The organism is Actinoallomurus sp. CA-150999 (genome assembly GCF_050942425.1).
GTDB lineage: Bacteria > Actinomycetota > Actinomycetes > Streptosporangiales > Streptosporangiaceae > Actinoallomurus.
Genome location: NZ_CP192063.1, coordinates 6,683,499 through 6,739,848 on the forward strand (window position 1 = coordinate 6,683,499; position 56,350 = coordinate 6,739,848).

Annotated in this window: 52 protein-coding genes and 3 pseudogenes (2 of these 55 only partly in view); 26 read left to right on the plus strand and 29 right to left on the minus strand. The window is 69.9% G+C overall.

Going from position 1 to position 56,350, the window contains the following annotated elements; all coding sequences use genetic code 11:
• Window positions 1-384, plus strand: the 3' portion of a protein-coding gene (locus ACQP2O_RS30940) for a GntR family transcriptional regulator (RefSeq protein WP_433171146.1). 258 nt of this gene lie to the left of the window's left edge; the window shows 384 of its 642 coding nt (coding positions 259-642); its start codon lies off the left edge, out of view; it ends in the stop codon at window positions 382-384.
• A 124-nt stretch (window positions 385-508) separates the two neighbouring features.
• Here the strand turns inward: ACQP2O_RS30940 and alc are convergent, their stop codons facing one another.
• From alc to ACQP2O_RS30995, 11 genes are all read right to left on the minus strand, one after another.
• Window positions 509-1,543, minus strand: coding sequence for an allantoicase (alc, locus tag ACQP2O_RS30945; protein WP_433171148.1), 1,035 nt, complete (start codon window positions 1,541-1,543; stop codon window positions 509-511).
• 6 nt (window positions 1,544-1,549) lie between these two features.
• Window positions 1,550-2,851 carry an allantoinase AllB gene (gene allB, locus ACQP2O_RS30950; RefSeq protein WP_433171150.1) on the minus strand — a complete coding sequence of 434 codons (1,302 nt, stop codon included), beginning with the start codon at window positions 2,849-2,851 and terminating at the stop codon, window positions 1,550-1,552.
• Window positions 2,848-3,987 (minus strand): glycerate kinase, encoded by a 1,140-nt coding sequence (locus tag ACQP2O_RS30955; RefSeq protein ID WP_433171151.1) that lies wholly within the window; start codon window positions 3,985-3,987, stop codon window positions 2,848-2,850. Before ACQP2O_RS30955 ends, allB begins: the two co-directional genes overlap by 4 nt.
• Entirely contained in the window at window positions 3,984-4,367 is a 384-nt protein-coding gene (locus ACQP2O_RS30960; RefSeq protein WP_433171153.1) for an allophanate hydrolase-related protein, read from the minus strand. Before ACQP2O_RS30960 ends, ACQP2O_RS30955 begins: the two co-directional genes overlap by 4 nt.
• Before the next feature lie 19 nt (window positions 4,368-4,386).
• Entirely contained in the window at window positions 4,387-5,865 is a 1,479-nt protein-coding gene (locus ACQP2O_RS30965) for an NCS1 family nucleobase:cation symporter-1 (RefSeq protein ID WP_433171155.1), read from the minus strand.
• Entirely contained in the window at window positions 5,862-6,608 is a 747-nt protein-coding gene (locus tag ACQP2O_RS30970) for an aspartate/glutamate racemase family protein (protein ID WP_433171157.1), read from the minus strand. Before ACQP2O_RS30970 ends, ACQP2O_RS30965 begins: the two co-directional genes overlap by 4 nt.
• A 4-nt stretch (window positions 6,609-6,612) precedes the next feature.
• Window positions 6,613-8,103 carry an NCS1 family nucleobase:cation symporter-1 gene (locus tag ACQP2O_RS30975; RefSeq protein WP_433171159.1) on the minus strand — a complete coding sequence of 497 codons (1,491 nt, stop codon included), beginning with the start codon at window positions 8,101-8,103 and terminating at the stop codon, window positions 6,613-6,615.
• 278 nt (window positions 8,104-8,381) lie between these two features.
• Window positions 8,382-9,038: a GntR family transcriptional regulator gene (locus ACQP2O_RS30980; RefSeq protein ID WP_433171162.1), complete on the minus strand. Its 657-nt coding sequence runs from the start codon at window positions 9,036-9,038 to the stop codon at window positions 8,382-8,384.
• Between the two features lie 161 nt (window positions 9,039-9,199).
• A complete protein-coding gene (gene gcl / locus ACQP2O_RS30985; RefSeq protein WP_433171164.1) occupies window positions 9,200-10,963 on the minus strand; it encodes a glyoxylate carboligase in 1,764 nt (587 codons plus the stop codon).
• 16 nt (window positions 10,964-10,979) lie between these two features.
• Window positions 10,980-11,855, minus strand: coding sequence for a 2-hydroxy-3-oxopropionate reductase (locus tag ACQP2O_RS30990; RefSeq protein WP_433171166.1), 876 nt, complete (start codon window positions 11,853-11,855; stop codon window positions 10,980-10,982).
• Complete coding sequence (locus tag ACQP2O_RS30995; protein ID WP_433191211.1) at window positions 11,852-12,661, minus strand: hydroxypyruvate isomerase family protein; 810 nt, start codon at window positions 12,659-12,661, stop codon at window positions 11,852-11,854. Before ACQP2O_RS30995 ends, ACQP2O_RS30990 begins: the two co-directional genes overlap by 4 nt.
• 310 nt (window positions 12,662-12,971) lie before the next feature.
• Here ACQP2O_RS30995 and ACQP2O_RS31000 point away from each other — a divergent pair, with 310 nt between their 5' ends.
• The 8 genes and pseudogenes from ACQP2O_RS31000 to ACQP2O_RS31035 form a co-directional block, all read left to right on the plus strand.
• The gene (locus tag ACQP2O_RS31000) at window positions 12,972-13,715 is read left to right on the plus strand and encodes an IclR family transcriptional regulator (RefSeq protein WP_433171168.1); all 744 of its coding nucleotides are present in this window, start codon (window positions 12,972-12,974) and stop codon (window positions 13,713-13,715) included.
• Window positions 13,716-14,221: 506 nt separating this feature from the next.
• On the plus strand, window positions 14,222-14,602 hold the full coding sequence (locus tag ACQP2O_RS31005) for a hypothetical protein (protein WP_433171170.1): 381 nt from the start codon (window positions 14,222-14,224) through the stop codon (window positions 14,600-14,602).
• Between the two features lie 146 nt (window positions 14,603-14,748).
• Window positions 14,749-16,923, plus strand: coding sequence for an MMPL family transporter (locus ACQP2O_RS31010; RefSeq protein WP_433171172.1), 2,175 nt, complete (start codon window positions 14,749-14,751; stop codon window positions 16,921-16,923).
• Between the two features lie 5 nt (window positions 16,924-16,928).
• Complete coding sequence (locus tag ACQP2O_RS31015) at window positions 16,929-18,083, plus strand: sensor histidine kinase (RefSeq protein ID WP_433171175.1); 1,155 nt, start codon at window positions 16,929-16,931, stop codon at window positions 18,081-18,083.
• Between the two features lies 1 nt (window position 18,084).
• Window positions 18,085-18,723, plus strand: a complete 639-nt coding sequence (locus tag ACQP2O_RS31020; protein WP_433171177.1) for a response regulator — start codon at window positions 18,085-18,087, stop codon at window positions 18,721-18,723.
• Window positions 18,724-18,939: 216 nt separating this feature from the next.
• Window positions 18,940-19,809, plus strand: a complete 870-nt coding sequence (locus ACQP2O_RS31025) for a MurR/RpiR family transcriptional regulator (RefSeq protein ID WP_433171180.1) — start codon at window positions 18,940-18,942, stop codon at window positions 19,807-19,809.
• A 264-nt stretch (window positions 19,810-20,073) separates the two neighbouring features.
• Window positions 20,074-21,156 (plus strand): metallophosphoesterase family protein, encoded by a 1,083-nt coding sequence (locus ACQP2O_RS31030; RefSeq protein ID WP_433171183.1) that lies wholly within the window; start codon window positions 20,074-20,076, stop codon window positions 21,154-21,156.
• Window positions 21,116-21,412: pseudogene (locus ACQP2O_RS31035) on the plus strand (MBL fold metallo-hydrolase); the annotation flags it as partial. The gene ACQP2O_RS31030 and the pseudogene ACQP2O_RS31035, both read left to right, overlap by 41 nt.
• A 9-nt stretch (window positions 21,413-21,421) precedes the next feature.
• Here ACQP2O_RS31035 and ACQP2O_RS31040 read toward each other — a convergent pair.
• From ACQP2O_RS31040 to ACQP2O_RS31050, 3 genes and pseudogenes are all read right to left on the minus strand, one after another.
• The gene (locus tag ACQP2O_RS31040; RefSeq protein ID WP_433171186.1) at window positions 21,422-21,622 is read right to left on the minus strand and encodes a hypothetical protein; all 201 of its coding nucleotides are present in this window, start codon (window positions 21,620-21,622) and stop codon (window positions 21,422-21,424) included.
• Window positions 21,623-21,665: 43 nt separating this feature from the next.
• Window positions 21,666-21,755: pseudogene (locus tag ACQP2O_RS31045) on the minus strand (transposase); the annotation flags it as partial.
• 444 nt (window positions 21,756-22,199) lie between these two features.
• Entirely contained in the window at window positions 22,200-22,628 is a 429-nt protein-coding gene (locus ACQP2O_RS31050) for a MarR family winged helix-turn-helix transcriptional regulator (protein ID WP_433171188.1), read from the minus strand.
• A gap of 83 nt (window positions 22,629-22,711) precedes the next feature.
• Between ACQP2O_RS31050 and ACQP2O_RS31055 the strand changes: the two genes are divergently transcribed.
• A complete protein-coding gene (locus ACQP2O_RS31055; RefSeq protein WP_433171190.1) occupies window positions 22,712-23,518 on the plus strand; it encodes an NmrA/HSCARG family protein in 807 nt (268 codons plus the stop codon).
• A gap of 215 nt (window positions 23,519-23,733) precedes the next feature.
• Here ACQP2O_RS31055 and ACQP2O_RS31060 read toward each other — a convergent pair whose 3' ends face one another.
• A complete protein-coding gene (locus ACQP2O_RS31060) occupies window positions 23,734-24,369 on the minus strand; it encodes a phosphatase PAP2 family protein (protein WP_433171192.1) in 636 nt (211 codons plus the stop codon).
• 228 nt (window positions 24,370-24,597) lie between these two features.
• Between ACQP2O_RS31060 and ACQP2O_RS31065 the strand changes: the two genes are divergently transcribed.
• The 3 genes from ACQP2O_RS31065 (at window position 24,598) to ACQP2O_RS31075 (ending at window position 26,901) form a co-directional block, all read left to right on the plus strand.
• Window positions 24,598-24,981, plus strand: a complete 384-nt coding sequence (locus ACQP2O_RS31065) for a BlaI/MecI/CopY family transcriptional regulator (protein WP_433171194.1) — start codon at window positions 24,598-24,600, stop codon at window positions 24,979-24,981.
• A gap of 11 nt (window positions 24,982-24,992) precedes the next feature.
• Window positions 24,993-25,961: a M56 family metallopeptidase gene (locus tag ACQP2O_RS31070; RefSeq protein ID WP_433191213.1), complete on the plus strand. Its 969-nt coding sequence runs from the start codon at window positions 24,993-24,995 to the stop codon at window positions 25,959-25,961.
• Window positions 25,962-26,208: 247 nt separating this feature from the next.
• Complete coding sequence (locus ACQP2O_RS31075) at window positions 26,209-26,901, plus strand: response regulator transcription factor (protein WP_433171196.1); 693 nt, start codon at window positions 26,209-26,211, stop codon at window positions 26,899-26,901.
• A 2-nt stretch (window positions 26,902-26,903) separates the two neighbouring features.
• On the opposite strand, the gene ACQP2O_RS31080 is transcribed toward ACQP2O_RS31075, so the two are convergent.
• From ACQP2O_RS31080 to ACQP2O_RS31095, 4 genes are read right to left on the minus strand one after another with little or no spacing between them, the layout of a single operon-like run.
• Window positions 26,904-29,564 (minus strand): ABC transporter permease, encoded by a 2,661-nt coding sequence (locus ACQP2O_RS31080; RefSeq protein WP_433171199.1) that lies wholly within the window; start codon window positions 29,562-29,564, stop codon window positions 26,904-26,906.
• Entirely contained in the window at window positions 29,561-30,361 is an 801-nt protein-coding gene (locus ACQP2O_RS31085) for an ABC transporter ATP-binding protein (RefSeq protein WP_433171201.1), read from the minus strand. Before ACQP2O_RS31085 ends, ACQP2O_RS31080 begins: the two co-directional genes overlap by 4 nt.
• Window positions 30,361-31,026: an ABC transporter ATP-binding protein gene (locus tag ACQP2O_RS31090; protein ID WP_433171203.1), complete on the minus strand. Its 666-nt coding sequence runs from the start codon at window positions 31,024-31,026 to the stop codon at window positions 30,361-30,363. Before ACQP2O_RS31090 ends, ACQP2O_RS31085 begins: the two co-directional genes overlap by 1 nt.
• Before the next feature lie 35 nt (window positions 31,027-31,061).
• The gene (locus ACQP2O_RS31095) at window positions 31,062-31,685 is read right to left on the minus strand and encodes a hypothetical protein (RefSeq protein WP_433171205.1); all 624 of its coding nucleotides are present in this window, start codon (window positions 31,683-31,685) and stop codon (window positions 31,062-31,064) included.
• A 185-nt stretch (window positions 31,686-31,870) separates the two neighbouring features.
• On the opposite strand from ACQP2O_RS31095, the gene ACQP2O_RS31100 reads away from it, so the two are divergent.
• Entirely contained in the window at window positions 31,871-33,157 is a 1,287-nt protein-coding gene (locus ACQP2O_RS31100) for an ATP-binding protein (protein WP_433171207.1), read from the plus strand.
• Window positions 33,158-33,708: 551 nt separating this feature from the next.
• On the opposite strand, the gene ACQP2O_RS31105 is transcribed toward ACQP2O_RS31100, so the two are convergent.
• Complete coding sequence (locus tag ACQP2O_RS31105; protein ID WP_433171209.1) at window positions 33,709-35,004, minus strand: COG4705 family protein; 1,296 nt, start codon at window positions 35,002-35,004, stop codon at window positions 33,709-33,711.
• Between the two features lie 91 nt (window positions 35,005-35,095).
• Here ACQP2O_RS31105 and ACQP2O_RS31110 point away from each other — a divergent pair, with 91 nt between their 5' ends.
• Complete coding sequence (locus ACQP2O_RS31110; protein ID WP_433171211.1) at window positions 35,096-35,764, plus strand: response regulator transcription factor; 669 nt, start codon at window positions 35,096-35,098, stop codon at window positions 35,762-35,764.
• Window positions 35,761-37,062: a sensor histidine kinase gene (locus tag ACQP2O_RS31115; protein WP_433171213.1), complete on the plus strand. Its 1,302-nt coding sequence runs from the start codon at window positions 35,761-35,763 to the stop codon at window positions 37,060-37,062. The genes ACQP2O_RS31110 and ACQP2O_RS31115 overlap by 4 nt, the downstream gene beginning before the upstream one ends.
• Here ACQP2O_RS31115 and ACQP2O_RS31120 read toward each other — a convergent pair.
• The 3 genes from ACQP2O_RS31120 to ACQP2O_RS31130 form a co-directional block, all read right to left on the minus strand.
• Window positions 36,948-37,478 carry an integrase core domain-containing protein gene (locus tag ACQP2O_RS31120; protein ID WP_433171215.1) on the minus strand — a complete coding sequence of 177 codons (531 nt, stop codon included), beginning with the start codon at window positions 37,476-37,478 and terminating at the stop codon, window positions 36,948-36,950. The genes ACQP2O_RS31115 and ACQP2O_RS31120 overlap by 115 nt on opposite strands.
• 44 nt (window positions 37,479-37,522) lie before the next feature.
• The gene (locus tag ACQP2O_RS31125) at window positions 37,523-38,701 is read right to left on the minus strand and encodes a cytochrome P450 (protein WP_433171217.1); all 1,179 of its coding nucleotides are present in this window, start codon (window positions 38,699-38,701) and stop codon (window positions 37,523-37,525) included.
• A gap of 645 nt (window positions 38,702-39,346) precedes the next feature.
• Window positions 39,347-40,162, minus strand: coding sequence for a hypothetical protein (locus ACQP2O_RS31130; protein ID WP_433171219.1), 816 nt, complete (start codon window positions 40,160-40,162; stop codon window positions 39,347-39,349).
• A 352-nt stretch (window positions 40,163-40,514) separates the two neighbouring features.
• Here ACQP2O_RS31130 and ACQP2O_RS31135 point away from each other — a divergent pair, with 352 nt between their 5' ends.
• Together ACQP2O_RS31135 and ACQP2O_RS31140 are read left to right on the plus strand one after the other, a co-directional pair.
• Window positions 40,515-40,859 carry a hypothetical protein gene (locus ACQP2O_RS31135; RefSeq protein ID WP_433171221.1) on the plus strand — a complete coding sequence of 115 codons (345 nt, stop codon included), beginning with the start codon at window positions 40,515-40,517 and terminating at the stop codon, window positions 40,857-40,859.
• A gap of 35 nt (window positions 40,860-40,894) precedes the next feature.
• Complete coding sequence (locus ACQP2O_RS31140) at window positions 40,895-41,026, plus strand: hypothetical protein (RefSeq protein ID WP_433171223.1); 132 nt, start codon at window positions 40,895-40,897, stop codon at window positions 41,024-41,026.
• Window positions 41,027-41,458: 432 nt separating this feature from the next.
• On the opposite strand, the gene ACQP2O_RS31145 is transcribed toward ACQP2O_RS31140, so the two are convergent.
• The 4 genes and pseudogenes from ACQP2O_RS31145 to ACQP2O_RS31160 all read right to left on the minus strand — a co-directional run bounded on the left by ACQP2O_RS31145 (window position 41,459) and on the right by ACQP2O_RS31160 (window position 45,665).
• The gene (locus ACQP2O_RS31145; RefSeq protein ID WP_433171225.1) at window positions 41,459-42,397 is read right to left on the minus strand and encodes an NADP-dependent oxidoreductase; all 939 of its coding nucleotides are present in this window, start codon (window positions 42,395-42,397) and stop codon (window positions 41,459-41,461) included.
• Window positions 42,398-42,779: 382 nt separating this feature from the next.
• The gene (locus ACQP2O_RS31150) at window positions 42,780-42,917 is read right to left on the minus strand and encodes a hypothetical protein (RefSeq protein WP_433171227.1); all 138 of its coding nucleotides are present in this window, start codon (window positions 42,915-42,917) and stop codon (window positions 42,780-42,782) included.
• Between the two features lie 379 nt (window positions 42,918-43,296).
• Window positions 43,297-43,871 (minus strand): annotated as a pseudogene (locus ACQP2O_RS31155) (DUF1775 domain-containing protein).
• 63 nt (window positions 43,872-43,934) lie between these two features.
• Window positions 43,935-45,665 carry an L-aspartate oxidase gene (locus ACQP2O_RS31160; protein WP_433171229.1) on the minus strand — a complete coding sequence of 577 codons (1,731 nt, stop codon included), beginning with the start codon at window positions 45,663-45,665 and terminating at the stop codon, window positions 43,935-43,937.
• Between the two features lie 659 nt (window positions 45,666-46,324).
• Between ACQP2O_RS31160 and ACQP2O_RS31165 the strand changes: the two genes are divergently transcribed.
• Window positions 46,325-46,747, plus strand: coding sequence for a cupin domain-containing protein (locus tag ACQP2O_RS31165; RefSeq protein WP_433171231.1), 423 nt, complete (start codon window positions 46,325-46,327; stop codon window positions 46,745-46,747).
• A gap of 766 nt (window positions 46,748-47,513) precedes the next feature.
• Here ACQP2O_RS31165 and ACQP2O_RS31170 read toward each other — a convergent pair.
• Both ACQP2O_RS31170 and ACQP2O_RS31175 read right to left on the minus strand, forming a co-directional pair.
• Window positions 47,514-48,149 (minus strand): CoA transferase subunit B, encoded by a 636-nt coding sequence (locus ACQP2O_RS31170; RefSeq protein WP_433171233.1) that lies wholly within the window; start codon window positions 48,147-48,149, stop codon window positions 47,514-47,516.
• Window positions 48,146-48,898 (minus strand): CoA transferase subunit A, encoded by a 753-nt coding sequence (locus ACQP2O_RS31175; RefSeq protein ID WP_433171235.1) that lies wholly within the window; start codon window positions 48,896-48,898, stop codon window positions 48,146-48,148. The genes ACQP2O_RS31170 and ACQP2O_RS31175 overlap by 4 nt, the downstream gene beginning before the upstream one ends.
• A 264-nt stretch (window positions 48,899-49,162) precedes the next feature.
• On the opposite strand from ACQP2O_RS31175, the gene ACQP2O_RS31180 reads away from it, so the two are divergent.
• The 7 genes from ACQP2O_RS31180 to ACQP2O_RS31210 all read left to right on the plus strand — a co-directional run.
• Window positions 49,163-49,936, plus strand: a complete 774-nt coding sequence (locus ACQP2O_RS31180) for an ABC transporter ATP-binding protein (protein ID WP_433171237.1) — start codon at window positions 49,163-49,165, stop codon at window positions 49,934-49,936.
• Window positions 49,923-50,627 carry an ABC transporter ATP-binding protein gene (locus ACQP2O_RS31185; RefSeq protein WP_433171239.1) on the plus strand — a complete coding sequence of 235 codons (705 nt, stop codon included), beginning with the start codon at window positions 49,923-49,925 and terminating at the stop codon, window positions 50,625-50,627. Before ACQP2O_RS31180 ends, ACQP2O_RS31185 begins: the two co-directional genes overlap by 14 nt.
• A 22-nt stretch (window positions 50,628-50,649) precedes the next feature.
• The gene (locus tag ACQP2O_RS31190) at window positions 50,650-51,891 is read left to right on the plus strand and encodes an ABC transporter substrate-binding protein (RefSeq protein WP_433171241.1); all 1,242 of its coding nucleotides are present in this window, start codon (window positions 50,650-50,652) and stop codon (window positions 51,889-51,891) included.
• Window positions 51,892-51,976: 85 nt separating this feature from the next.
• Entirely contained in the window at window positions 51,977-52,840 is an 864-nt protein-coding gene (locus ACQP2O_RS31195) for a branched-chain amino acid ABC transporter permease (RefSeq protein ID WP_433171243.1), read from the plus strand.
• A complete protein-coding gene (locus tag ACQP2O_RS31200; RefSeq protein WP_433171246.1) occupies window positions 52,837-53,868 on the plus strand; it encodes a branched-chain amino acid ABC transporter permease in 1,032 nt (343 codons plus the stop codon). The genes ACQP2O_RS31195 and ACQP2O_RS31200 overlap by 4 nt, the downstream gene beginning before the upstream one ends.
• A gap of 85 nt (window positions 53,869-53,953) precedes the next feature.
• The gene (locus ACQP2O_RS31205; protein ID WP_433171249.1) at window positions 53,954-54,745 is read left to right on the plus strand and encodes a 3-hydroxybutyrate dehydrogenase; all 792 of its coding nucleotides are present in this window, start codon (window positions 53,954-53,956) and stop codon (window positions 54,743-54,745) included.
• An 11-nt stretch (window positions 54,746-54,756) separates the two neighbouring features.
• Window positions 54,757-56,350 carry the 5' portion of a helix-turn-helix domain-containing protein gene (locus tag ACQP2O_RS31210; RefSeq protein WP_433171251.1) on the plus strand. 302 nt of this gene lie beyond the right edge of the window, so the window shows 1,594 of its 1,896 coding nt (coding positions 1-1,594); the start codon lies at window positions 54,757-54,759; its stop codon lies beyond the right edge, outside the window.

A 56,350-nucleotide genomic window follows, 5' to 3' on the forward strand; every position in this document is an offset into this window, starting at 1 on the left:
CACATGGAGTCGCTGGCGCTGGAGCTGTCCGAGCCGGAGTACCTCGCCTCGATCACGCCACGCCTGCTCGAGGAGGCGCGGGCGTTCTCGGCCCCGGAGGCGGAGTACGCCGTGCTCGAACGCTACGACGACGCCTGGCACGACCTGCTCCTGTCCGGCTGCCCCAACGAGCGCCTGATGGACCTGATCACCTCGCTCAAGCTCACCATGCGCCGCTACGAGCGAGTCATCATCGGCGACCAGCAGGTCTTGGAGCGGTCGGCCGAGGAGCACGAGCGGATCGCCGAGTGCCTCCAGGCCGGCGACATCGACGGTGCGGTGGCCGCGCTGAAGGTCAACTGGAACAGCGGCATGGATCGCATCCTCGAACGCTTCGGCGACTGAAGCCGTGATCTGCCGGCGACGCCTCGACGACAGATCGTTGGTGTTGCGCCTCGCGCATGGATCGGTACCCCGCGCGCGTTCCCGTCTGCTCCGAACAGCTCCCGGGCATGGCACGTACCCTCGCTCACCCCGTCACGTTGAGGGCGTCCCAGCGGTCGCGGAGGGCCTGTTCGCCGTCCTCGGTCAGGTCGCCCCAGAGCCGCAGCCGCCCGACGCCGCCGTCCGGGTAGATGTCCAACCGTACGTGCGTGACCTCGGCGTGCGAGGCCAGCCGGAAGTGATGACGCCCGTCGGGCTGTACCCGGGTCGGTTCGAGCACCGGGAACCACTCCTGCGACTTCCGGGCGTCCTGGCCGGACAGGGCGACCCAGCCCGGAGCGTTGAACTTCAGGTGCGTGGTGTCGATCTCGGCCAGCTTCAGCACGCCCGGAGCCGCCAGCTCCACGACGACCCAGTCGTTGCCGTCGTCGCGGCGGCGTGCGGTCTCCCAGCCCTCCGCCTGGTTCCGGGCCATGCCCGGGGCCAGCATCCTGTCCGGCGAGGAGTAGAAGAGGTCGGAGCAGCCGGTGACGCGGGCGCCGGTCTCCAGCGCGGCCAGGTCGACGGTCAGCCCGGTCAGCAGCCGCGGATCCGGCACCACCTCGCCGTGTACCCGAAGCCGTGCGATGCCGCCATCGGGGAACATGTTCAGCCGTACGTGCGTGAACCGCCGAGCGGCCTCGACCGCGAACTCGTGCTCGGCGTCGCCCGTCAGCGCGCTTCGCGGAACGATCTCCACCCAGTCCACGGCCAGCAGTTCCTCGACGGACGGGTAGCCCTCGACGGCGCAGGCCTCGACCGACGCGTGCGTGGGGAAGTTGCCTTTGAACCAGGCGGTGTCGATGACGACGCCTCGGATGACCCCCGGCAGCCCGAGCCGAACGAGCGCCCAGTCGTGCCCGCGGTCGTCGGCCTCGAGCCCGAGCGCGGAGGGCCGCCGCCTGGCGGTTTCCCAACCGTCGTAGACCTGGCCCTTCCGCCCGAAGGTGCCCGCCTGGTGCTTCGCCTCCCAGGGGTTGATCAGGTTCTCCCGCTCGGCGAACGACTCGTCGCTCGCCGCGAGAACAGAGCCGCCCAGGTTCCGGACCGCGAGATCCGGCAACGACGTGAAATCAGCCATGTCTCGTTACCTTCCTAGAAGACGCCCGCGAGGCGTGTCGTCGACGACTTCACCGCGCAGCCACGTGGCCTGTACGACGCCGGTGAGCTCGCGATCCGCGTAGGGCGTGATGCGATGCCGAGTCTTCAAGGCCGCCAGGTCCACGGTGAACCTCTCGTTCGCGGCGAAGGCGACCAGGTCGGCGTCGTTCCCGACGGCGATCGCGCCCTTCCCCTCGATCCCCGCCAGCGCGGCCGGCGCGGCCGACATCCAGCTCGCGACGGCGGTCAGGCCGAAACCCCGGGAACGGGCCTCGGTCCAGACGGCGGGCAGGCCGAGCTGCAGCGAGTTGATCCCGCCCCATGCCTCGTCGAAGCCGCCCTGCTTCAGCTCGGGCAGGCATGGCGAGTGATCGGAGACGATGCAACCGATGACCCCGTCCGCCAAGCCCCGCCAGAGTCCGTCCCGGTTGGCCGCGTCGCGGATCGGGGGGCAGCACTTGAAGTGCGTCGCCTCCAGCACGATCTCGGCGGCGGACAGGGTCAGATAGTGCGGGCAGGTCTCGGCGGTGATCTGTACGCCCCGTGCCTGCGCCTTGGCGAGCTGTTCGACGCAGTCGGCCGCCGAAAGGTGCAGTATGTGCGCGCGCACCCCGGTCTTCTCGGCCAGCCGGATCACCTGCTCGATGGCCTGGTACTCCGCGCTCGGCGGCCGTGACGCCAGGAAGGCCGCGTATCCCCCGTCCTTCGGAGTCCGCAGCGAGTCGGGATCCTCGGCATGCACGATCACCAGCCCGTGGAAGGACGCGATCTCGGTGAACGCCTCCTCCATCTCGTCGTAGGACAGCGGCGGGAATTCCGGCACCCCGGAGTCGGCGGTGAAGCACTTGAACCCGTAGACCCCGAGGTCGTGCAGCACCCGCAGCGCGGCCGTATTGCCGGGAATCGCGCCGCCCCAGAAACCGACGTCCACATGACACTGCCCCGAAGCCGCCGCCTTCTTGGTGGCCAGCGCGCTCGGAACGACCACCGGCGGGAGGGAGTTGAGCGGCATGTCCACGACGGTGGTCACCCCGCCCGCCGCGGCGGCGCGGGTGGCGGTCGCGAATCCCTCCCATTCCGTGCGGCCCGGCTCGTTGATGTGGACGTGCGTGTCGACGAGACCGGGTAGCAGCGCCGTCTCGCCCAGGTCCACCTGCGTGTCGGCGAGCGGCGCGGCCGCGTAGTCCGCGATGGCGGCGATCCTGCCGTCCCGCACCGCCACGGCCGCGGGCCGCTCTCCCTCGGGCAGGATGGCCCGGCGCGAACGTATGACGAGGTCGTAACTCATCGGGAAGCAGCCTCCAGTTCGCGGCCGATCGCTTCGGCGAGCCGCTCCAGCAGCGGTCCGGCCTCGGCCATGCAGCGGGCGGGATCGGGTTCGAGATCGGTGAGTGCGTACGCGTGCTGGAACCTGGCCTTGCGGAGCTGCTCGCCGGTCAGCGAACGCCGCCCGGAGACCGCGACGACCGGGACACCGCGTTTGGCCGCGGCCTTGGCCACCCCGGTGGGAGCCTTGCCCGCCAGCGTCTGGCGATCCAGCGACCCCTCGCCCGTGATCACCAGCCGCGCGCCGTCCAGCTTGTCGGTGAAACCGAGGAGGTCGAGCAGATAGCCGATGCCAGGCCGTGCCTCCGCGTGCAGGAAGACCATCGCGCCGAAACCGACGCCGCCTGCCGCACCGGCGCCCGGCGTCTTGGCACGCCACGTGTTGAACGTGCGGCGGGTGATCGATTCCAGCCGGGCCAGCCCGTTCTCCAAGGTCAGTACCTGCCCTGCCGTGGCGCCCTTCTGTGGCGAGAAGACGGCGGCGGCGCCGTCCGGGCCGAGCAGCGGGCTGTCCACGTCGCGGGCGATGACGACCTCCACTCCGGCGATCAGCCTGCCCAGGTCGGCGACCTCGATCGAGGCCAGCCGCCGCAGTTCGGCGCCGCCGGGCCCGAGCCGCCGCCCGTCCCCGTCGAGGAAACGGGCACCCAGAGCGGTGGCCATCCCGGTACCGCCGTCGGTGCAGGCGCTGCCGCCGAGGCCGAGCACGATCCGCTTCGCACCGCCCGCGACGGCAGCGGCGATGAGCTCGCCGGTGCCGTGGCTGGAGGCGGTGAGCGGGGCGGGTTCGCCGCCCGGCAGCCGGCGCAGTCCGGAGGCCTCGGCCAGCTCGATGACGGCCGTGTCGTCCCGCACGGCGTACGCGGCGGTCACCGGCTCACCGGTCGGCCCGCTCACCCTGGTCCGTACCCGAGCGAACCCGCAGGCCACTGCGGCGTCGACGGTTCCGTCGCCGCCGTCGGCCACCGGAACGGTCACCAACGGCGTACCCGGGCTGGTCCGGGCCAGGCCGGCCGCGACGTGCGCGGCCACCTCGGTCGCGGTCAGGGATCCCTTGAACTTGTCGGGAGCGATGACCACATGGCCCCGCGGGCTCACGGGGATTTCGCCTTCTGGTAGGCGGTCCAGCTGCCGTGTTCGGTGATATCGAACAGCTCGGCATGGGAGATCGGCGGACGGCGGAGGACCATGGCGAACGACGACGTGCCGTCCGCCAGTTCGATCACCCCGAGCTCCAGTTCGGGCGGCTCGGCCGGCAGCAGCCGGTCCCGCAGCACGTCCATCGGGACGTCGTAGACCTCGCCCTTGATGGCGGCGCCGCCGTGCGCGACCGGAAGGAGTCCAGGGCAGCGGTCGGAGATCGAGTAGAAGCGGTACCGCGGCGCGGTCGCGGTCTCAGCGACCAGTGGCGAACCGTCGAGCAGGTGATGCAGCGGTCCCCCGCGCATCGCCCCGCCGTTGAGGAACATCAGCGGCATCGTGAACGTGTCCTCTCCGTCAGGTCGCGGTCGGGGTCGCGGGCCGGGCCGCCGGTTCGGGGCCCGTCTCGCCGACCTGGCTCGTGATCGCCAGGTACGCCGCCGATCCGAGCGCCGCGCCGATGAACCAGGAGAACGGGGCCAGGTCGCCGAAAAGCGGCACGACCGAGGCCGGAATGAGCGCCACGGCGGCGGCCACGGCCGCGGCGGGCACGAACGCCGCGAGCGCCTTGGGATTCCACCCGCGCCGGTAGTAGTAGGCGGCCTGCTCGTCCGCGCGGTAGAGGTCGTCGACCTCCACTCGGCCGCGGCGACGCAGGTAGTAGTCGGTGATGATGATCCCGAACAGCGGGCCGAGGAAGGCCGCGAGGCCGCCGAGGAAGTACTGCACGGCGATCGGGCTGCCGTACACCTTCCAGGGCATGACCAGCAGGGCGGCGATCGCGGTGATCAAGCCACCGAGCTTGAAGTCGATGTGCTTGGGAGCGACGTTGGCCAGGTCGTACGCGGGTGACACGAAGTTCGCGACGACGTTGATGCCGATCGTGGCGATCGCGAACGTGATCGCTCCCAGTACGGAGACCACCGTGTTGTCCATGCGCTGCACGAGTTCGACCGGGTCGAAGATCGCCTTGCCGTAGACCGCGATGCTGCCCGCGGTGACCACCACCGAAACGACGGAGAAGGCGATGAAGTTGACCGGAAGGCCCCAGAAGTTCCCCCAGCGCACCGCACGCCGATTCGGGGCGAATCGGGAGAAGTCGCAGAAGTTAAGCAACAGTGCCGAGAAGTACGCCACGGTCAGCGAGATCGCGGCGAAGAACTGGTGTACGGCGCTCCCGCCGGACAGGCGCTTGGCGGGCAGGGTCAGGCTGACATGCCCATGAGCGGCGATGACGATGCCGACCGCCAGAGTCAGCATGACGACCCAGATCGCCGGGCCGGCCCAGTCGATGAACCGCCGGACGGTCTCCATGCCACGCCGGAACAACATGAGCTGCAATGCCCACAGGGCGAGAAAGGCGATCCAGCCCAGCGTCGACAGCCCGAGGAATCCGTGCTGCGCCAGTGGCTTCAGCGACGGAACGGCGCGCAGGATGAGCCCGACCACGGCGACCGAGGCCAGCCAGGTCTGAATGCTGTACCAGAAGATCGCGATGACCGCGCGGATCAGCGCGGGCAGGTTCGCCCCGAACACGCCGAAGCTGACCCGGGCCAGCACCGGATAGGGGACGCCGGTCCGCTGCCCGGCATAGCCGATCCAGTTCATCCCCAGATTGACCAGCGTGATGCCGATGACCAGGGCGAGCAGAACCTGCCAGCCGACCAGCCCGAGCCCGAACAGCCCGGCCGCGAAGACGTACCCGCCGACGCTGTGGACGTCGGACATCCACATGGCGAACAGGCTGTAGACGCCCCAGGTGCGCTCTTCGGCGGGCGCGAGATCGTCGTTGTAGAGCCGTGGGTCCGGCGGGTCGTTGACGTCGATGGTGCTCATATGGCGTTCTCCTGGGGGATGTGCTGGTGCAGCGGCCAGGCGGTGATGGTCTTGGCTCGGGGGCGGGCGTAGGTGCGGATCTTGCTCGTGGACAGGCCGAGGCCGAGCAACGCCTCGGCCAGCTTCACGGCACTGGCGACACCGTCGACGACGGGCACGCCGGTGGCCGCGGCGACCTTTTCCTCAAGGCCCGTCATGCCGCCGCAGCCGAGGCAGATCACCTCGGCGCGGTCCTGTTCGATGGCCTGCCGCGCGACGCGAACGATCGCGTCGACGGCGCCGCCGGGGTCGGCCTCCAGTTCGAGCACGCCCAACCCGCTCGCCCGGACCGAGGCGCAGCGTTCGCCGAGCCCGGCCAGCTTGAGCCGGTCCTCGATCTGCGGCACGGTGCGCTCGAGGCTGGTCACGACGGAGTAGGAGCGGCCGATGAGGCACGCGATATGGGCGGCGGCCTCGGTGATGTCCACGACGGGCACGTCGAGCAGCTCCTGCAGCCCTTCGCGTCCGTGCTCGCCGAAGCCGGCCTGCACGACGGCGTCGTACGGCTCGGTGTAGGCCAGCACCCGGTCCATCACCGCGACCGCGGCCAGGTAGCTCTCCAGGTTGCCCTCGACCGACTCGGGTCCGAAGAACGGCGTGAGGGCGACGATGTCCGTACCGGGCGCGGCCGCGCGGGCGGCCCGGGCGCGGATCGCCTCGGTCATCGACGCGGCCGTGTTGACGTTGACGACAAGGATCCGCACGGCTTCACCTTCCTTCCGGCACGGCCGTCCGGCCGCGCGCCAACGGGTAGTAGCACGCGGCCGCGAGGGCCGCGCCGGTGAACCAGCCGAACGGCGCCAGCTTCGAGAAGGCCGGTACCAGCGCGAATGTCAGGGCCACGGCCGCCGCTGGGACGAACGCCGCCAGCGCCCGCCGGTTCAGGCCGCGCGTGTAGTAGTAACTCGACTCCGGTGTCGGCAGGTACAGATGAGCCAGGTCGACCCGCTGCCGGCGGATGATGAAGAAGTCGATCGCCATGACGCCGAAGAACGGGCCGAGCAGGGCGCCGAGGGTCCCCAGGAAATACGTGATGATCTGTGGGGAGGAGTACAGCTTCCACGGCACGGTGGCCAGCGCCAGGAACGCGGTGATGACGCCGCCCCGCTTGAACGTGACGTGTTTGGGCCACACGTTGGCCAGGTCGAAGGCGGGAGAGACGAAGTTCGCCACGATGTTCACGCCGACCGTCGCGAGCACGAACACGCCGGCACCGATCACGAAGACGATGTCGTTGTGGATCTGCTCGAGTAGTTTGGCCGGCTCCAGGAGCGCGTGTCCGTACACCTTCATCGAGGCCGCCGACACGATCACGGAGGTCAGCGCGAACGCCGTCCAGTTCACGGGAAGGCCCCAGAAGTTCCCCCTCACCACCGAGCGGCGGTCCGGCGCGTAGCGCGCGAAGTCGGAGAAATTAAGCATCAACGTGGCAAGGACGCCGACGGTCAGGCCCACGGCGGCGAACGTCTGGTAGATCTGGCCGCCTGTGCTCAACGGCTTGCCACCGGTGGTCCAGGAGATGTGGAAGTCCGCCTTCCACAGCATGTATCCGGCGAGGCCGAGCATGACCAGCCAGATCGCGGGCCCGGCCAGGCCCTGGAAGTGGCGCACCGCGTCCATGCCGCGAACCACGATCGCGAGTTGCACGGCCCACAGCAGCAGGAACGCGATCCAGCCGAGCAGGCTCAGGCCGAGCACCGTCGGGTGTTGCAGCTTCGCGAGCGACGGAGCGAGCCGGAGCAGGACGACCTGCAGGGCGATCGAGGCGATGTAGGTCTGGATGCCGTACCAGGCGATCGCGACGACCGCGCGGACCAGGGCGGGGAAGTTCGCTCCCCAGACGCCCCAGGTCACCCGGCTGACCACGGGATAGGGTGTACCGGTCTGCTGACCCATGAATCCGGACATGCAGCAGCCCGCGAAGATGATCAGGCAGCCGCCGAGAATGCCGAGGGTCACCTCGATCGGGGACAGTCCGAGCAGGAACAGCCCGGCGGCGAAGGTGTAGTTGCCGACGTTGTGCGCGTCGTTCATCCAGAGCGCGAACAGGCTGTAGGCGTTCCACTGACGGTTGCCCGGCCTGGCCGGGGCCAGGTCCTCGTTGTACAACCGGCCGGATGGGTCGCTCGCCGCGAGCGCGGCGTGGTCGACGTCGAGTTGGGAGTGCTTCTTACCGGTGGGGTCTTCCGTGAGGGCCATAACGCCGCTCCGAGGGAAACGCTAGGGGCTGGAGTTCGTGGTGACCGCGGGCCGAAGGGGTGGCAGGCACCGTCACGATCACCGATGTTCCGCATTGCGAAAGTATACTTTTGCGTTGCGAGAAGTCTGTGCTCATGACGTACGTCACGTCAAGACCGATCTGATGATTCGGTGAACTCCGCGTGGCCCACGCGGGCGATCCCTGCTGGTGGACGGGCCGACAGGCCGACGCATTGCGATGGCGCGGTGCGCCGGGCCGCCGGACGCCCAGGCTCCGATCAGTCCTTGAGCATCTCCAGCACCATCCGCCGCGACGAGCGGATGTGCTGCAGCGCCACGTCGGCCGCCTGCTCCGGATCGTGCGCCGCCAGCGCCCGATATAGCTCCTGATGCTCGAGGAAGACCCGCTCCGGCTCGACGTTCTGCCGGAACAGCCAATGCAGCCGTCCCATGAGCGGATCGAGCACCTCGGGGATCAACGCGTTGCCGGCCAGTTGGTAGATCGAGTCGTGGAACGCCGTGTTGCTCGCCGCGATCGCCTGATCGTCACCGTCGTCGAGGGCGCGGCGACCCACCTCGACCAGTTCTTCCAGGCGACGTAGGGCGGCCTGGTCCGCCCGCTCCGCGGCCAGCCGCGCCGCCAGGACCTCGAGCGCTTCGCGGACGTCGAACAGGTCCTGTACCGCCTGCCGGTTCAGCCGCCGGACCAGCACTCCCCGGCGTGGCTGCACCGAGACGAGGCCCTCGCTCTGCAGCATCCGGATCGCTTCGCGCACGGGGAGACGTGAAACGCCCAGTTCGTCGGCGATCGCCTTCTCATACAGCCGCTCCCCCGGCGCCACACGACCGTCGGCGATGCGTGAACGAAGCTCCCCGGCGACCTGGTCGCGGAGTGGCGGCACGCCCCTACCCGCGCGGAAGGGCAGGGTCGTCATCGCACATCCTCCACACGAGCACCGTCGCGGCACCGGCGCGGCCACCGGATATCGCGGATCCGCGCGGGGCAGGTTTCAATGATGCCATCGCGCTGGCCTCGTGCGGGATCACTCCACCCCAGATCGCCGGTGGAACCACCATCACCGGCGATCGGCGGAGATCAGTCGAGCAACGCGACGGCGGTCGGGGCGTCCTCCCGGCCCGACGCGAGCTCCTCGAACTCGGCGACGGCATCGATCTCGGTGCCCATGGCGATGTTGGTGACCCGTTCAAGGATGATCTCCACCACGACCGGTACGTGGAACTCCGCCATGAGCGTCTTCGCCTTCTCCAGTGCGGGCCGGATGTCGTCCGGTTGCTCCACCCGGATCGCCTTGCACCCCAGCCCTTCCGCCACCTTCAGATGGTCGACGCCGTATCCGCCGGTCTCGGGAGAGTTCACGTTGTCGAACGACAGCTGCACGCAGTAGTCCATGTCGAACCCGCGTTGCGCCTGGCGGATCAGCCCGAGGTAGGCGTTGTTCACCACGACGTGGATGTACGGCAGGTTGAACTGCGCGCCGACGGCCAGCTCCTCGAGCATGAACTGGAAGTCGTAGTCGCCGGACAACGCGACCACGGGCGTGGTCGGGTCGGCGGTGACCACGCCCAGGGCGGCCGGAGCGGTCCAGCCCAGCGGGCCGGCCTGGCCGCAGTTGATCCAGTTCCTCGGGTGGTAGACGTGGAGGAACTGTGCCGCCGCGATCTGCGACAGGCCGATCGCGGTCACGTAGCGGGTGTCCGGGCCGAACGCGCGGTTCATCTCCTCGTACACCCGCTGAGGCTTGATCGGGACGTCGTTGAAGTGCGTGCGGCGCAACAGGGTGCGCCTGCGTTCCCGGCAGCTCCGCGCCCAGGCGCCGCGGTCGCGTCGTGTTCGCTCGCGGGCGGCCCGGACGAACAACTCCAGTGCGACGCGGGCGTCGGACACGATGCCGTAGTCGGGCGGGAACACCCGGCCGATCTGGGTGGGTTCGATGTCCACGTGCACGAACGTGCGGCCGTTCCGGTAGGTGTCCAGGCCACCGGTATGCCGGTTGGCCCAGCGGTTGCCGATGCCGAGCACGAAATCCGATTCCAGGAACGTCGCGTTGCCATAGCGGTGGGCGGTCTGCAGGCCGACCATGCCGGCCATCAGCGGGTGGTCGTCGGGGATCGCGCCCCATCCCATCAGCGTCGGGACCACGGGCACGCCGGTCAGTTCCGCGAATTCCACCAGCAGGTCGGCGGCGTCGGCGTTGATGATCCCGCCGCCGGCCACGATCAGCGGGCGTTCGGCGGCATCGAGCAGGTCGAGCGCCCGGTCGATCTGCGCCCGGGTCGCGGCCGGCTTGTGCACCGGCAGCGGCCCGTACGTGTCCGGGTCGAACTCGATCTCGGCGAGCTGCACGTCGACCGGCAGGTCGATCAGCACCGGGCCGGGCCGGCCCGAGCGCATGAGGTGGAACGCCTGCTGGAACGCCCCGGGTACCTGGGCCGGTTCGAGCACCGTCATCGCCATCTTCGTCAGCGGTCTGGCGATGCTCACGATGTCCACCGCCTGGAAGTCCTCCTTGTGCAGCCGGGCGACCGGCGCCTGCCCGGTGACGCACAGGATCGGGATCGAGTCGGCGGACGCGGAGTAGAGCCCGGTGATCATGTCGGTGCCGGCCGGGCCGGACGTGCCGACGCACACGCCGATGTTGCCGTGCCTCGCACGGGTGTACCCCTCGGCCATGTGCGACGCGCCCTCGACGTGCCGGGCCAGGACGTGGTCGATTCCACCGGCCTCGCGCAGCGCGGCGTAGAAGGGATTGATCGCGGCACCGGGCACGCCGAACGCGTGCGCGACGCCTTCGCGCTTCAGGATCTCGACCGCGGCACGCGCGGCGGTCATTCGGGTCATCGGAATCTCCAGAGAGTCAGCGGCCGGAGAGCTCTTGGACGAGCTTGAGGAGGCCGGAATGGTCAAGAGCGCCGTCGCCCCGCGCCACAAGGGCGGCGACCAGCTGGGACACGGCCGCGCCAAGAGGGATCACGATGCCCGCCTCGCGCGCCGCGGCCTGCACGATCCCCAGATCCTTGTGATGGAGTTCGAGCCGGAATCCCGGCGTGAACTCCCGGCGCAGCATTCCGGCGGCCTTGCGCTCGAGGATCGCGTTCCCGGCCAGCCCTCCGGCGAGCACGCGGACGGCCGCCTCGGTGTCCACGCCGTACGCCTCGAGGAAGACGATCGCCTCGGCGACGAGCTCGATGGTGCCCGCGACGACGAGCTGGTTCGCGGCCTTCACCGTCTGCCCGGACCCGGCCGGGCCGACGTGCACCACGGTCTTCCCGATGGCGTCCAGCACCGGTCTGGCCGCCTCGAAGTCGGCCGCCGCACCGCCGACCATGATCGAGAGCGTGCCGTCGATGGCGCCCTGCTCGCCACCGCTGACCGGCGCGTCGAGCGCTCTGACACCACGCCCGGCCGCGGCTTCGGCGACCTTCCGGGAGACGTCCGGGCGGATCGTGCTGCAGTCGATGAGCAACAGCTCCGCCGTGGCGCCAGCCAGCACACCGTCCTCGCCGAGGACCACGGCCTCCACGTCGGGCGAGTCGGGCACCATCGTGATGACGACGTCCGCGTCACGCGTGGCCTCCGCGACACTGCGTGCGGCCCGCCCGCCCGCGGCCACCAGCTTCTCCATCGCCGGTGCGCTGCGGTTGTGGCCGATGACGTCGAAACCGGCCGTGACGAGATTGGCGGCCATCGGGCCGCCCATGATCCCTAGGCCGATGAAACCGACGGTGGTCATATGCGTGCCTCTTTCTGGATCCACGAGAAGCTGTCGGCGCTGGGGCCGGACGGCACGTACTCCAGCCCGACCCAGCCGCGATACCCGGCCCGATGAAGCGTGCCGAGGTGACCATCGAGATCCAGCTCGCCCGTGCCGGGCTCATGCCGTCCGGGGGCGTCCGCGATCTGCACATGGCCGATGCGCGCCGCGTAGTCGCCGATCACCTTGTCCAGATCGTCGCCGTTCACCGTGAGGTGGTACAGGTCGGCGAGAAAGCGCACGTTGTCCCGGCCGATCCGGTCGATCACCGCGAACGCGTCAGCGGCGGTGCGCAGGGGATAAGGCTGCGGGCCACTGACCGCCTCGACCACCACCGTGCCGCCGATGCGCACGACCGCGTCGGCGGCGGTCGCCAGGTTCTCCGCCGCCAGGTCGTCCTGTGCGGCAGGCGCGGTGCCGGTGATCCGGTTCCCGTACAGCGCGTTGAACACGCGGCAGCCGGTCCGTTCTCCGATGTCCGCGACGACCGCGGCGTTGTCCCGGAACTCCCGCTCGCGGCCGGGCCATGACACCACGCCGCGGTCGCCTTCGGGCATGTCGCCGGCGAAGAAGTTCAGGCCCACCAGCCGCACGCCGGCGTCGTCCAGCGCGCCGACGAAGGCGTCCACGTCCGCGGCGGCGGGCACGGCGTCGGGGAACGGCCACCAGAACTCGACCGCGCCGAAGCCCGCCGCTCGAGCGGCGTGCGGGCGCTCGAGCAGCGGCAACTCGGTGAACAGGATCGAACAGTTCACATCCAACCGAAGGTCATGGAGTTCGAGCATGATCCTCTTCCGTATTGTGGAAAAGTTATTCTGAGATACGAAAGCAATGTAAAGCGCAGGGTTGTACGGGTCAAGGGTCGCGATTCGGACACCGATGACGGGGACGATGCGGAGCCGTACGGAGAGTGACCGACCTTGCCTCCTGAGCGCGCGTAGCCCTTGCGCGACTTCCATATGCCGGAAGGGCGCCACCCACGGCCACCCCTGATCGAGCGGTATAGTGAAATAGATTTCCGCATCATGAAAAGGTCGCCCCCATTGGAGGCTTCGGATGGCGCCCAAGAACGGCGAGCCGGTCAGGTCCGGCAGCGTGCAGTCCATCGAGCGCGTCTTTCAGCTGCTCGAGCACATGGCCGACGCCGGCGGTGAGGTCACGCTGAGCCAGCTGTCCGAAAGTTCGGGCCTGCCGCTGCCCACGATCCACCGCCTGAGCCGGACCCTGGTCAACCTCGGCTATGTGCGCCAGGGGGCGTCGCGGCGTTACGCACTCGGGCCACGGCTGATCCGGCTCGGCGAGACGTCCAGCAGGCTGCTCGGCACCTGGGCACGACCGTACCTCGCGCATCTGGTCGATGACATAGGCGAGACCGCGAACATGGCGATGCTCGACGGCGACGAGGTCGTCTACGTGGCGCAGGTGCCGTCAAAGCACTCGATGCGGATGTTCACCGAGGTCGGACGGCGCGTGCTGCCACACTGCACCGCGGTCGGCAAGGCGCTCCTGGCCCAACTGCCCGAGGACCAGGTCACCGACCGGCTGATGCGCACGGGCATGCCGGCGCACACTGAGCACACGATCACCAAGCCCGTTGTACTCCTGCGGCAGCTACGACAGATTCGCGAGCTCGGCTACGCCGTGGACAACAACGAGCAGGAGATCGGCGTGCGCTGCATCGCGGTCCCGGTGCCCGGCGGGCCGACGATGACCGCGATCTCGATCTCCGGCCCGTCCGTGCGGGTCACCGAGGCGCGCTACAGCGAGATCGTCCCGGTGCTCAAGGAGATCGCTGAGGAGCTGTCGGCCGTCCTGACCGTCACCAAGCCGAGCACCTGATCCGCGAGGATCCGGCGTGGGCGCGCCGGTCGGGCGGTCCTACGGGGAAGAGCCGTGCCGATCGGCCCCGCCTCCCAGCGTGGCGAGTGCCCCCGGATCAACCGCCGCGCGGCAAGGACCACTCGTCGCTACTGCCGCATGTGTGGATCTCGAGTCGCCTCTCCACGGCTTTGGAGCGCCCCGCCACGCCAAAGCTGCCGTACGTGCAGTCACCGGTCTGGAGGAACAAGCCGGGAAAACCGGTCCCGTAACCCGGGACGTCGGCTTGCGAGCAGGGCGACCCCGCCGATCGCGACGACGGCGACCACGACCGGCCCGGCCTCCTCGGCAGGGGCTCGGGTGGCGGCTGCGGCTCCGTCCTCTCCTGCCCGTCCGCCTCTCGGCCGTCGCCTTCGTGCTCGTCGCCTCCGTGTTCGTTCGCGTCGTGCCCGTCGGCGTCGTGCCCGTCGGCGGCGGCGGTGACCACGTGGGGGTGGATCGTCCCGTCGGCGTCGCGGACGAGCAGCGTGACCGGGACACCGATCTCCGCGGCCAGCGCGGTGCGCGACTGGCACGGGCCCCGGCTGTTCGTCCTCGTCGACGACTACGAGCGGGTCCGGGACGGTCGGCAGAACCTGCTGGAACCGCTGGTCGAGTACCTGCCGAGAGGGTACGAACTGGGCGCGCACCTGGTCGTCGCGTGCTCCTCCGCCGATGCCGCCACAGCGCTGTCCGATCCGCTGCTACGCGGCCTGCACGACGCAGGCGCCGGCGCCCTGCTCCTCTCGTGCCCGCCCGGCGACAGCGACGTGCTCGGCGGCCTCGAACCCCGCGAGTTGCCGCCGGGCCGCGCCCGCTACCGCGCCCGCAACGTCACGGCCCTCATCCAGACCGCCCTCGCCGACTGACAGTGAGGATGTAGATGAGCGCCTCCCGGGGCGCGCGGAGCGGGTCCTGGGGGCGTGGCTGATCCCGCCGTCCACTGATCGGTGGACGGCAGGTTCGACCGGTCGATGCTGCCGGCGGCGATGGCCTCCCGACCAGCATTAACGGCATGAACAATTCCTCTGTGCGTGTGGCGCGGTGGAGCGCCCGCCGCCCCTGGCTCGCGATCGCCGGGTGGCTCCTGTTCGTGGTGGTGTGCCTGGGCGCCGGGATCGCGGTGGGCGGTCGTGCCGCGACCTCCGAGGACTACCGGGTGGGTGAGGCCGGGCGGGCCGAGGCGATGGCCGCGAGCGGCGGGCTGCAGCAGAAACCGCTCGAGCGCGTCCTGATCTCGGCGAAGGACGGCAGGGGCCTGGGCGCCGGCACCGACGCGGCCGTACGGGACGTGCGCGAGCGGATGACGCAGCTCGCCGAGGTCGAGTCGGTGGCCGCGCCCGTACGGTCGGCGGACGGGCGGTCCGTACGGATCGACGTGACGGTGAAGGGGCCCGAGCTCGACGGGCGGAAGCGCGTCGATCCCCTGCTGGCCCAGACGGCAGCGGTTCAGCGGGCGCATCCGGATCTCCGGGTCGAGGAGTCCGGCAGCCCTTCCATCAGTAAGGACGTGCAGGGGCAGCGCAGCGAGGACCTGTCGCGTACGGAGCTGTTCGCCCTGCCGGTGACGCTGATCGTGCTGCTGCTGGTCTTCCGTTCGGTGGTGATGGCGCTGGTGCCGCTGCTGCTGGCGGTCTCCTCGATCATGGCCGGGGTTGGGCTGTCGATGCTGGCCTCGCACGTCTTCCCCGACGCGGGAGTCGGTACCAACGTCATCCTGCTCATCGGCATGGCGGTCGGGGTGGACTACACGCTCTTCTACCTCAAGCGGCACCGGGAGGAGCGGGCACGTTCCGATGGGCGGCTCACGGCGGCCGCCGCCGTGGAGATCGCCGCCGCCACCTCGGGGCGGGCGGTGCTGGTCTCGGGGCTGGCGGTCGCCGCGTCCAGCGCGACGCTGTACCTGGCGGGCGACGTCATCTTCGGGTCGCTGGCGACCGGCGCCATCGTGGTCACGATCGCGGCCGTGGTCAGCTCGGTGACCGTCCTGCCCGCGCTGCTGGCCCTGCTCGGCGGCCGTACGTCCCGGCGCGCCGCGCGTTCGGCGGGCGATGGCGCGCTCACCTCGGCCGCGCTGCGTCCCGTCGCCCGGCGGCCCGTGCTCATGCTCGGCGTCGCGGTGGCCGCGATGCTCGTCATGGCGGCTCCGCTCACGTACATCAAGCTGACCGACGTCGGGCGGGAGACCTACTCCCGCGAGCTGCCCGCCATGCAGGCCTTCCACCGGGTCAACGCGGCCTTCCCCGAGCTGAAGTCGGTGAACCAGGTCGTCGTCCAGGCGGCGCCGGACCGTCAGCCGGAGGTGGCCGCCGCGCTGGACGCGCTCGCCGCCAAGGTGAAGAACGACCCGCTGTTCGACGGCCGGACCAGGATGCGCGTCTCGGCGGACCACCGGGTCTCGATGCTGGAGGTGCCCGTTCCGGCGTACCCGAGCGAGGTGCGGGCGCAGAAGTCGCTGAAGCATCTGCGGGCCGATCTGACCCCGGCGACGGTGGGGAGGCTCGCGGGCGCCGAGACCGCGGTCAGCGGGGACGTCGCCCGGTACGCCGACTACCCGGAGCACCAGAAGGAGCGACTGCCGCTGATCCTCGGGGCGCTGCTGCTGGTCACCTTCGTCATCACCGCGTGGGCGTTCCGCTCGGTCGTCCTCGGGCTGGTCGGCGTCGTGCTCAACCTGCTGTCGGCCGCGGCCTCGCTCGGCGTCCTGACGGCGGTCTTCCAGCACACCTGGGCGGAGGGGCTGCTCGACTTCACCTCGATGGGGTCGATCGGCTCACGCGTGCCGCTGTTCCTCTTCGTGATCCTGTTCGGGCTCTCGATGGACTACCAGGTGTTCACGCTCAGCCGGGTCCAAGAGGCCGTACGGAGCGGCGTACCGGCCCGGACCGCCGTACTGCGGGGCATCGGCGGCTCGGCCGGCGTGGTGACCAGCGCCGCGGTCGTCATGGTGACGGTCTTCGCCTCCTTCGTCCCCCTGCACCTGATCGAGATGAAACAGATCGGGTTCAGCCTGGCCGTGGCGGTGCTGCTGGACGCCTTCGTGATCCGGCTCGTCATCCTGCCTGCGGTGATGTTGCTGCTCGGCGACGCCGCCTGGTGGCCGTCCCGCCGCCGTACCCTTCGCTCCGGGGACGCCGGGTGGGGTGAGGCCGCCGATCCCAGGGGGGCAGGTGTGGGGAACGTAGGCTGATCGGCATGGCACCCCCCGACGACCCGATCCGGTTCCTTCGCCGGTACGCGCCGGTGTGGGCGCTGCTCGGCCCGGCGCCTGAGCTCATGGCGGGGCTGGGCGATCCGGCGGGCAGGCGGATCTGGTCGACGGGGGTGCCGATCGTTCTGGGGCTCGCGTTCGCGGTGGCGCTGCGGTTCCCCGGGCGCCGCCCCTGGTTCCCGTACGCGCTCCTCGTCGGCCTGGGCGCGGTGTCTTTTCTACGGGACGGGGCCGCCTCCCTCTACGTCGTGTCGCTCCCTTATTTCTGGGTGCCCTCCGGCACCGCCCTGCGGTCGGTGCTGCTGAGCGGTGCGGGTGCGCTGGCCGCCATCGCCGGGGGTGCGCTGAGTGGCGGCTCCGCCGGCGGCTCCGTCGGCGGGAACGCGATCGTGACCGTGGTGGCCTGCGCCGCCAGCACCGCCTTGGGCCTGGCCGCCCGGCGTGCCCTGGACCAGTCCGACGAGCGAGCCCGCCGGCTCGCCGGGGAACTGGCCACCACCCAAACGGAACTGGCCGAGGCGTACCGCCGACAGGGCGCCGACGCCGAGCGCGAGCGGATCGCCCGGGAGATCCACGACACCCTCGCCCAGGGCTTCGCCTCCATCGTCGTGCACGCCGAAGCCATCCGGTCGGATCTCGCCGCCGACCCGGACGGCGCCGCGCGACGGTTGCTGTCAATCGAGCGGACCGCCCGGGAGAACCTCGCCGAGGCACGCGCGCTGGTCGGCTCGTCCCCCGCACCCGGGGCCGCAGTCGAGGGCGGTTCGATCGCCCGGACCCTGCGCCGAATCCTCGATCGCTTCGCCGAGGACACCGGCCTCACCATCGACGCCGAGCTGGACGACGTCGACTGCGATCCGGGCACGCGGATCGCGCTGCTGCGGTGCACCCAGGAGTCGCTGGCCAACGTCCGCAAGCACGCCGCCGCCTCCACCGTCGGCGTCGTCCTGACCCGGCAGCCGTACGGCGTCGAGCTGGAGATCACCGACGACGGCCGGGGGTTCACGGTCGGGACCGCCGGCGGGTTCGGCCTCGCCGGCATGCGCCGCCGCCTGACCGAACTCGGCGGCGACCTCACCATCACCAGTTCGCCCGGCGACGGCACCCGCGTCCTCGTCGTACTCCCCATCGAGGAATGACATGTCCGAAGAGCTACTCCGGGTCGTATTGGCCGATGACCATCCCGCCATGCGGGCGGGCGTCGCCGCCCTGCTCGCCGCCGAGCCCTCCATCGCCGTCGTCGGCGAGGCGTCCGACGGCCGGGAGGCGATCGAGCTGGTCGAGCGGCACGCCCCTGACGTGGCGCTGCTGGACCTGCGGATGCCCGTGCTGGACGGCGTCACCGTCACCTCCCGGATCGCCGCCGGTTCCGAGGCGACCCGGGTGCTGATCCTCACCACCTACGACACCGACGCCGACATCGAGCGGGCGGTCGAGGCCGGCGCCGTCGGCTACCTGCTGAAGGACACCACGCGTGAGCAGCTCATCGACGCCGTCCGCTCCGCCGCCCGCGGCGAGACCGTCCTGGCCCCTCGGGTCGCCCAGCGCCTCGTCGCCCGAATGCGCCGTCCCGCCCAGCCGGCGCTGACCCCCCGCGAGGTCGACGTGCTACGCGCGGTGGCCGACGGCCTGTCCAACGCCGAGATCGGCGAACGGCTGGTCATCGCCGAGGCGACCGTCAAGACGCACCTGCTGCGCATCTTCGCCAAGCTCGACGTGACCGACCGCACCCGCGCGGTGGTCATCGCGCTGGACCAGGGCCTGCTGAGACGCCCGTGACGTCGTGCATGCCGAAAATCTCATCCGTTCAGGTCAAGCGGCGTGCTCGACGCGCGGACCGGGCGGCGGCGCGGGCCGGGGTCCTTCAGATGCGTCACCGTCCTGGCCCACGTTCCCGTGAACAGAATTTTCATAGATCGTCCGTGACTGAAAAGACCATTCATCGGTAACCCGCGCGTTGCTCGCCGTTGGTGTGCGCTCCTTAGCGTCGCGGCGGTGAGTGACATCGTGACTCCCACGCCGGCAGGCCAGGCGACGCTAGAGCGTATCCGCGCTGAATCAGCCACATTGTCGGGCGCGGAACGGCGGGTCGCGCTCGCCGTTTTGGCCGATCCGTCCATCGTCATGCGCTCGTCGGTGACAGAGCTGGCGCGCTCCGTCGGCACATCCGCCGCTACCGTGGTGCGGTTCTGCCAGAGCATGGGTCTGCGCGGCTACCAGGATCTGAAACTGACGCTCGCCCGCGAGTCCGTCCCCGCGGACCGGCAGTTGGCGGACCACGTCGCCCCTGGGGACGGCCCGGCCGCCGTTCTCGACAAGGTGTTCGGCAATGCGGCGGACGCCCTGCGGCATACGGCAGGAACCGTGTCGGCATCCGGCATCGAGCGGGCCCGCGACATGGTGCGCTCGGCCCGCCGTGTGCTGTTCGCCGCCGTGGGAACGTCCGCGCCCCTGGCAGCAGACATCGCGTACCGGATGACCACGATCGGCATCGACGCCTCGGCTCCCGCCGACGTCCACGTCCAGCGGGTCACGGCCCGCATGCTCAGTCCGGACGACCTCTGCTTCGCCATCAGCCACACCGGGTCTACCGTCGAGACCCTCGCGACCGTGCGAGCGGCCTCGGCTGCCGGGGCCACGACCGTCGCGCTGACCAGCTTCACGCACTCGCCCCTGACCGAGATGGCCGATCACACCCTTGTCGCGGGCAGCCGCGAGACCACTTACCGCATCGAGGCCATGGTCAGTCGGATCGTGCACCTCACCATGCTGGACGCCCTGTTCGTCTTGCTCGTCCTCGGTGACCCCGTGGCGGAAGAGGCGTTGGCGGCCACCGCCGATGTTCTTACCGAACATCGTCTTTGATCCCTCTGGAGTACCGCTGTGGCACATCCCCATGGCCCGCTTTCCGGCACCTGGGTGCTGTTCGACTGGAACGGCACCGTGGTCGCTGACGCTGACCGCGCCGAGCAGTCGGTCACTCAGGTCCTCACCGCACACGGCTTGCCGACGCTGCACCCTGGCCGGTTGGAGGACCGCCGCGGGCGTAGACCACCTCATCACCGACTTCTCTCAGCTCACCACGCTGCTGACGACCCTGCTCACGACCCCAGAGAAAGAAGCCCTGTCTTGACGACCACCGCCCAGCCTTCCGCCCTTCCGCCGGGACTGCGCGTGGAGGCGTACGACGAACCCAATCCGTGGACCAGCCTCGACCTGCCCGCCGCGGCGGACCACTTCAGCTTCGTACTCGTCTCCGACCGCACCGGCAACGCACGGCCCGGTGTGTTCGAGCGCGGCCTCGCCGTCACGGATCTACTCGCGCCCAGCTTCGCGATCCAGCTGGGTGACCTGATCGAGGGGTACACCGACGACGATGCCGAACTCGCCAGGCAGTGGTCCCACATCGAAGGCATGTTCGCCGGGATGCGCACCCCGATGTTCCTCACCCCGGGCAACCACGATGTCTCCACACCCAAAATGGAGCAGCGGTGGCGGGAGCGCTACGGACGATGCCATTACCACTTCCGCTACGGCGACGCGTTGTTCATCATTCTCAACACCCAAGAGAACCCGGCCGAACTCACGCCGAACGTCGCGGAGCATCTGCACGCGCTGGAGGAGCGGCTCGTCCAGTACCCGATCGCCGCCCGCGAACAGGTGGCGGAGCTGTTCGACTGGAACGGCACACAGCCCGCGTCGGTGGGTGAGGAACAGTTGGCGGACGTCGAGCACGCGCTCCGGGAGAACACCGATGCCCGCTGGACCTTCCTGTGCATGCACATGCCACTGTGGCAGGGCAGCCATCCGGCGTGGAACCGCATCCGCGCCGCACTGGGCGACCGGCCCTATCACGCCTTCGCGGGCCATGTTCACAACTACCGGCACGAGCGGGCCGGCGCGAACTCCCACGTACGCCTCGGACCCACCGGCGGACTATGGGTGCTCGGCGGACCGGAGGGGAACCTCGACCACGTCACGCAGGTGACGGTGACCAAAAACGGGCCCGCGGTCGCCAACATCCTCCTCGACGGCATCCGCGACGTCGACGGCCAGCCGCTGCTACCCGTGGCCACCCGGTCCGTGCCAACCCGCATGCCTGCCCGAGGAGACGGCCGTCGCCCGGATTCGGGAACTGGGGTACGGGCCGGAGGATGTCACGCACGTCGTACTGACCCATCTCGACTTCGACCACATCGGCGGGCTCGCTGACTTCCCGCACGCGGTCGTGCACACGACGGCACTCGAGCATCACGCGGCGGTGGCCGAACCCGACGAGGCGGCCAAATTCCGGTACCGGTCCCAGCAATGGGAGCACGGCCCCCAGTGGTCTCTGTACGACAAGCCAGGGGAACCATGGCTGGGCTTTGCTGACGCGCTGCGAGTCGACGGGCTAGACGATCGGTTCGCGCTGGTGCCCATGCCTGGCCACACGCGTGGGCACGCGGCGGTGGTGATCCGGGTCAGTGACGACCGGCTACTCGTGCACGCCGGGGACGCATTCTTCGATGGCAGCAGCGTGGGTCTCGCAGACCACACCGGCCAGGCGCTGGAACACAATCCCGGGCTGCGAATGGGCGAAGAGCAGGCTGCGATGGAACCCAGCGCGCTGGCCGCCAACCACCAGCGTCTCGCGAACCTGGTGAAGAACCCGGCCGTGCAGGTAATCAATGCGCATGATCCCCGAGTGCCGGCGTCGGCTGTCGCAGCAGGCTTCGGTCCTCGTCCGTTTGTTCCATCAGCACCGCGCCGACCAGGCGGATGACCGCGGCCCGGTCGGGGAAGATCCCGACCACATCGGTGTCGCGCCGCGGCCGGTGGGACTTGAAATGATCCTCGTACTTGGCGAGCACCTTGCGCAGATGCGCGGCGTTGACGATCAGGATCCGGTCGAGGATCTCTCGGCGTACGACTCCTGGACAGCATCCAGATGTCGACCACCAGGGCCCCGGCCGACCGCACGCCGGCCACGGATCGGTGAGCGACGCCGGTCTGCGCGACATGGCGCGTTCCGGCTCGTCGCCGACGCCGTCGAGTTCGCGTGGACCTGATGGCCCCGCCCTCGGCGGCAATGTGCCGCTGCGGCCGCAGCGCCGCCCTGCGGTGATCTGGGCGATGAAGGCTGGGCCAGCGATGTGCCGCTTCTCGCCGACGTTCGCGTCGCCGTACTGGTCATTGGCCACCGCCCGCGCATAGACGGGTGGCCTGGTCGAGCCGCGTGAGCACGGTCAGGCGGTGAGAAGCCTGGTCATGGCTCAGGTGAGGAACGCGCGCAGAAGTCTGGCGAGGTGGTCGCGGTCGGGCTGGGGGATTACCCCGAAGATGTCATCGCTGACGGACTGCTGGAGCGCCGAGATGGTCTGCCGCACGTCCTGACCCCGGTCGGTCAACGTGAGGCGGAAGGCTCGCCGGTCGGTGGGGTCGGCTTCGCGAACGAGCAGCCCCTCGGCCTCCAGCCCGTCGGCCAGCGGGGTGATGGCACGGTTGGTCACGGCCAGCCGGGTGGCCAGCTCCGACATCTTGATGCCCGGGTTCTCGCCGACGGTCACGATCAGGCGGACTCGAGCCGGCGACAGATCGTGTTCGGCGAATGCAGCGATGCCGCGGCGGGCGAAGACGTGCGCGGCGCGCTGGAGTAGTTCGCCCAGTTCGGCGGCGGTGACCTGGCCGGGTTCTGACGGCATGGCGATCATTCTAGCCGAACAAAGTGAACGCCTATATAGTCAAGCAGGTAACTATCAGCGAGGTAACTATCAAGGGGGTAGCCATGAAGCGGGTCCTCGTGACCGGGGCCACCGGGAACCAGGGCGGAGCGGTCGTCGACGCTTTGCTCGCGGATGGCCGCTGGGACGTGCGCGCACTGGTCCGCCATCCGGAACGGGCCACGTCACTCGTGGCCAAGGGGGTCGAAGTGGTCGCCGGCGATCTGGACGAGCCCGTGTCCCTGACCGCACCGATGCGCGGCGTGCACGGCGTCTTCAGCGTCCAGGGACGTGGCCGGCGTGAGGCCGCCCAGGGCATCGCGCTGGCCGACGCTGCTGCCGAGGCCGGGGTGTCCCACCTGGTCTACTCCTCGGTCGGCGGCGTCGACCGGGTCCGGGGGATCCCGCACTTCGACAGCAAGTGGCAGATCGAACAGCATCTGAACACGCTGGACCTCCCCGCAACGATCCTGCGTCCCGCCAGCTACATGGAGGGGTTCACAATGCGCGGAGCCGCCCAGATCGGCCTCAGCATGATGGCGGCCACCCTCGGTCGCGACCGTACCCTCCAAATGATCGCCGTCCGCGACATCGGCATCTTCGCCGCCCTGGCCTTCGCCGACCCCGACGGCTACCTTGGTCGGGCCCTCGAACTGGCGGGCGACGAGCTCACCGTCCCGCAGATCGCCGACGCCACCGGCAAGCGCTACGTGACGCTCCCCAAGACTCTGCTCCGCCTGATGGGCCCCGAAGCCCGCATGTTCTTCTGGTTCGCCGAATCCGGGTACAAGGCCGACATCCCCGCGCTACGCATCCGCCACCCCCACCTCCTCGACTTCAGAACCTGGCTCACCGGCCAACCACCCCATTGACGGTCCTCATGACGGGGACTGTACGGGTTTTCACTGGACAGACCCGCGCGCGGCAGGGCAGGTCCCACCGTCTCGTCCATGTGGTGCTGATCTCCGTGGTGGCCGCTGCGCCGACGGCGCCGGCCAGGTAGCCCCAGCGATCCAGGACCGGGGAGAGGTCGGCCGGCACGCGGGGCAGTGGGGTGGAGCCGCTGGGGATTCTCCCGGCCCGTGTTTCAGTGGGCAGCGTGGGCGTCGGCGGTCAGCACCGGTTCCAGTACTCCGGTGCGCAGGCGGGCGACGAGGGGGACAGCGACGTGGCCCAGGGTCCGGCTGATGAGGTAGGCGATCGGCAGGGCCAGGAGGGCGGCGCCGATGACGTCGTGGGGGTAGTGGTCGCCGAGGTAGACGCGGGTGAAGCCTTCGAAGACGGCGAAGGCGGCGGCAACGACGGACAGGCGGCGGTCGAGCAGCCACAATGCGGCCACCGTCGCGACGGCGACGGTGGCATGGCCGCTGGGGAAGGCGTAGTCGGTGCGAGTGGGGCAGGCGGAGACGAAGTAGTCGTGCGGCAGCGAGTAGCACGGCCGCACCTCGGCGATCAGCTTCTTGACCACCTCGGCGACGGCGAAGGCCACCGCCACGGCGACCGGCGCCACCAGGGCGAAGGCCATGGCGGGGGTGTCGCGGCGCCGGGCGTTCCACCAGCCGACCAGCATGAACACCGCGAACACCCCGAGGCCGGCGTTGGTCCATATCTCCAGCGGCGTGTTGAGCCACCGGGTGTCGCGGGCGATGCCGGTGATCGCGGTGAACAGCGAGCCGTCGATGCCGGAGCCGTCGAGGGCGAGCTGCACGGGGTGGACTGTCATCGAAGGTGATCTCCAGGAGTTCTGGAAGGCCGTGGACCGGGCCGGGCAGTCCCTCGAGCTAAAATCTACAGCATTGTAGAAGTTCGAGGGCGGTGGCCGGATTCCGGCGGTGCACCAGCCGGGATGTGCCACACCCGACTGGCGTGACAGACTCGACGGCGCACCGACTTCTACATACTGGTAGAAGTTCTACAGGACTGTAGAGGATGAACGGAGGGGAACCAACTCGTGAACACCGGACACGCTCCAGGGGAGCGCAGGCCGGGCGGCGCGCTGGAGGCCGAGGTCCTCACTCTCTTGCAGTCCTCCCCTCAGGCACTGACCCCTGGCGAGGTGCTCCAGAGCCTGGGCGACGATCTGTCCTACAGCACCGTGGTGACCGTGCTGTCCCGGATGTTCGACAAGGGCCTGCTGACTCGCAACAAGCAGGGCCGCGCGTACGCATATGCGCCGGTCGCCGACGCCCACGGGCTGACCGCGCGGCGGATGCGGCAGGTGCTGGAGTCCGACTCAGATCGGGAGGCGGTGCTCACCCGCTTCGTGGAAGACCTGCCCGCCCGGGACGAGCAGCTGCTACGGCAGCTCCTCGGCGGCCTGCCGGATCAGGAGTGAACAACGTGGCGATGCACCTGCTGATCTACCTTCCGCTGCTGTTCCCCGTGCCCGCCGCGCTGGCCGCCCGGCCGCTGGCCGACCGCCTGGACCCCCGGCTTGCGACCTGGCTGCTGACCGCGAGCGCGCTGGCCCTGGCCTGCTTGAGCTGCGCGGCCCTGGGCGTCTTGGCGGTAGCGGGCCTGGTACGCCTGCCGCTGGTGGCGTACGTGGGTCACTGGTCGGCGTCCACCGTACGCAAAGGCGACCCCGTCTCCGTGATCGAGGCGGTCGCGGCCGCGGCGGTGCTGGCCGCCGCCGCGGCGGCGGGGATGCGGATGCTGTGGCGGCGGATTCGGGCGCTGGCCGCATCCGCCTTCGAAGCCGCCTGCCTACCCGGCCGCAGTCAGCTGGTCGTCGTCGACGACGCCGTCCCCGACGCCTACGCGCTGCCCGGCCTGCCTGGCCTGCCTGGCCGCATCGTGGTCTCCACCGGCATGCTCGATGCCCTCGACCCTGCTGACCGGGAGGCCATGCTCGCACACGAACGCGTCCATCTGGCCTGCCAGCACTACGCCTTCGTTGCCGTCGCTCACCTGGCCGCCGCAGTCAATCCGCTGCTGCGGCCGGTGGCCGCCGCTGTCGCCTACACCGTTGAACGCTGGGCGGACGAGCGCGCCGCTACCATCTGCGGTGACCGCCGCCAGGTCGCCCGCGCGGTCGGCAAGGCGGCCCTGGCGACCGCCCATGGTCCGGCTCGCCGGCGTCTGCCCGACGCCGTGCTCGGCCTGCTGGGGCGGCGGCGCGGCCCCCTGGCCACCGCTGGCCCCGTTCCGCGCCGCGTCGCCGCCCTGCTCACCGAACCCACCACTTCCTCCGCACCACTGGGCGCGCCACTGCTGCCGCTGGCCGGAGCCGCCGCCGTGGTCGGCTCCAGTGCCCTGTGCGCACTCGCCGCCGCCCACGACCTGCACCTGTTGCTCGAACTCGCCGGCGCCTGACCAGCGCCCGCCCATCCCGCCGAAACGCTTGGGAGACCGCCGGTGCCGACCACCACTCCCGGCCAAGGCCGCATGCCAGGCCGTGCACGGCTGTGGCCCTTGTACGTGGCCGGGTTCACCAAGGCGTTTTGAAGGTGCCAGATGAACACCAGGCCAGCGTTGCCGAACAGGAGATTGACCAGCATGGTTCCCATCAGTCCCAGGGGACTTCTACTATCACGATAGTAGATGACGCTAGAATGAGTGAGTGGTACGTCTGCTCATCGTCGAGGACGACGAGACGATCGGGAGTCACCTGGAGTCCCGGCTTCGCCTGCACGACTACGAGGTGGTCTGGCGGCGTTCGGGGCGCGGTGCGATCCGGGAGGCGACGCTGACCCCCTTCGATCTCGTGCTGCTGGACCTGGGCCTGCCGGATCTCGACGGCGTCGAGGTGTGCGGCCGGATCCGGGCCGTCCAGCCAGGGTGCGTGCTGGTCATCATCACCGCGCGCGACACGGAGATGGATGTCGTCGTGGGGTTGGAGGCCGGCGCCGACGACTACGTGAGCAAGCCGTTCGGGTTCGCGGAGCTGCTCGCCCGGATCCGGGCACACCTGCGGCGCGGTGCGCCGCCCGCGCGGCCGCCGCGCTTCGCGGTCGGCGATCTCGTGGTGGACACGGCGGCCCGCAGGTGCTTCGCCGCAGACCGCGAAGTGACATTGCGAGCCAAGGAGTTCGACCTGCTGGCCAGGCTCGCGGCCGAGGCCGGGGTGGCGGTCAGCCGGGAGGACCTGATGGCCGACGTGTGGGACGAGAACTGGTTCGGCTCCACCAAGACCCTCGACGTGCACATGGCGGCGTTGCGGCGCAGGCTGGCGGAGGCGGCCGACGAGACCACCGTCGTCCCGCGCATCGTCACCTTGCGCGGCCACGGCTATCGGCTCGACGCCCCCGGCTGACCTCACAGCTCCCGCAGGACCTGCACGGCGGGACGGCTCGCCAGCCGCACGGCCGCGGCGGCCACTGCGGCCAGCGCCACGACGGTGATCGAACCGAGGGCCATGAGATAGGGCCAGGGCACCGTCGGCGCCGACGGCGGCGGGTCGAAGACGCCGGTCAGGACCTTGACCAGCATCTGCGACAGCAGCGCGCCGATCACCGTACCGGCGACCAGCCCGCCGACCGCCAGGGCCGCGGCCTCCCCCGACACGAAGCCGCGCAGCTGCCGCCGGTTCGCGCCGAGAGCGGTCGCGATCGCGAAGGTGCGGCGTCGTTCGGCCAGGCCGAGCGCGAGCACCAGACCGCCGGAGGCCGCGGCGAGCAGCAGCGCGAACGTCAGCTCGACGCGCGTCAGCCCGGCCAGGTCGACGGCGGTCAGGCTCGAGCCGACCACCCGGCGGGTGGTGGCCAGATCCGTCACCGTGGCGGTGGGGCCGAGCAGGGAGCGGATCCGGTGGGCGACCGGAGCGATGTGTCGCCCGCCTGTGTCGACCAGGAACGCGCCGATCGTGGCGCTGCCGGTCTTCTGCGCCACGTAGGCGGCGTTGGCGACCAGGAAGCTGTCCTTCGGCGCGGTCGGGAATTCCTTGACGACGCCGACGTAGTGGAACGGCACGGTGGTGAACCGCTTGGTCCGGCCGTCCTGCAAACGGAGGTTGAGCAGGTCGCCGGGGCGTAGCTGGAAATCCTTCACCGTCTCGGCCGACACCAGGATCGAGTCCGGCTTGGCCGCCAGAGTGCGGGTCAGCTGCTTCGCGGTGCCACCGGTGAAGTAGGCGTCCTGCAGGGCGGTGGCGCCTCTGATGGTGCCGGGCCGGACGCCGTACAGGTCCTGCAGGTCCGCGCCGACATAGGCGAAGCGGTGTTGCAGCGGCTCGACGCTCCTGACCCCGGGCACGGCGGCCAGTCTCCGGGCCTGGTCGGGGCCGACGGACGCGCCGGGCGATTCGGTCACGGTGACGTCGGCGCCGTTGGTCAGCTGGGCATCGACCTCGGCCTGCCGGCGGTAGGTGGAGTTGAAGGTCGCGGTCGAGGCGGCGAAGGCCACCGCCAGGGCGAGCAGCACGATGGACCGGGCCAGCAGCCGGCGCTGGCGCGCCATACTCCCGGCGACCGTACCCGACAGCCCACCGGCCAGCGGGCGGAGCCCGGCGCCGACGAGCCGCCGCCCCCGGCCGAGCAGCAGGTCGTACAACCGCCAGGCGAGCAGCCCGGTGCCGAGCCACAGCAGCGCGGGCCCGGCGAACGCCCAGTACGACACCGAGATGGTCGGCTGCCCTTCGGGTGCCAGGACGAGTTGGTAGCCGTTGCGGCCGGTCACGGCGAACACCGCTCCGGCGGCGGCCAGCAGCACGAAGTCCAGTCCGTAGCGGCTCCAGCCGGGTGCCCGGGTGCGGCCGACGGTGAGGCGCCCGGCGCTCACGGTCATCGCCCGGGCGTCGCGGTGCGCGGGCACCAGGACGGTGAGCGCGGCGATCACGAGACCGGCCACGGCTGCGCCCGCGGTCCAGGCGATGGCGGTCGCCGTCGTGGCGCCGAAGCGCGCCGAGCCGAACGCCACCCTGCCGACCAGCGCCGCGCCGGCGAGCCCCACGGCGCTGCCGGCGACGCCCACGACGGCGGCCTCCACGGCGGCCAGCCACGTCACCTGGCGGACGGAGGCTCCACGGGAGCGCAGCAGCGCCTGTTCGCGACGCCGCCGGGCCGCCCCGGCACCCGCGATCGCGGCGGTCAGCAACCCGGCCAGGACCGCCCCGGGCAGGCCGAGGAACAGGAAGAGGATCTGCGCGTACGCCGCGTCCTGGCGCGCGGAGTCCAGCGCCGCCCCCAGGTTGTTCCCGACCACGGCCCCGCCCGCGGTTCGGGCCTCGAGATTCCGGGCGGCCGCCGTGATCGCCGTGTAGGCCGCAGCCGGGTCCGACGGCAGCGCGTGGGAGCGCCGGACGTGGATCTGCGTGGTGACCAGGTCCGGGCGGGTCCTGGCCTGCGGGTCGAACACCTGGTGCCAGAGGGCCTGGGGCAGCAGGAGCACGTTGTCCGGCGGCGCCGACGGCTGGGAGCCCGAGGGAGCGCCGACCTTCTGGAACAGCGAGTCGGCCTGCGGCAGGTCCACCACCCCGTCGACGCGCACGCGTGCCGGAGCCATGCCCGCACGGCCGACGCTGATCGTGTCGCCGGGTCCGGCGTGCAGGTTGGCGGCGGTCTGCTGGGCCAGCAGCACGCCGGTCCCGGATCCGGTGAGCGTTCGAACCTCGCCGAGGAAGGACCGGGAGTAGTCGTCCGGCAGGCCCAGCACGACGCCGGACCCGGTGGTCTGGGTCGTCGGCCCGGTGTAGGTGAAGCCGCTGGTCTGCGCGAACCCGACCGGGAGGGCCTGCCGGGTCGCCGGATCGGCCCGTACGGTGCCGAGGACCGTATTCGGATCGGTGCCCCCGGTGACCTGAACCTGCCAGTCGGCCGCCACGCCCGAGGCGGCTCGTACGGTCATGGTCGCCTTAGAAGCGGCGAGGAACGCACCGAGACAAGCGAGCAGCGCCACCGCGACCGCGACCCCTGCCGCTGCGGCCGCCAGCCGGGCGGTACGCCTGCCGATAAGGCCGTGGAGCCAGATCCAGATCATCATGGTCTTCCCTTGTCTTCACCGAGGCCGGCGTCACGAGAAAACGTGGGCGCTCGCTGCGGCCGGCCGGATGCGCCATCGCCCGGCTCGCGCGTGGTGAGGCCGCCGTCGCGCATCGTCCACCGGTGGGGCAGCCGGGAAGCGATCTGGGAATCGTGCGTGGTGACGATCAGCGCGGCCTCGAGATCCTCGGCCGCCTCCAACAGCACGGAGATGACGTGGCCGCCGGTCTCGTGGTCGAGCTGACCGGTGGGCTCGTCGGCCAGAATGAGCCTCGGGCGGCCGGCGATCACGCGGGCGACGGCGGCGCGCTGGGCCTGTCCGCCGGACAGCTCCTCGGGGAGCTTCGGCCCCAGAGCGGCGATCCCAACCCGGTCCAGGGCCGCCGTCGCATGCACGGCAGCGGCCTCAGCGGACATGCCGGCGAACAGCAGCGGCAGGGCGACGTTCTCAGTGACGTCCAGTGTCGGGATGAGGCTGGGCCCCTGGAAGATCACGCCGATCAGGCCGGGTCTGCCGTTAGGGCCACCGCCGAGGCCCGGCCAGGCGATCGTCCCCCCGGTCGGAGCGTCCAGGCCCGCGATCAGGTGCAACAAGGTGGACTTGCCCGATCCGGACGGCCCCATCAACGCCACACGCGCCCCGGGCGGCACCGTGCAGGACACGTCGTGTACGGCGACGACGGCCGTCGGACCGGTACCGAAGGTACGCGCCACGTTCACGCATCGCACCAGCGCGCAGCCGGCGGGCGCGGCCGGCGCGCCGTCCGCCCGCGCGGCGGCACCGTCGCGCACGCTCATCAGACCACCTGCCCGTCACGGAGCCGGATGATGCGATCAGCGGCGGCGGCCACGGCCGGACTGTGCCCGGCCACCAGCACCGCCACCCCGGAGCGCGCGCGTTCGGCCAGGAGATCGAGGATCTGCCGCTCAGTGGCCGAGTCCAGCTCGCCGGTCGGTTCGTCGGCCAGCACTACGGCGGGATCGCCCGCCAGGGCGACCGCCAGGCCGGCGCGCGTCGCCTCACCGCCGGACAGCCGGCTCGGGTACGCCTCGCCGCGTTCCGACAGCCCCACCAGGTCCAGCAGCGTGTCGGCGGCACCGCTCCGACCGCGGGCGGCGAGCCGCTGGGCCAGCCGGATGTTCTGCCGGACGGTCAGGTGTTCCAGGAGGTTCCCGGACTGGAACACCAGCCCGATCAACCGGCCCCGCAGCCGGGTCCGTACGGTCTCGGGCTGATGGCTGATACGCCGCCCGCCGACCACGACGGTGCCGCCGTCGGGCTCGTCGAGCCCGGCCAGGCACGCCAGCAGAGTCGACTTGCCCGACCCCGAGGGACCCACGACCGCCACCAGTTCCCCGGCGCGCAGCACCAGGGACACGCCGCGCAGCGCCAGCGTCTCCTCCTCCCCCGCGCGGTAGAAGCGGTAGAGCGTGCGAGCCGACAGCACCACGTCCTCGTCCAAGTCCTCTCCGGTCGTGGAAACGGTGGCGCCCGGGCTCATCGCTGCCACCGCAGGGAGTCGGTGACGAGCCGCCACGGGTCGACGTTGTCGGCGCCGACCGGGCCCGACAGCGTGAGGATCGCCTCGTTGCCGGCCTTCCAGAACTCATAGCGCTCGACCGCATCCTGGATGGTCTTCCCGGTCACCGGGTTGGCGGGAGACTGTGCCCGGTAGGTGATCCGTACGGCGGGGCCCGCCTTCCGCTGTACCACCGTCACATCACCGGGCGTGAACCCAGGAGTGGAGGACCTGATCTGAGCCAGCTCGGTCGCCCGCGCCGAGGCCACGGTCGGCGCACTGGCCGCCGGTCGCGCCTCGACACGCACGGTGTTCAACTTGTCGGTGAACACCGTCGCAGGTCCGCTCTGGCTCCGCGCCCAGCCTTCGGGGACCTTGACGGTGAACAGGCCGCCCGCCGCGGTGAACGGCACGAAGACCTGGCTGTCGGGTATGTCACCGGGAGGGTTGGTCTCCTTCGGCGTGGGCGGCGGCGAGGGCGCGCGGGCGGCCGTCTGGCCCGACGCCGCGGCCGATCGGCCGGTCCCGCCGCCACACGCGGCCAGCGCGGCGATGAGCAAGAGTGCGCTGCCGGCGTGGATCATGCTTCGACGAGTTCTCATGAGCGGCCCCCGATCTTTCGGAGAAATCCATCCATCGCACCTGACGCTAGGAACCCTCCGGTTAGCCGACCTGGCCTCGGTGGCTAGACGACGGCAAAATCGGTGGTCGAAGCGGTTCTGATCGGCGACCGTGACGGCAGACTGGCAGCAGGCCCGCAATCGACAGTCGCTCGAAGGGGACGGGCGTGCGCAGACGCATCGTGACCTTGGCGGTGCTGGCCGCCGCCCTGGCGATCAGCCTGTTCGGCATACCGTTCGCCATCGGCCTGGCGCGCTCCTACACGGCGGACGAGCGAGCTGAACTGTCCCGGCTGGCCACCGGCACCACCGTCGCGGTCGGACCCGCGCAGCTGACCGGAGGCGACCCCATCGAACTGCCCCGGGCCGAGCTCGACATGACCCTCGGCGTCTACGACGCCGCCGGGCACAGGATCAGCGGTCGCGGGCCGGTCCACGCAGACGGGGCGGTCCGTGCGGCGCTGCGCGGCAGCGCGGCCAACTCGTCCACGGGTCCCGACATCGTCGTCGCCGTGCCGATCGCGGACAACGAACGCGTCAGCGGCGCGATCCGCGCGGCCACGGGCAAGCAGGTCGTCTATCGGCGCATCGCGCGGACCTGGCTCATCATGCTGGGGGCCGCCCTGCTGGCGATCGGTCTCACCGCGGCGCTCGCACGGCGCCAGGCCCGGCGCCTGGCCCGGCCGCTGGAGGAGATGTCGGCCGACGCCCAGCGACTCAGCGACGGTGACCTGAGCGTACGGACCCGGCCCAGCCGAATCCCCGAGATCGACGCGGTCGCCGCCAGCCTCAACGCCACCGCCGAACGCCTCGGCGCCCTGCTCGCCCGTGAACGCGCCTTCTCCGCCGACGCCTCCCACCAGCTACGCACCCCCCTGACCGGCCTGCGCCTCACCCTGGAGGCCATGCGGGACACCCCGGCCGGGGCCTCCGAAGAGGCGATCGCCACGGCCATCGCCGCGACCAAGCGCCTCCAGACGACCATCGATGACCTTCTCGCACTGGCACGCGACCTCCCCGACCGCAGCAAGACCCTCAACACCAAGGCGCTCATCGACGAGATCCGCCAGAACTGGCACTCCGTCCTGGCCGCCCACGGCCGCCCGCTACGCCTGACCATCGAACCGGACCCACCGCCCGGCCACGCATCTACCGCGGCCGTCCGCCAGATCCTCAACGTCCTGATCGACAACGCCGTACGACACGGCGCGGGCCCGATCACGGTCAGCGTCCGCGACGCCGGGGACGCCCTCGCCATCGACGTCGCCGACGAGGGCCCCGGCGTCAGGCAGCCTCCGGACACGCTCTTCCGCCGACGCGCGGCCGGCAGCACCGGACACGGCATCGGCCTGGCCATGGCCCGCAGCCTCGCCGAGGCCGAAGGCGGCCGCCTGCTCCTGACCCGCCCCGTCCCCGCGACGTTCACCCTCCTGCTCCCAGTGGCGCGCGACTGAGCGGGGCACGACCGAGGACGAGCCTTCGCCTGTCGGTCGGTCAGCAGATGTGTGATCGCCGTGACCGTTGTTCCGGATGTGGACCCAGTCCATGAAGGCGGACAGGGCGGCGGACGAGCCGGCGGTGCCGAGGTCGAGTCCGCCTTTCGTGGGCGCTATCGACCCTCCGCTCCCGAACGTGTCCCCAGCCCCAAAGTGGCGCGGTTGCCGCAGGTCACGCGGTGTGCATGAGGGCGGAGCGCCGCCCGGATAACGGCCGGCGGTCGCGGACACCGAGCCGAACCGGGAAGCGTCTCAGCAGGTCAGACCCGGCATTACGGCGACCGCGGTGCCGGCCCGGCGGTGGTCGGGCAGACGTTATGTGAAGCCGGCCGCCCCGGCCCGGTCACGCTCCGCTGCCTGGCGGCTGGGGACACGTTCGGGAGTAGGACGCCTGGCCGGTGGACTCTTCGTGCGCTGGGGGCCGGTGTCTTCATGGGCTTCTACCGTCGGCCGCCCGTACCGGCCACCCCGCGGGACAGAAGGGTGATCCGCCTACTTCACGCGCCCATTCAGAAGCGGTGGCTCTTGAAGTCGGCCAGCAGGACCTTGAGTTGCTTCTCCTGCTTGGCGGCCGGGGCCGGCTTGATGTGGCCGTGGTCGATGGCGTACGTCTTGAGGACCGCGTCCATCTGGTTGTCGAGCAGGGTCCAGGTCTTCTTGTTGACCGCCTGCAGCGAGGTGGCGTCGGCGTCCCAGTCGTCGCGCATCTTCTGCACGGTGGCGTGGGAGGCTGCGGCCTTCCCTGCCCGGTCCTGGGCGATCGCCGTCTGGGCGAGGTTCTCGTACTTCGCCACTGCGGCGGTCGTCTGGTCGCCGGTCAGGGCCGGCTTCGGGCAGGCCGGCATCGTCTCGCTCTGACCGGTCGGGTCGCAGGTGACGTGGGGCTGGTTGTGGGCCCAGACCATCAGCGCGGCGGTGCCGGCGGCGATCACGCCGAATGCTCCCAGCGCGATGCGCTCCCGGCGCGCGTTGGTGGTGACCGACGGCGCGTGCGTCGCCTCGTAGCGCTCGGCGACGTCGCTACGGCTGATCGACAGGTAGATGACCGTCGCCAGGATGGCACCGAGGAAGATCAGGCTCGTGATGAAGGTGCCCAGGCCGAGTCCGACCGGGTCGCCGGGGTTGGCCGCGACCTTCGGGGAGGCGAGCCAGTCACCGATGTTGGCGCCGAGCGGTCGGGTGAGGATGTAGGCCAGCCAGAACGAAAGCACCGGGTTGGCGCCGAACTTCCACAGGGCGGTGATCGACGCGATGAGGCCCAGCGGCAGGAACACCGACTGCGCGGGCGTCCAGTTGGTCAGCTCCAGCGTCCAGTCACCGGTGGCGGTGCCCAGCGCGAACGTCACCAGGACGGTCAGCCAGTAGAACGCCTCACGCGGGAAGGTCGTGATGCTGTGGATCGACAGGGTCCGCTCGCGCAGCCACCAGACTCCGAAGACGATGGCCAGCAGGACCGAGAAGACCGTTGAGCTCAGCCACAGCGGGACGTGTTGCTTATCGGTGAGCATGTCGGTGTACAGCGTGCCGGTGACACTGACCACCACCACGGTCAGCCAGTACGGGAACGGGCTGTAGCGCTTGGTACGGAACTGGACCGTTAGCACGACCGCGAATACCGCGGTGAACAACAGCATGGTGTTGGTCAGGCCGAAGCCGAGGGTTTCGTTGATGTAGTCGGCGAAACTCTCGCCGACGGTCGTGCAGAGGATCTTGATGATCCAGAACCAGACCGTGACCTCAGGCACCTTGTTGAGCATCTGCCGGCCGGTCGGTTCGCCGATCCGGATCTGCTGGGTTGTCGTCATCCGGGAAGGCTGGCATGGCGTGCCTGAACAAAACCTGAGCGCTTCGGTAGGCAGGTGGGTTCGGGTTACGGAAGGTCCGTAACCTGACGATGTGACCATCCACCGCATCCTGGTCGTCGAGGACGACCACGGACTTCGCGACGTTCTCGCCCGGGGCCTGCGCGAGGAGCATTTCGAGGTGTTGACAGCCGCGGACGGAGCAGGCGCGCTGCGGACGATAGATGACCAGATCGACGCAGTCGTGCTGGACATCGGGTTGCCCGACTCCGATGGTCGGGACGTCTGTCAGGCCATGCGCGCTGCCGGATTGGACATGCCGGTCATCTTCCTGACCGCTCGTGATGGCCTCACTTCCCGGCTTTCGGGCTTCTCCGCGGGCGGCGACGACTATCTCGCCAAGCCCTTCCACCTGGCCGAACTCGCTGCCAGGGTCCGCGCGGTGCTGCGCAGAGCCGGTCGCGATGCGGCCACCGATGTCGATGGGCTTCGGCTGGACCCGGTCGCACACGTCCTGAAGACCGCGAACGGCACACAGATACCCCTTACACCCACCGAGTTCCGGCTGCTGGCCTCCTTGATGGCGGCCCCTGGCGCGGTCGTCCGGCGACATGCCCTGGTGCGCTCGGCCTGGCCCGAAGGCGCCCAAGTCAACGACAACACCCTCGACCAGTACCTGACCCGCCTGCGCCGTAAGCTCCGTGAAGCCGGGTGCGAGCGGGGCATCAGCACCATACGCGGCGTCGGCTACAGACTCACATGAGGGCCCTCACGCCGGCGACTCTACGCGGCCGCCTCGCCCTGCTCGCGCTGACCACGACGGCGATCTGGGTCACGCTGCTCACCGTCATCTTTAACATGGCGCTTCACGCACAGCTGCGTAGACAGTCTGACGACCTGCTGCGGACTCGGGCGGCGGCCGTGGCAGCGACCCTGCAGACCTGGCCGGACGGCCATATCCGAGTGCTGGAACCCTCCGACGACCGTGCTTTGGATGTCGGAGTCTGGATCTACCAGGGTCACACGGCCATCGAGCGCCCCAGAGCACCCAAAGAGCTGCAGGCGAGTGCGGACCGCATGGCCGGGCAGCGCAAGACCTTCATGGATATCAAGACGCCTTACGCCTGGAGGGTTTACTCGCTGCCGGTGATGTTTGAAGGCCGGCGGGTGGGCACGGTGGTCAGCGCGGTTGATCTTGACCCCTACAGCGACCTGGCCCGTCTGGTGCTGGCCGGTTCCGCCATCCTCGGCCTGCTGTTGCTCTTCGGCGCCTACCTGCTGACTCGCGCGGTCGTTCGCAGTGCCCTCCGGCCGGTGACACAGATGAGCGAGCAGGCCACGCAATGGGGAGAGCACGGAACCCACCACCGGTTCGGCGCGGAACACCGTCCTGCCGAACTCGCCGGGCTGGCGAGAAACCTTGATCAGCTACTCGACCGGCTCTCCGCCGTCCTGCGCCACGAACAACAACTCACCGCTGAACTCTCACACGAACTACGGACCCCGCTGGCTCGGATCACTGCGGAGATCGACTGGCTGATCGCGCGAAACCGTACCGCCGCCGAACGAGACACCTCGCACCAAGCGATCGCGGCGAGCGCGGCCACCATGCAGCAGATCTGTGAGTCCCTTCTCACCATCCCCACCGATCGCATCCGTGACCGATGCTCGCTCCTCCGCCTGGCCCGTGATCTGGCCGAGCGCAACACGGAGGGGCCGTCGATCGTGGTAACCGGTAAGAACGTGACGGCTGGGGTACCAGCGAACCTGGTCGAGCGCATTCTCGTGCCCCTGCTGAACAACGCACGCCGCTACGCGCGGACCCAGATCACCGTAGAGTGCACGGCCGACGTGGAGATCATCATCACCGATGACGGTCCCGGTGTACCGGTGGAACTCCGTAACGCAGTGTTCGAACCGGGCCGGCGCGCCAACCCCGACGACGGTCACGACGGCGTCGGACTCGGGCTCGCGCTCGCTCGACGCCTGGCCCGTACCGCTGACGGAGACATCGCCATCGACGCGGCCGGACGGTTCGTCATCTCCCTGCCCCGCGGCTGATCACCCCGATCCCGGTCAGGGCTCTCTGGCCTGTGGCGGTTGTAATGGATCAAGTACTCGCGGAGTACCAAGGCCAGGTGGCGTTCGCCGAGGATCAGAATCCGGTCCAGCAGTTCGCGGCGGAGGGTACCGATGACGCGCTCACAGATGGTGTTCATCCGTGGCGTTCGCGGCAGGGTGGTGATGGTCTGCAGTCCTTCGGCCTTGAATACCTCGGCGAACGCGGTGGTGAACAGCGGATCGCGATCACGAATAAGGAACCGCAGCACGCCGAGCCAGTCACCCAGGTCCATGGCGAGGTTGCGAGCCTGCCGCACCGCCCACGCACCGGTCGGGTGCGCGGTCACCCCGCCCAGGTGCAGTCTTCGGGTGTCGTGCTCGATGAACACCAGTACATACACCCGCTTGAGCAGCACCGTCTCGACTGCCAGCGCAAGATCGTGGCCGGGGTGACCGAGCGTCAGGTCGCAGGTTCGACCGCCACGTCCAGGTGCTCGAGACCGCGCAACCCGTTGTTGATCATCGGCCGGCGCTCGCGGATTTCGAAGCGTGCCACCCGGTCGGCCAGCCTTTCCAGCAGTGCGCTCATTTCCAGCCGAGCGAGCTGCATCCCGACGCACACGTGCTCGCCCCGTCCAAAGGCGAGGTGGTCCGAGGGGCGACGGGTGATGTCAAAGCGTGCCGGGTTCGGGTAGTGGCGTTCGTCGCGGTTGGCGGAGGCGTAGAGCAGCGCGACCCGCGAGCCGGCGGCCAGCGGAACTCCGCCGATTTCGTGGTCCTCGGTGAGCACCCGGGTGAACTGGGGTACCGGAGATTCCAGTCGCAACGATTCGTTGATCGCGTGCGGGATCAACGAGCGATCCTTGCGCAGCAGGTCCCATTGGTCCGGGTTCTCGGCGAACAACGCGACCGCGTTGGCGATCGCGAGGATCGTCGTGTCCAGGCTGGGGGTGACGTAGTCGAGCATCATCACCGGGCACTTGTCGCGCGGGATCTCGCCACGGTCGGCGGCCTCGTAGAGCTGCGCCGCCCAGCCGCCGGGATCGATTTTCCCCGGCACGGCGTCATTCATGGCGAATGCCATGAACTCCTCGACGGCCGGCCCCGCAGCGGCTGCCCGGTCGTCGGCGGGTCCCTGAGTGTTCCAGATGGCCGCGGCCCACTCCAGCATCTTTTCCCGTCCCTGATCGGGAAGCCCGACCAGGTCCGACACCACGGCCATGGGCAGGTACTCCGCCAGTTCGGTGACGACCTCGAACCGGCCCCGGCCGACCAGCCGTTCGACGACCTGGTCGGCCTCAGCCTCGATCCGTGGAGTCACCTCGCGCATCCGATCCTGCCGAAGCGGCCGCCCCAGCACCGAGCGCATCGCCGTGTGCTCGGGAGGATCGCTGCACAGCGTGATTCCCTCCAACTGGGCGTTCACATCCGGATCCACGAACACTCCGCGCGCTGAGGAGAAAGTCTGCCAGTCCATCAGGGCGGCGCGCACCTCGTCGTAGCGGGGCAACGCGTAGAGGTCGTAGCGGGACAGGTGCACTACAGGTCCGAGAGCCCGAAGCTCGGCATAGATTTCGTACGGGTCGGTGCGCGCCGATTCGGTGTAGAGATCGACGTCGCTGGCGGGAATCGGGGACAACGGGCCTCCGGTAGACGGGTGTAGCGAACACCGCGACGACCAATTCACTGGTGCCGCGCGGAAGGAAGAGCCGAAAAGATCCTTTGATTTCATCTGCGAGTCGAACACGCACCTACGAAGCAGCAGGGAAACCGGACGAAAACTCCAGTCGCGCGACAGCCGACCCGTGGGAAACACCATCCCGCGACGGGGGATCCTTCGCATCGGTAAAAACTACGTACGTCGAGGTCCGGCCGGAGCGGATCAGCCGCGGTGAACTTCGTAGAAACGCCAGAGGTGCCGCAGGTAGGCCGGGATTTCCGAACCCTCGTAGGGCGGGCGCTCGGTGGGCCGCGGCATTCGTCGATGCGGTGGGCCTCGTCCGTGAAACGGCTGCTGTCCAGCCGGACGGTCCGGGTGCGGAAGTCATCGCGAGGCGCGCTCCAGCAACCAGCCCAGGGCGCACCGCGCTGTCCGGGGCGCGCGAACATCCGTTTGATCTCGACCGTGCCGTCACCCTGCGCGTGCAACGCCGCGACGCCGGCAGGGACGCCCTGGCCCGGACGGGCCCCGGCCGGGCTGGATCGCAAGGGAAAGTCCGGAACTCACAGGTCCTCGACCGGGTTCGCCGTCGCCGAGAGCCCTGCGTCCTCGGCAGCGAGCGCCCTACCCGGCGGTCTTGGATCCGGGATTCAGTACGAAGGCCACGGCGATACCGGCGAGGACTTGGATGCACGCAGGGATCGCACTAAGACCGTACTGCGTGTTGTAAACGGCGATCGCCCAGGCGAGCCAGATGACGATCGATCCGGTCACCACCCACCAGCGGCTGGAAATCGCGGCGAGGATCGGCGGTACCGAGGCCAGAATGCCGAGGAATACCACCAGCAACTCCGTCCCGCTGGTGGCGTGGACCGGCGCGTGCGCAGGACGCTTGGGCCCGCCAACGATCAAGAGGGGGATCAGCAAGAGCATGGGCACTACCCCGAGGGCCCGTACGGAGTCCGGCACTCCAGCGGTCTTGGGCCCGATTCCGCCCAACCGCCTCAGCAGAAGCGGCCCCACGAAAAGGACGAACGCAAGCCCCACCACCGTCACCGGAATCGAGACGGCATAAGGCGGCAGCGGCTCGCCGGAGCTGATGCCGTTGACGCCTCCCCGCAGCCGACCCAGTACGAAGATCGCCGCAACGAAGAAGACGATCAACACCAAGACGAACCCGATCATCCCCAGGCAACCCAGCAACGACTTCCCAACCGACTCCTCACCCGACTTCGCCTTTGTCTGCGCCCGTCCCTTGCGCCGCGGCGGCGTGGCCCGTTCCATCTCCTTGACCAACTCCCGGCAAGTATCACCGTCGGCCCCGGTCTGGGCCTGCAAGAACTCGATGGCCTCCGCCCGCTTGCCCCGGGCCAGAAGCCGCCGCACCGCGGCCTTGTGGTGCTCACTCAGCCGAGGCGCCTCGCCGCCCATCTTCTGCATGCCGAAATGATGACCCATGCACCGCTTCATTGACCAGCCCGTCCACGTCCGCTTACTTACGGGCCGGATGCCTCGATCACTCAATTGGTCTGCGCGAGCCCTCATCGCCCGGTAGGTCGCTCCGGCCGGCCGCTGCTGTACGGCCGTCGCCGCACTGACTGGACCCCTCGGCCGCGGTGTCCCGGCATCGTGCCCCGTCCGCGACCCAGGCGGAGTCCGCACTCAACCTTCTCCTCGCCGACCTTCGCTGGTCGGGAGCCCGTCGCCCAGCGAAAGGGACCCACGCACCGCGATCCACCCGGCGATTGATCATTCTGCTGCTAGTCTCTCACCGAGCGACCAAAGGAGAAGTATGCGCAAGAAGCTGTTCTCCGCCGCTTTGATCACCGGGATGGCGGCGACGCTTATCGCCGCCCCCGCTGCGGACGCGGCGACCAAACGCCTCAAGTGCGTCACTTACAAGTTGACCTTCAATAAGGTCGCCGAACGAAAAACCATCAAGGTGCACAACGGCTGCGCCGGACGGGTCAAGGTCGACGCCCAAGTAGCGGGAAAAGATTCCGGCTACAAGCTGATCGCCCACGGCGCAAACCACAAGTTCTCTTACCCCCTTGGCCTCAATCTCTACGGTCTAAAGATCTACTACAAGGGCAAGCGCTACTACAACCGCATCGGCCGCGACATGCCTGCCGCCTAGGAACCCATGTGAGATAAGTGTCGGTGGACTCCTCGATGGCCAGCGGCGAGCGCTTTCGACGATCGGCGGTGATATCACTGCCGAAGCATACGAAGAACGAGCACAACAAGAAGCCGAAGAAAATGACCCGCACTATTGACGGTTTTCGCCTGGCCAAGCATTGTTGACGGTCTCGGCATGACCCTCTCGGCCGCTCAGACACAGCCGAGAGGGCAGCGTGCTTCGGGGTCACGGTTCGTGTGGGTGCCCGGAATTGACCCAAGCCGTCGTGGGCCGACCGGGCCTTCATCACGGCGCCGGCCCGGCTGCTCCCGAAACCACGCCGGGTAGGGCTGCTGGTCACGCCTGGCACGCTGTTGCGCTGGCACGCCCAGGTCGCATAGGGGTAGCCGAATTGCGGGCACCCACAGGGTCCACGGAGTCGTCTCATTCATGCGCTCATGCTCCGCAACTGGCGAACAGACACGACCCGCGGTCCTGCCCCAAACCGACCGCCCGCCCCAAACCGCAGGTCGGCACCACCGACGAGTTCTGAAGCGCTACAAGCGGGGTCCGGTCGTGGTGTCCATGGCGCGAACTCCTTCGGCGTGGCGGTGGTGTCAGCGGACGGTGAGGATCGTCTTGCCGGGCCTGCGTTCCCGCCCTCTGCTCTCGAAGGCGCGGCGGCCGGCATCCAGCGGGAACACCTGGCTCACCACCGGCCGCAGTCCACCCTGATCCACCATCCGCGCCAGGTGCGCGAGCTCCTCGGCGTTCGGCCGTACCACGAAGAACATGGCCTTGACCTGATGCTCCTCGGCTCGTTCCGGTGACGGCGTGGCACCGAGGGTCACCAGCCGCCCGCCGGGGCGCAGCACGCCGTACGAGCGCTGGAGCGTACTGCCGCCCACGGTGTCCAGGACGACGTCGAGCCCGGACACCACCTCGTCGAAGGCCTCGCTGGTGAAGTCGATGAAGCGCTCCGCACCGAGCCGGCGGACGAATTCCCCGTGCGACGGCACGTCGGTGGCGATGACCCGCGCGCCGAGACTCGCGGCGATCTGCACGGCGTACACGCCGACTCCTCCCGCGCCACCGTTGATGAGCACCTGCTCGCCAGGGACCAGGCCGGCGTGGTAGACGAGCGCCTGCCAAGCGGTGAGCGCGGCCAGAGGCAGCCCGGCGGCATGCACGTGAGTGATGCTGCGCGGCTTGTGCGCGAGGGTGCCGGCCGGGGCGGTCGCGAATTCCGCTGCGGCGCCGTCACGGTCGAAGTCGATCAGGCCGTACACCTCGTCTCCGACCGAGAAGCCCGTGACGTCCTCGCCCAGCATGGCGACCGTCCCAGACAACTCGTGTGAAGGGATCATCGGGGTGTGGTCGGAGCCGTCCCGGGTGGTCCACGACCGGTCCCAGCCGAGTTCGGCGAAGGTGATGGCCGCGGCGTGTACGGCGATGAGCACCTCGCCCCGAGCGGGCACGGGTACCGGCGCCTGCTCATACAGGAGTTGCTCTGGGCCGCCTCGGGTATGCGCCCGTAGAGCCATCATGGTGTCCATGGTTCGTCCTCTCCTTATATGTCGTCAGTAGGAGGCGGGGCGCCGGGCCTGTTCAGCTGGACGCCGCGACGGTGACGGGGTGCCCACACGTCCCGCCAGGACCGCCTCGGCGTCTGCGGGCGTGCCTACGGCTGCGTCGTGTCCGGCCGCTCGGACGAAGCGCGGGCACGCCTCGGCCTTGTCCCCCATCGATCCGGCGGGGAAGTCCATCCGGCCAGCGGCTCCACGTCGATGCTGCGGATGGGCTCGGCGTCGGCGTTGCCCCAAGCCCCGCATCACGGCGGGGATGCCGTTGAGGATGAGCACGTGCTCGGCGCCGACCCGCAGGGTGAGAAGGACAGTGGTGAGGTACCTGTCGGCGGCCCCGTCGATGCCTCGCAACTCACCCGTACCGGTCGGCGAACGCCGGCGTGTGCCGGCGGTCATGGACCGGGCCGATGAACTTGGTCGGCTGGGCGAGGACCGGGTCGGCGCCATCCATGACGGTCTGGGTGACGAGTGCGATGGTGGGCCGTCGCATCCCGGCGTTCCGGAGTTCCTGGATCAGCCGGTAACCGGTCTGCGCGCGTGTCCGTGCTCGCGCAGGTTCGCCACGAGCCTGGACCTGATGAGGCCCGTTCCGCCGATAACCAGAAACTTCATGCGGTGCCTTCCTACACGCCGGGGCGTCGCTCGCCGCCCGCTCGCCGGCTAAGACAAGACAGCCGCACGATCTGTGACAGCCCCGGCGAAATCCACTCGCCATAACCCGGACGCCATCCCGCGGGACGGCCATCACCAGCAGGAACACCACCACTGCGGCCAAAGACGCGCTCGCTTTCGCGATCACCCCGCTTCCTTTCGCAACAGCTTCGGCAGGTCCGCGGCGAAGCCCTTGGATGACACACCCGCCGTGTAGATCACGTGGGCCAGATGGTCAGGAGCATCCGGTGCCGCCCGGCGGCCGAAGCCGCCGGGCGACCGGTCTTGGTCGACCTCATGCTGAGGTCGACCTGGCGGACCGGATGAACGCCGCGATCCCGGCGCTGAGCTCGAGCAGGCCGATACAGCTTGGACGTTTCGGTGGGCAGCGGCCCGAGCGAGATACCGAACTGCTGGAACTGCCCCAGCGTGATCTTCCCGCCGGACCAGGTGATCTCCGTGACGGCCTGGGTCACCGGGTGCCCTTGGTGACATCGATCGTCCACCCGGGCGTCGGCTGCACCGATACCGACGCGATCGGATGGTCGGTGGGCAGGTGCACCTGGACCTTGGTGGTGTCGGCGCCTTCCTCCTCATTCGGAACCTGGACGTCGAAGGCACCGTACCCACCGGGCTGGCGGTGTTCGGATTGACGGTGACATGGGCGGACGCCGGAAGGGCGAACGCCACGATCACAGCCGCGACGGCTCCCCCGCGGGTCAGCGTGCGTTGCGCCGCACGCGGGAAAGACGTGATGCTCCTCGGAAAAAGACCTGCGCGGGGAGACGGAGATCTTGCGGAAGGCTGCGCATCGATCGCCGGGGTGGTCTTCGACTGCATCGTCGGTGGTTGCTTGCTATTCGACGAGTTTGCCGACAGTTGACACCTCGCGCATGAGCGTCGCGATTTCAACGGGAATCGGGGGGATGGCCTGCCTCTCCACCGATCCGGGACCGGACCACACAAGGTTGACCTGCAGTGAGGGGTCGAGCTCAGGGTGGTCGGAACGGTTGTGGCAGCCGCGGGTCTCGCGACGCTCGAGTGCAGTCTCGATCGTCGCGCGTGCGGCGAGCGCTGCGGACTTCAGGTCGAAGGCGTGGGCGAGGTCCTGGAAACCGGCGATGTCCGGGTGTACGCCGACGTCGGCGATGCGCGCCTCCAGCGCAGTGAGCTCGGCGAGCCCTTTCAGCAGGCCGCTCTCGTCGCGCACCACACCTGCATACTCCGTCATGATGTTACGGATGGCTCGTTGAAGTGAGCGCACGTTCTCGGGGCCGTCGGCCGCGAGAAGCTCGTCTACCTCCGCCCGTGCCGCGTCGAGCGCCTCGGGAGAGCGGCGCTGGGCGCCGAGACCCGCGGAGTACTCTGCCGCCGCCTCCCCGACGATGCGGCCGAAGACGAGGAGTTCGATGAGTGAGTTACCGCCAAGACGGTTCGCCCCGTGCAGGCCGCTTGCCGCTTCCCCGATCGCGTACAGGCCGTCGACGTCCGTGCTGTGGTCGTCAGGTCGCACCCACACCCCGCCCATCGAGTAGTGCGCGGTCGGTGCGATCTCGATCGGCTCCTTGGTGATGTCGAGCATCTGCAGCTCCAGGAGCGTCTGATAGACGCGAGGCAACCGCGTCATGATCGTCTGTCGCGGCAGATGCGACACATCAAGCCAAACGCCGCCGTTCCGGCTGCCACGGCCCTCTTTGATCTCCGTGTAGGCGGCCAATGCGATGCGGTCGCGCGTGGACAGCTCCATCCGCTCTGGGTCGTACCGCGACATGAACCGCTCTCCGAGCTGGTTGCGCAGAATTCCTCCCTCGCCCCGTGCCGCTTCGGAGACGAGGGTGCCCGCTGCGTCCTCGGGTGCGATGAGACCGGACGGGTGGAACTGCACCAGCTCGGGGTCGCGGATGCGGCATCCGGCGAGGACGGCGAGGCGGAACGAGTCACCTGTGTTCTCATCCCGCCGGGAGGAGGTGCGCCGCCAGATCCTGGTGTGGCCGCCGGCGGCCAGGATCACCGCATCGGCATGGATGACATAGCGGCTGCCGTCGGTCAGGTCGAACCCGTACGCGCCGAAGACCGCGTTGTCGCGGATGAGGATGCGCGTGATGTAGACGGTGTCGAGGATGGGGACATCGAGCTGCGCCGCCCGGCTGACCAGGGTGCGCTGGATCTCAAGGCCGGTGTAGTCCCCGGCATAGGCGGTGCGCCTGTAGGTGTGGGCGCCGAAGAAGCGCTGCGAGATTCGCCCGTCCTGCTCGCGTGCGAATGGCATGCCGTAGCGCTGGAGGTCTTCGATGCCCCGCGCGGCCCCCTCAGTGACGATTTGCACGGTCTGGGGGTTGGCGAGAAGGTAGCTCTCTTTTAGGGTGTCCGCCGCGTGCTGTTGCCAGGTGTCCTCGGGGTCCATCGTGGCAAGCGCCGCATTGATGCCGCCCGCCGCGAGCGATGTGTGCGCGTCCGTCTTCGGCCGCTTGCCCACCGCGAGGACGCCGACCCCGCGTTCGGCAAGTTCGATTGCGGCCCGCAGCCCGGATCCTCCGGTGCCGATGACCAGGACCGACGTGGCGATCCGTCTCTCTGGCAAGTGCATGGTGCTCCTTTGGTCGCGTCGGCAAAGCAATGCCAGGAAAGACGACCGAGCAGCGGCATGATTTGTGACAGCCCTACCGGGGCGCATGGTCGCTCTTGCGAGACCAGCGCCCGGCCGACGATCGCATCGTTGTCAGGGGACGTCACCTCACGCTCAGAAGAGCCGGTCTGCTCTGCGCGGGCGGCGCCGCGGCGACCGCGGCTGGGCCGCCACCGACCCAGCCGAGCGCGGACAGACCATGGTGTTGCCCACCCTGCTGGCCGCCAGCTCGCTGCGGAGCAGCGCTAGATGTGGGGCAGCCATCCTGATCGTTGTCGACGGCTTCATGAAAAGAATTTCGCGACAGCTGTTACAAGCTCCGAGGGTGCCCTGTCTTAGCCGGCGACCGGATGGCAACAGGTGCACCGGTGAACAGGAAGGCACGTCATGAAGATCGTGCTAGTCGGCGGGGCTGGTCTGATCGAGTCGAACCTGTTGACCTCAACGTCACCGTGCCGAACCTGCTCGCCCACGCCGCCCTGCCTCACCTATGGCAGATCAAGGGATCGATCAAGCCGACTGTGAGTTTTGGCACAGCACAGGGCTGTCACCGATCGCGGTGCCACGTGGTCTTAGCTGGTGGAAAGACACCGAACCACCCGCAAAGGACGAGGAAACCTATGAGCGCCGAACATTCGTTCCACTTCGATAGCCCCACCGCGCCCAAGATCGACGTGGTGGGCACCGTGCCGGGCGCACCACAGATCCCCGAGGGCGCCGAGGCGATGACCCTCCTAGTCACCCTCCCGCCGGGCAGCGAGGGCGCCCCGCCACACCGCCACTCCGGCCCGGCCTTCGGCTACGTCCTCAAGGGCGAGATGATCTTCGAACTGGAAGGCGCACCACAGCGCGTCATCAAGGCTGGCGAGACCTTCTGGGAACCCGGCGGCGACGTCATCCACTACCAGGACGGCAACAACCTGGCCGACGCAGAATCCGCGTTCGTCGTGACGATGTTCTGCGCACCCGGACAACCGATGCTCATCCCGGTCAGCGCGAAGGAACTCGAGCAGCGGCGGGACCGTCGCGCGCCTCGTCCCTGACCGCCCAGGTGGCGAGGCCGTATGCCGCTCCGAAAATAGGATTACGTGGCCTGATCTGGGATTACGCGGCGTGGTGATATTCGCTGATCACGCCTGCGACGGCAGGTTTTCCTCCTGGGCGGCCACGAACTGCCGCCACGTCAGCCGACCGAACGTCGGCGCACGCGCAGAAGAACCCGCAGATCACAACCGCGCTCCCCCGGTTCGTGCTCCCGCTGCTCCCGCCCGAGGCGAGGACCGGCGGGAGCACGCATGGTTCCGGAACCGTCCCGAACAGGCGTCAACCAGCGTCATCCGACGGTACTGGCCCCTCGCCCGTCGGCTGGCCGGCGATCGGAGGCAGGCCGAAGCGCCTGGCCTCGCTCCTCTTGCTGGGACCGAATCTGGGTGTTCGATATGCCTGATGGCTTCTGCGCATCCATCCGTCCCGAACGGCACGCAACCAAGTCAACCTGGCCCCGTAGGCACTTGGGGTTGTGCGCCCCGGCCGGCTGCAGCCCGGCCCAGTCGGCCGGCACGGTGACCGACGGGTAGGGGGCCGCCTGGGCGGCCGCCGGTCGCGCCACGGCGGACGCCATGGGCGACACGCCCATCACCGCGGCGGTGCTCATGGCGAGCAGCTGACGGTTGGTTCGCATGAAGGCCTCGGGAAGGTGAGCGGAAGCACGAGTGCCGTCATGGTGGGCCTGCCCGGCGGTGCCGTCGACGGTTCCCGCGTCCACATTCGGCGCGGGCGATGTGTCGGCGGGCACCATGCGCGGCCGGCCTAGCCGGCCCGTAGCGGCGCGCCGGTGGCCGCGCGCACGTCGTCGGCGGTGACGCCGGGCGCGGTCTCTCGCAGCACCAGGCCGTCGGCCGTGACGTCGATGACGGCCAGGTCGGTGATGATCCGGTCCACCACGGCGCGCCCGGTGAGCGGCAGCGTGCACTCCCCGACGATCTTGGGAGAGCCGTCGCGGGCGGTGTGCTCCATCAGCACGATGACGCGCCGCGCCCCGTGCACGAGGTCCATGGCGCCCCCCATACCTTTGATCATCTTGCCGGGGATGCTCCAGTTCGCCAGGTCGCCGCGGGCCGAGACCTGCATCGCGCCGAGCACGGCGGCGTCCAGCCGCCCGCCCCGGATCAGCCCGAACGACAGCGCGGAGTCGAAGAACGACGCGCCCGGCAGGGTCGTCACGGTCTCCTTCCCCGCGTTGATCAGGTCCGGGTCCTCCGTGCCCTCGACCGGATAGGGGCCCACGCCGAGGATGCCGTTCTCGCTGTGCAGCACCACCTCCACGCCCTCCGGCAGGTGCTGCGGAATCAGTGTGGGCAGCCCGATACCGAGGTTGACGTACGCTCCGTCGGCCAGCTCGCGCGCCGCGCGGGCGGCCATCTCCACCCTGGTCAGCCCGGTCATCGGTGCCCTCCCGGCAGCACGGTGCGCTTCTCGATCGGCTTGGCCACGGGCCCGACGGCGACCACCCGGTCGACGAAGATCCCCGGCAGGTGGATTTCGTCCGGATCGAGGCGTTCCACCACCTCCTCGGCCTGCGCCACGGTCACCCGGGCGGCCATCGCCGCGAGCGGGTTGAAGTTGCGGGCCGACTTGTCGAACACCAGGTTGCCGTGCCGGTCCGCGCGCGCCGCGTGCACGAGGCCGAAGTCGGTACGGACGGCCTCCTCCAGCACGTACGGGCGGCCGTCGAACTCGCGGATCTCCCGCGGGGGCGAGGCCGCCAGCACCTCGCCGTCCGGGCCGTACCGCCACGGCAGCCCGCCCTCGGCGACCTGCGTGCCCACCCCGGCCGGCGTGTAGAACGCGGGGATTCCGCAGCCGCCCGCGCGCAGGCGTTCGGCGAGGGTGCCCTGCGGCACCAGTTCGACCTCCAGCTCACCGGCCAGGTACCGCCGGGCGAACTCCTTGTTCTCCCCGACGTAGGAGGCGGTCATCCGCGCGATGCGGCCCTCCCGTAGCAGCACGCCCAAGCCGTGGTCGTCGACCCCGCAGTTGTTGGAGACCACGTGCAGGCCCGTCGTGCCCCGGTCGAGCAGCGCCCTGATCAGCTCCATCGGCACACCGCACAGCCCGAACCCGCCCACCGCGAGCGAGGCGCCGTCCGGGATGTCGGCCACGGCCACTTCCGGCGTGCTCAGCGTCTTGTCCATGTTCCACCTCCGTGTCGGAGGCAGACCGTAAGCGGCCGGTGCGCGGGTTCCTACGTCGCCGACCCACACATCCGCGCGCCGACCTGTGTGACCGCCTGGTCCGCGCCGGGGCGGATGTGCCGGTGCACCACAGCCGTGCCGGGGAAAGTGGTCGCCCGCCACATGGATCTCGGGATGCCGCGCGCCTAGTGTTCCCCGTCACCTGACCTGGTGAACGTTTCTTAACGCCCGGGTGATCGGCACGACATCTGGCAAGGAGGGCGTATGGACGATCCCGTCCGAAGGCCCCTGATCCTCACCGCCCGGAACCTGGTGAAGGAGTTCCGGGGGTTCCGCGCGGTGGACGGCGTCGACCTGGACGTCGCCGACGGCGACGTGCACGCGCTGGTCGGCCCGAACGGCGCCGGCAAGACCACGCTCTTCCACCTCCTGACCGGCTTCCACAAGCCCAGCGACGGCCGGATCCGGCTCGGTGACCGCGACCTCACCGGGCTCGGCCCCGAGCAGGTCGCCCGGGCCGGCATCGCCCGGTCCTTCCAGATCACCAGCCTGTTCGCGCAGCTGACCCCGCGCGAGCACGTGGAGCTGGCGCTGCAGAGCGCGACCGGCCTCGGCTGGCGGTTCTGGCGCTCGGACCGGGCGCTGGCGCGGTTCTCCGGCCGCGCGATGGAACTGCTCGACGAAGTCGGGCTGGCCGGGCACGCCGACGTCCCGGCGGGCGCGCTGGCGTACGGCCGCAAGCGGGCGCTGGAGCTTGCGCTCGCCCTCGCGCTAGAGCCCCGCGTACTGCTCCTCGACGAGCCGACCGCCGGGATGGGCGTGGAGGACGTCGACCGGACCGTCGAGCTGATCGGACGGATCCGGCAGGGCCGGACCGTGGTCATGGTCGAGCACAACATGAACGTGGTCGGGGCGCTCGCCGACCGGGTGACCGTCCTGCAGTCCGGCACCGTGCTGGTCGAGGGTGCGTACGCCGAGGTCCGCAACGACCCGAGGGTGATCAGCGCCTACCTGGGGGACGTCGATGCTGCGCATTGAGAACCTGTCGGCCTGGTACGGCGAGGCGCAGGTGCTGCGCGACGTCTCCCTGGAGGTGGCCGAGGGAGAGATCGTCACTCTGGTCGGCCGCAACGGCGCCGGCAAGACCACCCTGCTGCGGTCCGTGATGGGCCTGCACACCGGCGGCGGCGCGCGTGCCACCGGCCGCGTCGAGTTCCTCGGCGAGGACGTCGTCCGGCTGCCCGCCCACCGACGGGCGCGCCGTGGGCTCGGCTACGTGCCCGACGACCGGGGGATCTTCGCCACGCTGTCGGTCGAGGAGAACCTGACCCTCCCGCCGGCCGTCGGGCCGAAGCCGTGGTCGCTGGACCAGGTGTACGAGACCTTCCCCCGGCTGCGGGAACGACGGCGGTTCCCTGGCACCAAGCTGTCCGGCGGCGAGCAGCAGATGCTCGCGCTGGCGCGGGTGCTGCGAATGGGCGCCCGGCTCCTGCTGTGCGACGAGCCCACGGAAGGGCTGTCGCCGCTGATCGTGCAGCAGATCGGCGCGATCCTCCGCGACGTGAAGGAGCACGGCGTCACCGTGCTGCTGATCGAACAGAACGTGCACTTCGCCGCCACCGTCGCCGACCGGCACTACCTGCTGGCCGAGGGACGGATCGCCCGGTCGCTGGACAACGCCGAGGTCCGCGAACGCGAACACGAACTCCTCGAGTACCTCGGAATCTGAAGACCCCCCGAAGGAGAAGGACATGAAGGCTTTGAACGCCGCGGCCGCGCTGACGGTCGCCGGAGCGCTGCTCGCCGGATGCGGAGGCGGTCCCGGCGGGGGCGGGGGGAAGATCAGCGACGGCAAGGTCGTCCTGGCGGTGCTGAACGACCAGTCCGGCGTCTACTCGCAGCTCTCCGGGCAGAGCAGCGTCAAGGCGGTGGAGATGGCCATCGCCGACTACAAGGCCAAGTACGGCGCGAAGGCGGTGGCCAAGAAGATCGAGGTGGTGTCCGCCGACCACCAGAACAAGCCGGACATCGCCAACAGCAAGGCGCAGGAGCTGTACGACCGCCGGCAGGCCGACACCATCCTCGACGTACCGACCTCCTCGGCGGCGCTGGCCGTCGCCAACATCGCCAAGGCCCGCAAGAAGGTGTTCTTCGACATCTCCGCCGGTACGACGGCGCTCGAGGGCGCGCAATGCAACAAGTACACGTTCCACTACGGCTACAACACCTACATGCTCGCCCAGGGAACGGGTGCGACGGCCACCCAGGGCGGCGCGAAGAACTGGTACATCGTCTACCCGGACTACGCGTTCGGCCAGGACATGAACAAGAGTTTCACCGCGGCCGTGCAGGGGGCCGGAGGCAAGGTCGTCAAGAGCGACCCGGCGCCGTTCCCGAGCGACAACTTCTCCTCGTTCCTGCTCAAGGCACCCGGCCTGAACCCCAAGCCGCAGGTGCTCGGCACGATGGAGGCCGGCGGTGACCTGGTCAACTTCGTGAAGCAGTACAACGAATACAAGCTGCGCGACAAGGGCATCGGGCTCGCCGTCGGACTGATGTTCATCACCGACATCCACTCGCTCGGCCCGGACGCGCTGGCCGGCACCCAGTTCACCGACCCGTGGTACTGGAACGCCGACGCCACCAACCGGGCGTTCGCCGACAAGTTCCAGGCCAAGGCCGGCAAGCGGCCGTCGTTCCCGAACGCCGCCAACTACTCGGCCGCGCTGCAGTACCTCGAGGCGGTCCAGCGGGCGGGCACCGACAAGTCCGACGCCGTCGTCAAGCAGCTCGAGGGCGCCAAGATCGACGACGCCTTCGGGCACGGCGGGACCATCCGCGCCCAGGATCACCTGCTGCTGCACGACGTCGACCTGGCCCAGGTGAAGGCGGCCAAGGACGTCACCGAGCCGTGGGACTACGAGAAGGTCGTCAAGACCGTCCCGGCAGCCCAGGCGTTCCAGCCGGCCAGCCCCGCCTGCAAGCTCGGCTGAGCGGCGCCCCTGGACCGTCCCTTGACCCGACGCGCCGACGTGCTCGGGCCCCGGGACGCACCAAGCTCCCTCCCAGGAGGTCAACGTGTTGCAACAGGCCTTCAACGGCCTGGTGGGCGGGGCGTTCTACGCGCTGCTCGCCCTCGGCCTGTCGGTCATCTTCGGCATGCTCGGCGTCGTCAACTTCGCCCACGGCGCGTTCTACATGCTCGGCGCCTTCGGCGCCTACGTCCTGCTGGACTCCTTCGGCGTGAACTTCTGGCTCGCGCTGGTCGTCGTCCCCGTGCTCCTCGGGCTCGCCGGGATCGTGGTCGAGCGCCTGTTCGTCCGCCGGCTCGCCGCGCTCGACCCGCTCTACAACTTCCTGTTCACCTTCGGCCTCGCGCTCGTCCTGCAGGACGCGGTGAAGCGGAAGTACGGCGTGCAGTCCCAGCCGTACGCCCGGCCGTCGGAGCTGTCCGGCTCGGTGAACCTCGGGCTCTTCGACTACCCGGCCTACCAGGTGTTCGTCCTCGTGCTGTCGGTGCTGGCCTGCGCCGCGGTGTGGCTGGTGCTCACCCGCACCCGGGTCGGCGTGATCGTCCGCGCCGCCACCGAACGTCCCGAGCTGACCCGCGCCCTCGGCATCGACGTGGGCCGCTGGGTCGCCCCGGTGTTCGGCTTCGGCATCGCGCTGGCCGGACTGGCCGGTGTGCTCGCCGCGCCGATGCGCGCGGTGAACCCCCTCATGGGCGCCGACCTGATCATCACGGTGTTCGCCGTCGTGGTGATCGGCGGGCTCGGCTCCATCTTCGGGTCGGTGGCGGCCGGCTTCGGGATCGGGCTGATCTCCGCGCTCGGCAACCTCTACGTCCCCGCTCTGTCCCAGACGCTGGTGTTCATCCTGATGGCCGTCGTCCTGCTGTGGCGTCCCGCCGGGTTGTTCGGACGCGAGGAGGCCGCGCTGTGATCCTGTCCCGTCTGGCCGCCCGGCCGATCCCGCTCGTCGCGGGGCTGCTGGTCGCGCTCCTGCTGCCGTGGATGATCTATCCGCCGGTCGCGATGGACATCGCCTGCTGGGCGCTCTTCGCCGCGGCGGTGGACCTCCTGCTGGGCTTCACCGGGCTGCTGCCGTTCGGGCACGCCGCGTTCTGGGGCGGCTCGGCGTACGTGACCGGGCTGATCGCGCTGCACGTGGGCCTGCCCTTCCCGGTCGCGGTCCTCGGCGGGGCCGCGTTCGCCGCGCTGCTCGCGGTCCCGATCGGGTACCTGTCCGCCCGCCTGCGCGGGATCTACTTCGCCATGGTCACCCTGGCCTTCGCGCAGATGGTGTACTTCGTGGCCAACCAGTGGCGCGGCCTGACCGGCGGGGAGAACGGCCTGCAGGGCGTCCCGCGTGAGCTGTTCGGCGTGGACCTGTCCGACCCGTTCTTCTTCTACTACGCCGGGTTGCCGATCATCCTGCTCGGGCTGTTCGCGGTGTGGCGCATCGTCCGCTCGCCGTTCGGGCGGGTGCTGATCTCGATCCGGGACAACCCGGCCCGCGCGCAGGCCCTCGGCTATCCGGTCGCCCGTTACAAGCTGCTGGCCTTCGTGCTGTCGGCCGGGCTGACCGGGCTGGCCGGCGGCCTGTTCGCGATCAGCCACGGGTTCGCCTCCCTGGACGAGGTCTACTGGACGACGTCGGGGCAGGCGGTGATGATGGTGGTACTCGGCGGTATCGGCACCCTGTGGGGCGGCGCGCTCGGCGCGGCGCTGATCGTCGAGCTGGGCGACTACCTCGCCACGGCCGGCTTCCAGGAGACCGGACTCATCACCGGCGCCATCTTCGCGGTCATCGTGCTGGCGTTCCGCCGGGGCGTCTGGGGCACCGCGCAGGAACTCCTGCGAGCCCGCGCGGCCCGGCGGGCCGCCGGGCGCACCGCCTCGGCCGAGGCGGCACCGGAGCCCGCGCCCGCGGAGTCGTCCGGGAGCCCGGCCGGCAGCAGGCCGACCTGAGCCGGGACGCGCACAACGCATCCCGGGCCGGACCACACGTCCGGCGGCGAAAACCCAGCCTGCCGCATCCGAAGGAGAACGACCCGTGGTCGCGACAACCGCTACCAGCGTGACGCCGCAGCCGGCCGGCGGCCCGGACCTGTCCGGCCGCCGGGCCCTGGTCACCGGTGCCGCCGGCGGCATCGGCCTGGCCTGCGCCCGGCGGATGGCCGTCGCCGGCGCCGAAGTGATCATCGTGGACCTGCGCGCGGAGGCGGCCGAGGCCGCCGCGGCGGAACTCGGCGGCCGGGCGCTCGCCGTGGACCTGTCCGACTCCGCCGCGGTGGAGGCCGTGGACTGCGACGTGGACATCCTCGTCAACAACGCCGGCATGCAGCACGTCGCGCCGATCACCGATTTTCCGCCCGAGATCTTCGCCCGGATCCAGCGCGTCATGGTCGAGGCCCCGTTCCGGCTGGTCCGCCGGGCGCTGCCGGGCATGTACGAACGCGGGTGGGGGCGCATCGTCAACATCTCATCGGTGCACGGCCACCGTGCCTCGCCGTACAAGTCGGCCTACGTGACCGCCAAGCACGCACTGGAGGGCCTGTCGAAGGTGATCGCGCTGGAGGGCGCCCCGCACGGGGTGACCGCCAACTGCGTCAGCCCCGCCTACGTGCGCACGCCGCTCGTGGAGGGCCAGATCGCCGACCAGGCGGCCGCGTACGGTCTGCCGCCCGAGGAGGTCGTCGACCAGGTCATGCTGGCCAAGGCCGCGATCCGGCGGTTGATCGAGCCGGACGAGGTGGCGGAGCTGGTCGCCTACCTGTGCTCGCCGCAGGCCGCGATGATCACAGGATCGTCCGTGACCATCGACGGCGGCTGGACCGCGCACTGACAATGCTGCCCATGAGCTGCGATGTCTTCCTCGAACTGCTGGCCCGGGAAGCCTCGGCTGCGGAGTTCGAGGCTCCGCTGCTGGAGGCGCGCGTCACCGGCGCGGACCCCGACGTGCTGGCCGAACTGGAGACGACGAAGCTGGCCGCGCTGCGGGTGCGCTCGCTGCTGGAGCGGCGCGCCCGCCGCGAGGCGGAGCTGGCCGCGCTCTTCGACACCGCCAGCGACCTGGCCGGGCTGCGCGGCCTGGACGCGGTCCTGGAGGCGATCGTGCGCCGTGCCCGTCGACTGCTGTCCGCCGACGTGTCGTACATGACACTCAGCGACGACGAACGCGGCGACACGTGCATGCGGGTCACCGACGGCTCGGTGTCCGCCGCGTTCCGGGCCCTGCGCATCCCGTTCGGCTCGGGCCTGGCCGGGCTGGTGGCGCAGACCGGCACGCCGTACGCCAGCGGCGACTACTTCGCCGACCAGCGTTTCCACCACCGCAACTACATCGACACGGCGGTCCAGGAGGAGAACCTCGTGGCGATCCTGGGCGTACCGATGCGCCTCGGGTCGCGGGTGATCGGCGTGCTGTTCGCCGCGAACCGCACGGCGCGACCGTTCGTGCCCGAGGAGGTCGCGCTGCTCGGCTCGCTCGCCGCGCACGCCGCGATCGCCATCGACAACGCCCGGCTCCTGGACGAGACGCGGGCCACGCTCGAGGAGCTCAGCGCCGCGAACGAGCTGATCAAGGCGCGCAGCGCCGCGGTCGAGCGCGCCGCGCAGGCGCACGACCGGATGACCGCGCTGGTCGTCCGCGGTGGAGGAGTCCAGGACGTCGCCGCGGTGATCATCGACGTGCTGGGTGGAGCGCTGCTCGCGCTGGATGCCGAGGGCGGGCGGCTCGCCGTGGTCGGCTCGATCGGCGAGCTGAGCGAGGCCGAGATCCGCGACGCGGCCGCCGCGTCACGCGCCCTCGGTCGTGCGGTCCAGCGCGGCGACCTGTGGGTCGCCTCGATCGCGGCGGGCGCCGAGGTGCTCGGCACCTTCGTCCTGCGCGCGCCGGGCGCGGGCGAACTGTCCGGCAGCGACCAGCGCATCCTCGAGCGCGGGGCGCTGGTCACCGCGCTGCTCCTGCTGTTCCGCCGCAGCGTCGCCGAGGCCGAGGAGCGAGTACGCGGCGAGTTGCTGGACGACCTGCTCACCGGCCGGGTGACCGACGTGGACGCGTTGCGCGCCCGGGCCCGCCCGGTCGGCGTCGACCTCGACGCGCCGCACGTCCTCGTGGTCGTCCGCCACGACGGCGACCGGCCTCGGGCCGGTTTCTGGGCCGCCTCGTACGCCTCGGCCGCGCACGGCCTGGTCGCCACCCGGGGCGACGAGATCGTCCTCCTACTGCCCGGCCTGGATCCAGGCGGTGCCGCACGGCGGGTGGCCCGGGAGTGCGGGGCCTCCCTCGGCACGCCGGCCACGGCGGGCGCGGCCGGCCCGGTGCGCAGCCCCGGGGAGGCGGCGGCCGCCTACCAGGAGGCCGGCCGATGCGCCGACGCGCTGCTCGCGCTCGGCCGCGCCGGAGACGGCGCCGGCGCGGCCGAGCTCGGTTTCGTGGGCCTGCTGA

Excerpts from the sequence above, each read along its gene's own strand:
- alc (WP_433171148.1), bottom strand. The coding sequence starts at position 1,543 with ATGGCTGATTTCACGTCGTTGCCGGATCTCGCGGTCCGGAACCTGGGC.
- allB (WP_433171150.1), bottom strand. The coding sequence starts at position 2,851 with ATGAGTTACGACCTCGTCATACGTTCGCGCCGGGCCATCCTGCCCGAG.
- ACQP2O_RS30960 (WP_433171153.1), bottom strand. The coding sequence starts at position 4,367 with ATGCCGCTGATGTTCCTCAACGGCGGGGCGATGCGCGGGGGACCGCTG.
- ACQP2O_RS30965 (WP_433171155.1), bottom strand. The coding sequence starts at position 5,865 with ATGAGCACCATCGACGTCAACGACCCGCCGGACCCACGGCTCTACAAC.
- ACQP2O_RS30975 (WP_433171159.1), bottom strand. The coding sequence starts at position 8,103 with ATGGCCCTCACGGAAGACCCCACCGGTAAGAAGCACTCCCAACTCGAC.
- ACQP2O_RS30980 (WP_433171162.1), bottom strand. The coding sequence starts at position 9,038 with ATGACGACCCTGCCCTTCCGCGCGGGTAGGGGCGTGCCGCCACTCCGC.
- gcl (WP_433171164.1), bottom strand. The coding sequence starts at position 10,963 with ATGACCCGAATGACCGCCGCGCGTGCCGCGGTCGAGATCCTGAAGCGC.
- ACQP2O_RS30990 (WP_433171166.1), bottom strand. The coding sequence starts at position 11,855 with ATGACCACCGTCGGTTTCATCGGCCTAGGGATCATGGGCGGCCCGATG.
- ACQP2O_RS30995 (WP_433191211.1), bottom strand. The coding sequence starts at position 12,661 with ATGCTCGAACTCCATGACCTTCGGTTGGATGTGAACTGTTCGATCCTG.
- ACQP2O_RS31010 (WP_433171172.1), top strand. The coding sequence starts at position 14,749 with ATGAACAATTCCTCTGTGCGTGTGGCGCGGTGGAGCGCCCGCCGCCCC.
- ACQP2O_RS31015 (WP_433171175.1), top strand. The coding sequence starts at position 16,929 with ATGGCACCCCCCGACGACCCGATCCGGTTCCTTCGCCGGTACGCGCCG.
- ACQP2O_RS31020 (WP_433171177.1), top strand. The coding sequence starts at position 18,085 with ATGTCCGAAGAGCTACTCCGGGTCGTATTGGCCGATGACCATCCCGCC.
- ACQP2O_RS31040 (WP_433171186.1), bottom strand. The coding sequence starts at position 21,622 with ATGCGCATTGATTACCTGCACGGCCGGGTTCTTCACCAGGTTCGCGAG.
- ACQP2O_RS31050 (WP_433171188.1), bottom strand. The coding sequence starts at position 22,628 with ATGCCGTCAGAACCCGGCCAGGTCACCGCCGCCGAACTGGGCGAACTA.
- ACQP2O_RS31055 (WP_433171190.1), top strand. The coding sequence starts at position 22,712 with ATGAAGCGGGTCCTCGTGACCGGGGCCACCGGGAACCAGGGCGGAGCG.
- ACQP2O_RS31060 (WP_433171192.1), bottom strand. The coding sequence starts at position 24,369 with ATGACAGTCCACCCCGTGCAGCTCGCCCTCGACGGCTCCGGCATCGAC.
- ACQP2O_RS31070 (WP_433191213.1), top strand. The coding sequence starts at position 24,993 with ATGCACCTGCTGATCTACCTTCCGCTGCTGTTCCCCGTGCCCGCCGCG.
- ACQP2O_RS31080 (WP_433171199.1), bottom strand. The coding sequence starts at position 29,564 with ATGATGATCTGGATCTGGCTCCACGGCCTTATCGGCAGGCGTACCGCC.
- ACQP2O_RS31085 (WP_433171201.1), bottom strand. The coding sequence starts at position 30,361 with ATGAGCGTGCGCGACGGTGCCGCCGCGCGGGCGGACGGCGCGCCGGCC.
- ACQP2O_RS31095 (WP_433171205.1), bottom strand. The coding sequence starts at position 31,685 with ATGAGAACTCGTCGAAGCATGATCCACGCCGGCAGCGCACTCTTGCTC.
- ACQP2O_RS31105 (WP_433171209.1), bottom strand. The coding sequence starts at position 35,004 with ATGACGACAACCCAGCAGATCCGGATCGGCGAACCGACCGGCCGGCAG.
- ACQP2O_RS31115 (WP_433171213.1), top strand. The coding sequence starts at position 35,761 with ATGAGGGCCCTCACGCCGGCGACTCTACGCGGCCGCCTCGCCCTGCTC.
- ACQP2O_RS31130 (WP_433171219.1), bottom strand. The coding sequence starts at position 40,162 with ATGCAGAAGATGGGCGGCGAGGCGCCTCGGCTGAGTGAGCACCACAAG.
- ACQP2O_RS31135 (WP_433171221.1), top strand. The coding sequence starts at position 40,515 with ATGCGCAAGAAGCTGTTCTCCGCCGCTTTGATCACCGGGATGGCGGCG.
- ACQP2O_RS31140 (WP_433171223.1), top strand. The coding sequence starts at position 40,895 with ATGGCCAGCGGCGAGCGCTTTCGACGATCGGCGGTGATATCACTGCCG.
- ACQP2O_RS31145 (WP_433171225.1), bottom strand. The coding sequence starts at position 42,397 with ATGGACACCATGATGGCTCTACGGGCGCATACCCGAGGCGGCCCAGAG.
- ACQP2O_RS31150 (WP_433171227.1), bottom strand. The coding sequence starts at position 42,917 with ATGCGACGGCCCACCATCGCACTCGTCACCCAGACCGTCATGGATGGC.
- ACQP2O_RS31160 (WP_433171229.1), bottom strand. The coding sequence starts at position 45,665 with ATGCACTTGCCAGAGAGACGGATCGCCACGTCGGTCCTGGTCATCGGC.
- ACQP2O_RS31165 (WP_433171231.1), top strand. The coding sequence starts at position 46,325 with ATGAGCGCCGAACATTCGTTCCACTTCGATAGCCCCACCGCGCCCAAG.
- ACQP2O_RS31170 (WP_433171233.1), bottom strand. The coding sequence starts at position 48,149 with ATGACCGGGCTGACCAGGGTGGAGATGGCCGCCCGCGCGGCGCGCGAG.
- ACQP2O_RS31175 (WP_433171235.1), bottom strand. The coding sequence starts at position 48,898 with ATGGACAAGACGCTGAGCACGCCGGAAGTGGCCGTGGCCGACATCCCG.
- ACQP2O_RS31180 (WP_433171237.1), top strand. The coding sequence starts at position 49,163 with ATGGACGATCCCGTCCGAAGGCCCCTGATCCTCACCGCCCGGAACCTG.
- ACQP2O_RS31185 (WP_433171239.1), top strand. The coding sequence starts at position 49,923 with ATGCTGCGCATTGAGAACCTGTCGGCCTGGTACGGCGAGGCGCAGGTG.
- ACQP2O_RS31190 (WP_433171241.1), top strand. The coding sequence starts at position 50,650 with ATGAAGGCTTTGAACGCCGCGGCCGCGCTGACGGTCGCCGGAGCGCTG.